The organism is Candidatus Liberibacter solanacearum CLso-ZC1 (assembly GCF_000183665.1).
Lineage (GTDB): Bacteria > Pseudomonadota > Alphaproteobacteria > Rhizobiales > Rhizobiaceae > Liberibacter > Liberibacter solanacearum.
Genome location: NC_014774.1, coordinates 575,817 through 633,487, shown reverse-complemented (window position 1 = coordinate 633,487; position 57,671 = coordinate 575,817). Strand labels below are relative to the sequence as shown.

Here is a 57,671-nt window from a genome sequence, read left to right as displayed (position 1 = left end):
ATTCCCAAACAATATTCAAAATATGAGCCGCAACATCTTGAAAAGGATGGGTCGCATCAACAATACGACAACGCTCTGGTTGATCGCGTGCAATATCTAAAAATATCCTACGCCTTTTTTCATGAACAATCCAATCTTTTCGTTCGAAATAATCTAAACTTGAATTTTTTTTCAAAGAATATCGATGCCGAATACGTTGTAGCCCGACATCTACAGGAAGATCTAAAATAATTGTACAATCTGGAACGATACCTTGAGTAGAGACTTGTTGCAGAGAATCTAAAAAAGTTTTCTTAAAATCATCTTTCTCACCTTGATAAGCATAGGACGAATCTAAAAAACGATCACAAAGCAAAATTTTACCTTCTATCAATGCGGGGCGAATAACATTTTCTACATGATCCAAACGGATAGAAGAAAATAAAATAGATTCCGCATAAGCACCAAATTCATCAACCCCACCCGTCAACAACACATGCCGAGCAGCCTCTGCTACAGGAGTTCCTCCCGGTTCACGCGTAATCTGCACATCATAATTATTTTTTTTCAGAAATCCTGCTAGGTGCGAAATATGCGTTGTTTTCCCTACCCCTTCAATTCCTTCAAAGCTTATAAATAATCCTGAATTCACAATTCACCCTATTGAATATAAAAATATTTGCAGAATAATACTTTTGCTTGATTAATACACATAGCGTTTGTTTCACAAAAATTTATTTACTACGATGTTTCTACTTCATACTATGGATAGTTCGATTGTTTTTCCATAACATACACAATATTTTTTATTATGATATTTTATGTTTAAAGATGAGGAGTAACTTAATGTATCCTACGCTCATCAATTCATCTTATTTTAAACGGATTCTTACGATTGTTATACTCAACAAATTAACTTGTCTATCCAACATCAATTCTCCAATAGAAAAAACGTATTTAAGTTATAAAACTTTCACGTTCTAAGGAGAGATTTTTACATATCACAAAACCATTCACGAACAATCTTTCATTCCAAATTTATAACATTAACATTTATTTTACCAAAAATTGAGATATTTTGCACTGTTATTGTAAAATATTTATGATATACACTGATGATATAAATTTTTTATTTCCTTAGTTATCAATAATCAGTGTTTAAAAAAACACTATGATTAATAACCTCAATGATCACGCTGAAATGATATGATGGACGATAGTATTGATCTTTTCTCGACGTTACCACCTCAAAATAAAGAGTCATCTAAAAAGTTCGAAGATTCGGATAAATTAGATAGCACCAATATACATAAAAATCATACTGTCTCCGACAACTATGACGCTTCTTCAATTCGTATTTTAGAAGGATTAGAGCCGGTACGCATGAGACCGGGAATGTATATTGGCGGGACAGATGAAAAGGCGTTACATCATCTTTTTTCCGAAGTTATTGATAATGCAATGGATGAAGTCATTGCTGGTCACGCTGATCTTATCGAAGTATCACTAGATAATAACGGCTTTTTGACCGTCGTCGATAATGGTCGCGGTATTCCTGTAGATAATCATCCAAAATTTCCAGATAAATCAACCCTTGAAATTATCATGACAAAATTGCACGCTGGAGGAAAATTTGATAGCTCTACCTATGAAATATCAGGTGGATTACATGGTGTAGGAATATCAGTAGTCAATGCCTTATCAGATGAATTAGAGGTAACTGTCATGAGACAGAATACCGTATTTTCACAAAGATTTTCTCGAGGCATTCCTTTAGGTCCTCTAGAGAAAATTGGGAAAGTACGCAATAAACGAGGCACTAGCATAAAATTTCGCCCTGATCCAAAAATTTTTGGAGAAAATGCTAGTTTTAACGCTAGCCGTCTTGTGAAAATAACAAAATCCAAGGCTTATTTATCTGGACGTGTCAAAACATATTGGTCTTGCGACAAACAAATTGCAGAAAAATACAATATTCCAGAAAAAACAGAATTTTATTTCCCTGGTGGCTTAAAAACATACCTACAGACAAGATTAAAAAATCGCTCTCTAATTTCATCTGAAATTTTTACTGGAAAAACAGAAAGAAAAGGATCCAATCCTGGATCTATAGAATGGGCAATTGCTTGGTGTGAAGAAGATCCTGAAATAACCTCTTATTGCAATACGATTCTTACCGACGAAGGGGGATCTCACGAATCAGGACTCCGTGTCGCCCTTACCCGAGGAATAAGAAAATATGCCGAGCTCACTCAGAATAAAAGAGCTGCTCTCATTACAAGCGATGACATCATGATTTCTGCTGTCGGCATTTTATCTGTCTTTATTCCTGAACCTGAATTTGCAGGACAAACTAAAACAAAGTTAGTATCATTTGATGCCCAGCGTATTGTAGAAAACGCCCTGCGCGACCCTTTTGATCATTACTTGGTTAAAAATCCAGTTGAAACGACAAAATTATTAGAATGGGTAATTGAACGCTCTGAAGAACGTCTGAGGAGACGTAAACAAAAAGAAGTCAATCGCAAAACAGCTATGCGGAAACTCCGCCTTCCGGGCAAATTAGCGGATTGTTCGCAAAATATGGCTAAAGGAACAGAACTCTTTATTGTAGAAGGAGATTCAGCCGGGGGATCAGCAAAACAAGCAAGGAATCGCAATAACCAAGCAATACTTCCCTTGCGTGGCAAAATTCTGAACGTTGCAAGTGCGGGATTAGAAAAGATTCGGACTAGTCAACAAATATCAGATCTTATCCAAGCATTAGGATGTCGTACAAGATCACAATATCGAGAAGAAGATCTTCGATACGAGAAAGTGATTATTATGACTGATGCTGATGTTGATGGCGCCCACATAGCCTCTCTTCTCCTAACTTTTTTCTACCAAGAAATGTATGGGCTGATTGAACAGAAACATCTTTTTTTGGTCTCCCCCCCTCTTTTTAGAATAACCCAAGGCTCAAGATCAATATATGCACGTGATGAAGAACACAAACAAGAAATTCTAAAAGACTTTAGAGAAAAAGGAAGAGGGAAAATAGAAATCAATCGCTTTAAAGGATTAGGGGAAATGTTAGCATCACAATTGAAAGAGACAGCGATGGATGCTACAAAACGTACTCTTCTCCGTGTGGAATTATGTAGCGATCAAGAATCTTTTGAAAAAACAAAAGATTCAATTCATAAATTAATGGGAACTAAGGCAGATGAACGTTTTAAATTTATTCAAGAAAGAGCAACTTTTGTAGATTAAGATAGGTTTGTAATTGCAATAAGTAATGGATAGAATAAAAAAATTCTGGATTATATTTTCAGTATCTTATAAATTATAATGCCGTTTCTTAAATATCCCTTGTGACATAAAAATGGTGATCTTCCAATCTTAAATACGATCGATAAAGGTATAAATCCATGAGAGAAATAATATTAAATCCTCAAAGAATAATGCGTTGGACTATCATCTTTATAGTCTTAGCATGTATTTATTTTCTCAAAGGATTTTTTGCTCCAGTTCTCACTGCCCTTATTATCGGTTTTGCAAGTTGGCCAATATACAGTTTGTTTATTTCAAAAGAAGAAAAGTCTTTTACTCTTGAGGCAACTATTGCCACTCTAACGGTTATTTTGTTGTTCATTATTCCACTCTTATTTTTTTCTTATTACACAACATTAGAGATCAAAAATTTAGCATCGTATGTGGCCTTAGTTAACGAGAAAGGTATTCCCAAGCCTAGTTGGTTGTCTCACATTCCTGGTGGCGGTGTATGGGCGGGATTATGGACAAAATATCTTTCTCCCCCTCAAAGCCTCATGACCCTTACTGAAAATATTTTAACAACAAACGGTACTCAATTCACATTAAAATTCGTATCTTATTTCAGTAATTGTATATTCGATTACTTGTTATCTATTATCTTTATGCTAATTGCTTTATTCTTTTTTTATCGCGACGGGCTTTCCATGTCTCTACAATTAGATTCTTTGGGAGGATACCTCTTACCTGTATATTGGGAAAAGATATCAAGGATTATCCCCAGGGTTATTAGATCAACCTTTGTAGGAATGACAGTTATTGCCATCGGAGAAGGTTTAGTATTAGGATCTGCATACTGGATAGCTGGTGTTCCTTCATATACTGCATTAGGGGTTATAACCGCCATTATGGCCATGATTCCTGGAGGGGCTCCTGTTTCATTTACAGTCGTATCCATTTATCTCGTGATCAAAGGTAGTATTACTAATGCTATATTACTTTTTTCTTGGGGAGCGATTGAATTATTCATCGTTGATAAAACACTTAGGCCATTTCTTGTCGGAGGACCTATAAGACTACCATTTCTTCCTACTTTTTTTGGTTTGGTTGGAGGTGTAAGAACGATGGGTTTGCTAGGACTATTCATCGGACCAGTGATCATGGCATTGATGACAGTAATTTGGAAAGAATCTATTCTTGCGATAAGAGAAAATAATCTCAAGAGAAAACCAACAAAGACTTAAATTTTCTAGATGTAGATCATATGTAAATCATATGAGTTTATTAAAATGCTCTTTTATAATGGCATGTAGAAGAGTATCTAATCATTGTTTTTTTTATCTAAAAAGATCTTTATAATATTAATCTCTCATCTTTTTGATATACAAATCCCAGGTCATTTTTTCCCTTAGGAAAGATGAATCTATGAGTGTCATATTATCAATATGTAGCAATACACATTATTGAGTAATCGTTATTCACTGAAAAGTGACTTTTTCTTATGCCGCCACAATAAACCGAGAAGATTTATTTTCTATTGAACGGACAAATCGTCTGTTAACGTCTAAGTGTATTCTTTCAATCATTTCTAATAATTCTTCTTTAGGAAAACCACGAATATTTCTTTTTCGCACTCGTTCTAATAATTTTTCTACTATAATACTTGGATTTATTACAACGGAATCAACGGCAATTTCACGCCAAATCATTGTTGCCTCAACAAAAATTTCACTAATATCAGAAGTAAGTCCAACTAATTCATAGAGGGAACGAACAACATGAAAACCACCCGTAGAGAGAATAGAATAGACTCTATCTTGATTATATTCCGAAATCTTTGCCAAAATGATAGAAACAAACTGAATTGATCCAATTACAATGGCATAAATTAAAAGAACTGGAGTTAACTGTCCCTCTTCTTGCAAAATTTCGACGAGTTCAGATATATTTTGCGAGTCATTCACATTGGATACCATTTCAAGAATACCCACTCTTATGTTTTCCTCAGAGAGTACTTTGATCCGACGAAAAGAAATGACTGTATTCATAATTTTTGATTGACATAGAGAATTGCAAACATTTTTTATCAACAAATATCGAGCTTTTAAAGATAAATCAGAACGCAACGATAAAAGGTTTCTTATGTAAGGATTATGAGAAAAAAGTTTTGCTATACGCATTAATAACACACTGGATAAGCAAGCTGATTTATTCTCCAATAAAGCAATAATATTATCTATACATCCAATCTCTATTAAATTTTCCGCGACAACATGCGATAATTGATACCGTGAAGCTATAAAAATACATGTCAAATTGCCTCCTCGAGCAATAAGATCAATCAAATCGTTGTCATTTAAAACAGGCGAATGCAGGATGATAGTCCCTGATACATCAGGGTGATCTTCACTAAGAGCTAGAATAACATGTTTTGGAGCGGTATTAGATAATGCTATCGCACGGGCAAGAGATAAACGTACTTGCGAAGAAGGATCATCCAGTAGATGTGTCATTGCCAAGACCAAAGAATCTTTTTCATCAGCTAATAATTCTTCCATGCACCAAGTTCTACCCAAAATACGGGCAATACAAATCCTTTCTTGTAATTTAGCTGTTTTAGCCCATTTGATAAATGATTGTACGCTCACAGTGATCCTCAAAAATAACTTAATAACGCTTAAAAATTATACTGGAAAGGTTAATTGTTAGTTCGTATTTTTCAGAATCAATCCTATTTATGTCTCATTATGATCACACTCACATGTAATAATTTTTTTATTTTTCAAAATATCTTATATGAATTTGAAAAAATATTTAAAAAGAATTCATTCAAACTGTATACTGATTGAAAGTGATAGGAGATTTTTTATGTTCATAGTTGCTGGTCTTGGCAATCCTGGAAATGAGTATTCTGAGAATCGCCATAATATTGGTTTTATGTGCGTTGATAGGATTCATTCGTTTCATTCTTTTCCTTCTTGGAAGAAGAAATTTTCTGCCGAAATATCAGAAAAACATCTTGACGACATACGAATCATTCTCCTCAAACCACAAACTTTTATGAATTTATCGGGAAAATCTCTCATAGAAGTGATTAATTTTTATAAACTCTCTCTCCAAAACTGTTTGATTATTCATGATGAATTAGATCTTTCATTGGGAATATTGCGTCTTAAAACCGGCGGTGGAGATGCGGGGCATAATGGTTTAAAATCAATTAGTGAAAAATGCGGAAAAAATTACAAACGCCTCCGCATCGGAATTGGACGCCCCCAAAACAAAGAATATGTTATCAAACATGTTTTAAGTGATTTTTATCCTTCCGAACAATCCGTTTTATTCCCTATATTAGATAATATTGCACGACATATTCCCCTACTAGTTAAAAAAGAAGATGATTTGTTTCTAAACTATGTTGTGCAAAGGCAAGAGCTAAGTTCTAAAATTATTTCTTTATAAGCGATACAATACATACTATAAAAAAAATCAGATCATTACACCTTATCCTTGAGTTAATCCAAATGATTTGACTTCACAAAGGGAAGGATGTTTTTTTTAAAGAGGATAAATTTATGGGTTTTAAATGTGGTATTGTCGGACTTCCTAACGTTGGAAAATCAACTCTTTTTAATGCATTAACGCGTACAGCAACAGCTCAAGCAGCTAATTATCCCTTTTGCACGATAGAACCAAATTCTGGTGAAGTCGCTGTTCCTGATCCTCGGATGCATAAATTAGCTGAGATTGCCAAATCAAAAGATTTAGTCCCCACTAGTATGTCCTTTATAGATATTGCCGGAATAGTACGTGGCGCATCAAAAGGAGAAGGGCTTGGAAATCAATTTTTAGCTAATATTCGTGAAGTAGATGCCATTATACACGTACTCCGTTGTTTTGATGATGAAAATATTATTCATGTTGAAGGTCGGATTAATCCTATTAATGATATTGAGACAATAGAAACGGAATTAATGCTCTCTGACCTTGAGAGGCTTGAACGTCTTTTTGAAAAGAATAAAAAACATAAAAATCATAAATCTGAAAATATACAACTAACCCAATCAATTATCTCTTCATCTTTACGCTTGATAGAAGAAGGAAAAACAGTTCGCAGTTTATTACAATCTCTTGATTCAGATGCGCTATCTATCTTTAAAAGTTTCAATCTTCTCACTGCTAAACCAATGCTTTATATCTGCAATGTTTCGGAAAGTGATTGTAAAAAAGGCAATATGCATACGGAAGCAATTCAAAAATTAGCCACCCAACAAAATGCAGAAATGATTATAATTTCTGCCGCCATCGAAGAAGAAATATCCCAACTTCCAGAAGAAGAACGAGCTTTGTTTATGGAAGATTTGGGAGTTTCTGTATCAGGACTCGAATTACTCATTCGATCTGGATACAGACTTCTTGACTTAATAACATATTTCACGGTTGGACCTAAAGAAACACGTGCTTGGACAATTCTTCGTGGTACAAATGCTCAGAAAGCAGCTGGTTTCATTCACTCTGATTTTGAACGAGGATTTATACGTGCTCTCACAATCTCCTATGAAGATTACATAGCAATGGGAGGAGAACGTGCTGCAAAAGAATCAGGAAAGGCACGCGATGAAGGCAAGGATTATATCGTAAAAGATGGTGATATAATGCATTTTCGATTTAACGTATGATGTTGCTCAAAAGATGTATCGTATGTAGAACGTTATCCAATTACAAGAATATTGGTATATTATTTCAAAAATTAGCTTCTATTAGATCAAATAAATGCTATATTATCAACATTTTATCAGTTCAAGGTTTTTATTTAGATTGCAACGATTTTATATCTTGAGATATTATTCCAATGGTTTTATAAGTAATAGGAATTTTTGTGACATATCCCTATGATGTACAATTTATTCTAAATATCGTTCATTTTTTGGAAAAAAATATATGGTAAAGCATAAAGTTGCTTTTTTGACAGCTGGAGGCATTGCTCCGTGTCTATCTTCAGTTATTGGTATGCTCATTAGTCGTTATAATGAGATTCTTCCCGAAGCAGAGTTAATTGCTTATCGTTCTGGATATCAAGGACTACTCTTAGACGATAAGATTGAAATATCTCATGATATGCGTCAGAATGCGGAGAAATTGCTGTCTTATGGTGGTTCTCCTATAGGCAATAGTCGTATCAAATTAACGAATATTAATGATTGTATCAAGCGGAATTTGATCAAGGAAAATGAAAATCCTTTAGAAGTAGCCGCTCATAACCTTATGAAAAATAATGTTACTATTCTTCATACAATAGGAGGAGATGACACAAATACAACAGCTTGTGATCTTCTCAATTATCTGAAAGAAAAAGGTTATAATATTACTGTTGTTGGATTACCGAAAACGATCGACAATGATATTGTTCCAATCCATCAATCTTTAGGTGCTTTGACAGCGGCTAAAGTCAGTGCGCAATTTTTTGACAATATTTCTAATGAACGCAGTGCATCTCCTAAAAGTCTTATTATACATGAAGTCATGGGCAGAAATTGCGGATGGCTGACAGCCTATGCTGCACGCTCTTACTTAGATATGATTCGCGATAGAGATTATGTCAATGGGCTTATTTTTTCTCCTGAGTTTAAAGCTATAGATGGTATTTATTTGCCGGAGATGTCCTTTAATCTTGAAGAAGAGACTGAACGTCTAACCATGATTATGGAAAAAAAGGGATCTGTAGCTCTTTTTGTATCTGAAGGGGCTTGTCGTGATGTTATCGTGAGTGATCGTCTATCATCTGGTGATAAAATTCAGCGAGATTCTTTTGGGCATATTCTTCTTGATAAAATCAATGTTGGCTCTTGGTTTTCTGATAAATTTGCCAATCTCATCAAAGCAGAACGTTCCATTGTGCAGAAATCAGGCTATTTTGCTCGATCTGCTGCTTCTTCAGAAGAAGACCTTATTCTTATAAGGAAAATGGTTATTCTCGCAGTAGATGGAGCAATTGCTGGTATATCTGGTGTTACAGGAGAAGATGAGAGGAAAAACAATCTTTTGCGAATCATTGAGTTTGAAAATATTCTCGGAGGAAAGATTTTTGATATAAAAACACCTTGGTTTTCTGATATATTACAACATACAGGACAGAAGTACTAAAAAATTTATTATGGATAGAGATATTTTATAATATTCTCATTCTAATTTTTATAATCTATAAAAATAAAATTTCACATGTCCGAAAAAGCCATACATCCCAAATCCTAGCCTAAAAACCTGATCAATATCATATATAGATTGTATTTTTAAGAAGAGATTCTGCCTTTAAATGAGGTTTGCTTAATAGCAATATATTTGCTGTCCTTCAAATGGATCATTGCAACACAAATATTTTTATTATCTTCAGTTTTGAAAATTTCTATAAACAATATTTACAATCACACTGTACTATTGCTATGATAAAACCATATTTTAAAGATATTTTTTAGCAAATACTATTTTCAGAAGTTATAAATGAAGATCAATCCATTTCAAATAGACATTATCCATCATTTTAGATGGGCTATTCTTGTCACTATAATAGGAATTTTACTAAGTATTGGGATCGGATGGGAAACAAGTCATACACTATCCGGAACAAGCGAAATACTATATATCTGTATCATACTGGCGATAATAGAAATATCTTTATCCTGTGATAATGCCATTCTTAATGCAAAAAATATACAAAAAATGTCTCCTCTGTGGCAAAGAAGATTTCTCACTTGGGGAATAGTAATAGCAGTATTTGGTATGCGAATAGTATTTCCAATTATAATTGTTTGCATTGTAGCAACAATAAATCCTATTGAAGCAGTAAAAATTGCTATATTTTCTCCTCAAGATTACTTAAAAATTATTTCTGATGCTCATATACCTATCGCAGGATTTGGGGGCACATTTTTAATGATGGTTAGCCTTACATTTTTTTTTAATAGAAATAAAAATATTCACTGGATTAATTTTTTAGAAATTCCTATGTCCTATTTATCCAGAATTAGAGGGATAAAATTTTTTCTTGTCTTATTATTAATTATAGGAATATCCTGTATACTATCCATAAGAGATATTTATATTCTAATTTTTTCTTCTACTTTTGCTCTAATGACATTTTATGCTATCAATTTTTTAGAGAGCATATTATCAGGTGATAATCAAACAAAAAGCGTTGCACAAAAAAAACATGGACTGAGCTTATTTTTATATCTTGAGATCATCGATGCAAGTCTTTCATTTGATGGAGTTATTAGTTCTTTTGCAATTACAAAAAACTTTTTTATTATAATAATCGGACTGACGATTGGTGCAGTATACGTTCGTTCAATGACAGTTTTAATGCTCAAAAAAGGAATGCTGCAAAAATATAAATATCTTGAACATGGATCATTTTATTCTATTTTTGTTCTTTCTATAGTCATGTTTTTGCAAACCGTGATCAATGTTCCCGAAATATTCACGGGAACAAGTAGCGTTCTATTGATTATTTTATCTATTTATTCGTCAATAAAGAATGATTCTCGTAATCCAAAACAAAAAAATAAAATTGATTTTTTTATAAAATTATATGCTATCAAATATCTTTTTTATCTTTCAAACAGATACAATGTTTTTTTATTGTATTACGCCTAGATATTGACATGCGAAACAATTTCTACCACTCGATTAGCAGGTAAGTAAAAATAATCAGATGGATCTTCTGCATAAGCAAACATCATAATAAATAAATTATCTTGCCAATTAGGCATACCAGAACGAGATATCGGTACTAATTTACGACGTCCTAGATAGAAAGATGTATTCATAATTTCAAATTTTAATCCATTATTTCTTAGATCTGCGAGTGCTTGAGAAACATTCTGCTCTTCCATATATCCAAAGAATAATTGAATACGTGAAAAGCTTTCAGAAATTTTTTCGCATATAAAGCGTTCTTCTTTGGGCAAACGTGGTTGATTAGCGGTATTAATTGTAAGAATAATATTCTGCTCATGTAATACGTGATTGTGTTTGATATTCTGTAGTAAAGCATCAGGAACAGCTTCTGAATCACTTGTCAAGAAAATTGCAGTACCAGGAACTTTCTGGCTTGATTTTTCTATTGAAAGAATAAAAGACTGAACAGGAATATCGGTATGACGCGTCAATGTAGATAAAAGATTTGTTCCTCTTATCCAAGTCCACATTATTACTATAAACAAAGTAGCAATAAGTAATGGAACATATCCTCTGTCAAAAAATCTGAGTAAATTTGCCCCTAAAAAAGTCATTTCAATTAATAATAATGGTAAGATAAAAATGATAACTTTAGAAAGTTTCCATTTCCAATATACTCGTGAAAATACAGAAAACATGATTGTAGAAATGACCATAGTTCCACTAACAGAAATTCCATACGCAGATACCAGAGATTCAGAATTTTTAAAACCAATTACAAATACCATGACTCCCAGAAACATAAACAAATTGATACTTGGCAAAAACATTTGTCCCTTAAGCGTCTCTGAAGTAAAAAATATCTTCATAGGTGGTAAAAACCCTAAATGAATCGCCTGTCTTGTTAATGAAAATGTTCCTGTAATAACGGCTTGACTAGCAATAACCGTTGCACATGTTGCCATCAAAATTGCAAAAGGCAAGAACCATCCCGCAAACATCATATAAAAAGGATCTGCTATAGCTTCAGGATTTGCGAGTACTAAGGCTCCTTGCCCTAGATAATTGATTGTTAAGGCAGGGAAAATAATCATCCAAGCATATTGAATTGGTTTGCGCCCGAAATGTCCAAGGTCAGCATAAAGAGCTTCGGCTCCTGTAATAGTTAAAAACACTGAAGCTAATACAAGAAGAGAAACGCTTCCTTTCCCAACAACCATATATAAAGCATATAGAGGATTAAAAGCTGCAAGAATACCCCAATCATCCGATATATGGATTAATCCAGATATTGTTATCATTAAAAGCCAAATGACCATAATAGGAGAAAAAAAACAAGCTATTCCTTGAGTTCCATGAGATTGAATCATAAACAATAAAATTAATATTCCTAGCGCAATAAGAATAATAAAACCATCCAATTCCGGCATTATATATCTTATACCTTCTACTGCAGAAAGAACGGAAAGTGCTGGAGTTACCATAGTATCTCCAATAAATAACGCAAAACCAATCAAACCTAATACTATTAATATATTTGAATGTTGGGGAATTTTTTTCAATAACAAAGCAAGAAGAGATAATATTCCCCCTTCACCACCATTATCAGCTCTTAATAATAATAACACATATTTTATTGTTACAATTATAGTAAGGATCCAAATCATCAAGGAAACCAAACCTATAACCTCTACCCTTCCTACGAGAGAAGTATGATTCATTGTTTTTAATGCTTCTTTAAAAGCATACAAAACACTAGTACCAATATCTCCATAAACGACACCTATGGATTCAAACATTAGATAAAAAGGATTTCTATTATTCTTTTGAAGATCTTCTCTACAAGTATTCATGATACAAACATTTGCCTCTACAAATTAACCACTTCTCTAGTGAGACCCTTCTTGAACTAAAAAACATTTTTTTACAATAATCAAAACGGATAATAGTGAATATATGTATTTGTTTTTCATAAGATTTATATTTTTGATAAAAGATATTCTTGGATACGATCCGAAATTTTTTGATACATTTTTGAAACGACCGAATTTGGATTATCTATTACAATTGGGATTCCTAGATCTGATAAAATTCTAACATCCATATCAAAAGGAATTGATTCTAGAAAAGGTATACCCATCTTTTCTGCTTCGGCACGTACTCCACCATTTCCAAATAAATCATATCTTTTTCCGGTATCAGAAGTTACGAAATAACTCATATTTTCGATTATACCAATGATAGGCACTTTCATCTTTTGATACATATTAATCGCTCTTTTCACATCAATTAGAGCCAAATCTTGCGGAGTAGAAACAATCACAACACCAGAAAGAGGAATTTTTTGCGCAACAGTTAAATGAGCATCCCCTGTTCCAGGAGGCATATCTATCAATAAAAAATCCAATTGACCCCAAGAAACATTCTGAAACATATGCATTATAGCGGATTGTACCATTGGACCACGCCATATCATGGCCACATTATCATCTACAAGAGAAGCCATGGACATTATTTTTATTCCATAATTTTCCATAGGCTTTAGGATTTTTTTTTCTAATATTTCTGCTTTTCCAGATAATTGTAGCAGTTTTGGTATGGAAGGACCATAAATATCTGCATCGAGTATGGCGACATTTTTATTTTTATTTTTCAAGGCACAAGCGAGATTAACGGCTGTAGTTGATTTGCCGACGCCACCTTTTCCGGAAGCTATTGCGATGAGTGCATTAATTTTTAATTTATTTTCAATTATTGGATCTAGGATAGGTTTACTTTTATTTTCAGTTAGAGTAACGACAGCATTTTTAATTTGCGGGATATTTTGGACAATTTGTTGTGCATTCAAGCGCAAGGATTGCAATTGTTGTGCTAGATTATGAGGGACTGTTATGGATAGGTAGGCAGTATTTTGGACAATGCAGATATTGGATAGTCTTTTCATATCCACGATATTAATTGTTTCTCCTGGTATGTACAGGATTTTCAACGCATCCAAAATTTGTTGCTCTATGTTTTGGTTCATTGTAATAAGATTCCATAATACAATGGTTGCGGGGGTAGGATTTGAACCCACGACCTTCAGGTTATGAGCCTGACGAGCTACCAGACTGCTCCACCCCGCGACAATAATTTTCATCAATATACAATTAACAATAAAATAGAAACCCGCTTTTTATAGACCTGGCAGCGACCGACTCTCCCGCATCTTGAGATGAAGTACCATAGGCGCTAGGGCATTTAACGGCCGTGTTCGAAATGGGAACGAGTGCAGAAACCCCGCAAAAGCCACCAAGTCTATAAAAAACGAATGGAAAATGGTCTAAAACATTCTATGACTATGGACAATAAGAGCAATCAAGCCAATCGAGCTATTAGTACTGGTCAGCTTCACTAGTTACCTAGCTTCCACATCCAGCCTATCAACGTGGTAGTCTCCCACAGCTCTGATAGGGAATACTCGTTTTTAGGTTGGTTTCCCACTTAGATGCTTTCAGCGGTTATCCATTCCGTATTTAGCTACCCTGCTATGCTATTGGCATAACAACAGGTCCACCAGAGATACGTCCATCCCGGTCCTCTCGTACTAGGGAAAGATCCTGTCAATATTCCTACACCCACGGCAGATAGGGACCGAACTGTCTCACGACGTTCTGAACCCAGCTCACGTACCGCTTTAATTGGCGAACAGCCAAACCCTTGGGACCTTCTACAGCCCCAGGATGCGATGAGCCGACATCGAGGTGCCAAACAACCCCGTCGATATGAGCTCTTGGGGGTCATCAGCCTGTTATCCCCGGCGTACCTTTTATCCGTTGAGCGATGGCCCTTCCACTCGGAACCACCGGATCACTATGACCGACTTTCGTCTCTGCTCGACTTGTCAGTCTCACAGTCAGGCAGGCTTATGCCATTGCACTCAACAAGCGATTTCTGACCGCTCTGAGCCTACCATCGCGCGCCTCCGTTACTCTTTCGGAGGCGACCGCCCCAGTCAAACTACCCACCATACAATGCCCCGGCCCCGGATAACGGAGCGCAGTTAGACGTCCACATGGATAAGGGTGGTATTTCAAGGATGGCTCCACAAAAACTAACGCCTCTGCTTCAATGCCTACCACCTATCCTACACATATCAACGCAAACGCCAATGTAAAGCTATAGTAAAGGTGCACGGGGTCTTTCCGTCTAACCGCAGGAACCCCGCATCTTCACGGGGAATTCAATTTCACTGAGTCTGCGTTGGAGACAGTGGGGAAGTCGTTACGCCATTCGTGCAGGTCGGAACTTACCCGACAAGGAATTTCGCTACCTTAGGACCGTTATAGTTACGGCCGCCGTTTACTGGGGCTTCAATTCAGAGCTCTCACCCCTCCTATTAACCTTCCAGCACCGGGCAGGCGTCAGGCCCTATACTTCGTCTTACGACTTCGCAGAGCCCTGTGTTTTTGGTAAACAGTCGCTACCCCCTAATCTGTGACACCTCCTCCTGGTTGCCCAAAAAAAGGTCACGCTTATCCCGAAGTTACGCGTGCAATTTGCCGAGTTCCTTCAACGCAGTTCTCTCAAGCGCCTTAGTATACTCTACCTGACCACCTGTGTCGGTTTCGGGTACGGTCTATACGGTGAAGCTATTTCCTGGAATTAATCCAAAGCACATCTAATCCAATAAAAATGTACAATATACTTAATCCGTCACTTACACCAGGCCCACAAATATTAATGTGGTTCCCATCAGCCACGCGTTTCCGCCTCACCTTAGGGGCCGGCTAACCCTGCTCAGATTAACTTTAAGCAGGAACCCTTGGTCTTTCGGCGAGAGGGTTTCTCACCCTCTTTATCGTTACTCATGTCAACATTCTCACTTCCGATACCTCCAGAAGTCCTCACAGATCCTCCTTCATCAGCTTACGGAACGCTCCGCTACCACTCGCTTACCTTAAAAAAAATAAACAAATCCTCAGCTTCGGTGCATGGCTTGAGCCCCGTTACATTTTCGGCGCAAAAATCCTTAATTTTAGACCAGTGAGCTGCTACGCTTTCTTTAAATGATGGCTGCTTCTAAGCCAACATCCTGGTTGTTATGGGATTTTTACTTCCTTTCCCACTTAGCCATGACTTCGGGACCTTAGCTGGAGGTCAGGGTTGTTTCCCTCTCCACAATGGACGTTAGCACCCACTGTGTGTCTGCCAACTATTACTCCTCGGTATTCGGAGTTTGGTTAGGATCAGTAAGGCGGTAAGCCCCCATAGCCTATCCAGTGCTCTACCCCCGAGGGTATTCAGTTAACGCTCTACCTAAATAGATTTCGCGGAGAACCAGCTATCTCCGAGTTTGATTGGCCTTTCACCCCTAGCCACAAGTCATCCCAATCTATTGCAACAGATACGGGTTCGGTCCCCCAATTGGTGTTACCCAACCTTCAACCTGCTCATGGCTAGATCACTCGGTTTCGGGTCTAATGCAACAAACTAAACGCCCTATTCAGACTCGCTTTCGCTGCGCCTACACCTATCGGCTTAAGCTCGCTTGCCACACTAAGTCGTTGACCCATTATACAAAAGGTACGCCGTCAGCTTTACAGCCTCCGACTGTTTGTAGGCATTCGGTTTCAGGGTCTATTTCACTCCCCTAGTAGGGGTTCTTTTCGCCTTTCCCTCACGGTACTAGTCCACTATCGGTCATGCACGAGTACTTAGGCTTGGAGCGTGGTCGCCCCATCTTCAAACAGGATTTCACGTGTCCCGCCCTACTCAAGGATAGAAAAAATTATTACGTGTACGGGGCTATCACCTTCTATGGCTTACCTTCCCAGATAATTCTACTTAAATCTTCCCTACCACTGGCCTGATCCGCGTTCGCTCGCCACTACTAACGGAGTCTCAATTGATGTCCTTTCCTACAGGTACTTAGATGTTTCAGTTCCCTGCGTTCGCTTCTTTTACCCTATTTTATTCAGGTAAAGATACCTTCAAATACCTAGAAAATTAAACCTTAATAGTATACTTTCCTAGACATCTAAGGTGGGTTGCCCCATTCGGAAATCTACGGATCAATGCTCATTTGCAGCTCCCCGTAGCTTATCGCAGCGTATTACGTCCTTCATCGCCTGTGCATGCCAAGGCATCCACCAAATGCCCTTATCGCGCTTGATCACTCTCATTGTCAATACGTCATAAAATTCATTACAAACGTTTCTTAATTAAAAAAACATAAATAAATTATGCTCTTTCAATAGACCAATTTCCTGAGATAAATCTTCAACGTGCGGTTATACAACGTCGGTACCTCCTATATCGCATACAATGCCAATATAAAAAATACAAAAAAATCTACCTTCTATTCAATTTTCAAAAAACTATTGCTCTAAAAAAAAATCCCCTAGAGCAAAAAAACTATAAATTCGCAATTGGTGGAGCCGAGCGGGATCGAACCGCTGACATCCTGCTTGCAAAGCAGGCGCTCTCCCAGCTGAGCTACGGCCCCTTGCCTGATTGAATGGTGGGCCCAGGTAGATTCGAACTACCGACCTCACCCTTATCAGGGGTGCACTCTAACCGCCTGAGCTATGGGCCCTTAACATAAACTCAAATGACCCCATCAATCGCAAAATTATTCAAAAAGAAAGAGAAACACGGACGGCGATCCCTTAGAACTTGCTAAAATTAACAAATCCTTTTCTCGAGCTTATCGCTCTAATTCTTTAAAAAATGCTCAGATCATTAAATAAATCTAACAATACTAAACATCTTCCTTAGAAAGGAGGTGATCCAGCCACAGGTTCCCCTACGGCTACCTTGTTACGACTTCACCCCAGTCGCCGACCCTACCGTGGCCGGCTGCCTCCTTACGGTTAGCGCACCGTCTTCAAGCAAAACCAACTCCCATGGTGTGACGGGCGGTGTGTACAAGGCCCGAGAACGTATTCACCGCGGCATGCTGATCCGCGATTACTAGCGATTCCAACTTCATGCACTCGAGTTGCAGAGTGCAATCCGAACTGAGATGGCCTTTTGGGATTAGCTCCGCCTCGCGACTTCGCAACCCATTGTAACCACCATTGTAGCACGTGTGTAGCCCAGCCCATAAGGGCCATGAGGACTTGACGTCATCCCCACCTTCCTCCGGATTATCACCGGCAGTCCCTATAAAGTACCCAACATCTAGATAAAATCTAAACTTGATGGCAACTAGAGGTAGGGGTTGCGCTCGTTGCGGGACTTAACCCAACATCTCACGACACGAGCTGACGACAGCCATGCAGCACCTGTATAAAGGTCTCCGAAAAGAAAATACCATCTCTGATATCGTCCTCTATATGTCAAGGGCTGGTAAGGTTCTGCGCGTTGCATCGAATTAAACCACATGCTCCACCGCTTGTGCGGGCCCCCGTCAATTCCTTTGAGTTTTAATCTTGCGACCGTACTCCCCAGGCGGAGTGCTTAATGCGTTAGCTGCGCCACTGAATGGTAAACCACCCAACAGCTAGCACTCATCGTTTACAGCGTGGACTACCAGGGTATCTAATCCTGTTTGCTCCCCACGCTTTCGCGCCTCAGCGTCAGTATCAGGCCAGTGAGCCGCCTTCGCCACTGGTGTTCCTCCGAATATCTGCGAATTTCACCTCTACACTCGGAATTCCACTCACCTCTCCTGAACTCTAGATAACCAGTATTAAAGGCAGTTCCAAGGTTGAGCCTTGGGATTTCACCCCTAACTTAATTACCCGCCTACGCGCCCTTTACGCCCAGTTATTCCGAACAACGCTCGCCCCCTTCGTATTACCGCGGTTGCTGGCACGAAGTTAGCCGGGACTTCTTCTCCGGATACCGTCATTATCTTCTCCGGCGAAAGAGCTTTACAACCCTAAGGCCTTCTTCACTCACGCGGCATGGCTGGATCAGGGTTGCCCCCATTGTCCAATATTCCCCACTGCTGCCTCCCGTAGGAGTCTGGGCCGTGTCTCAGTCCCAGTGTGGCTGATCGTCCCCTCAGACCAGCTATAGATCGTAGCCTTGGTAGGCCTTTACCCCACCAACTAGCTAATCTAACGCGGGCTCATCTCTCTCCAATAAATCTTTCCCCTTCTCAGGGCGTATACGGTATTAGCACACGTTTCCGTGCGTTATCCCGTAGAAAAAGGTAGATTCCCACGCGTTACTCACCCGTCTGCCGCTCCTATTAAAAATAAGCGCTCGACTTGCATGTGTTAAGCCTGCCGCCAGCGTTCGTTCTGAGCCAGGATCAAACTCTCATGTTCTTGCCAAAGGCGCCACCATGTAAAAAAAATCCTAATGCTAAAACATCTCTCAACGTCATAACAACCAGAAAAACATGAAAAAAAAACGCCTCCTACCTTCGTAATTAAATCCTTAATTACAAATATAAAAAATCGCCGCCCATGTCTCCCTTTCTTCTCTATTCTATTCTCAAATAACATCCGCCATACTAAAACAATTGCCATAAATAAGTCAATAAAAAATAATCAAAAAATATTACCACCACTCAAACCATTATTAACCATACTCAAACCCTATAATTTGACTCTTAGTAAGAAAAATTATATCCCCTTACAAATTATGCACTGTTGAAAAATGGATCTTACAAAAAACGACATAAGTTAGAAAAACCATATTGTAGAATATTGCTTAAATGAACAACCATCCCCCAAGAAAACCAATAACGAGAATTATTTCTGAAGCTTATATTCCCGAATTGCCGAATTATTATCCTGGCAAAGTTCGGGAAAACTACTTTTTAAACGATGGAACTCGCATTACCATAGCAACAGACAGATTGAGCGCCTTTGACCGCAATATTACCTGTATTCCGCACAAGGGAGAGCTGTTGAACAAAATAACACAATACTGGTTTCAACATACATCAGATATCTGTGAAAACCATGCATTAGATTATCCAGATCCTAATGTTTTGGTTGGCAAACAATTGCAAATGTTTCCGATCGAATTAATCGTGCGCGGATATCTAGCGGGTAACACCAAGACATCCCTCCTTACCTTCTACAAAAAGGGACAGCGCACAATATATGGGCATTCCCTGCCTGATAACATGCATGATAATCAAAAATTACCCCACACTATCATAACCCCTACAACAAAATCCTCAGGACCCAATTTCGAACATGACAAACCTATTTCTCCGCACGAAATTATTCAAAAGGGAATTCTCACTCAAAATCAATGGGAAACAATTTCTTCTTATGCCCTTGCTCTCTTTGAGCGTGGATGCAAACTTGCATCAGAACGTGATTTAATTCTCGTCGACAGCAAGTACGAATTTGGACTCGACAAAAAAAACAATATCGTTCTAGCCGATGAAATTCATACACCCGATTCTAGCCGTTATTGGAAAGCTGAAACCTATGAAAAATCATTAAAAGAAGGAACTTCTCCTGAAGGGCTGGATAAGGATTTAATCCGCAATTGGATACTCACACATTGCAATCCCTATAAAGATAATATCCCTAATATTCCCGAAAATATACTACTTCACATATCACAAACTTATATGACAGCTTATGAAAGAATAACAGGATTAAAATTTATTGGCGAAAATTCAGACTTCTCCCCCTTACACCGAATCCGCAATAACTTAGAGCAATATATAAATCGCTGTTGCACATAAAAAATATTTGCACATATTCATAAGATGACAATATTCTTCAAAATAAAAGTTGTTTAAAAAAACCTACCTGAAAGTTCTTAAAGCTGACACAACAATATTTTTATTATGATTAAGTCAACGCTGTTTTTAAATGTCAATTTAAAGCCTCAAGGACAAAATGGTCTCATCTCATCTTCTACCACATTATAAAAGCTGAACACAGTTAATATTGATTCTATTTTAATACTTTTTCCCTAAATCTACTAATCGTATAAATCTTTGATTACATACATTGATAATTGTAAAAAATGCACCTCAATATAAAAAGTTAGATAGTATTCTGATTATGACTCTTGACACTGTCATGTAATTCTTGCAATTGTCGTGTAATGAAATTTAGATTTAAAGTCAGTAGACATTAATTCTTAACTATGCTTTTTATAAGGTTTATCATTTTCCCTGGTAGCTCAGCGGTAGAGCATTCGACTGTTATCGACAGGTCGCCGGTTCGAATCCGGCCCGGGGAGCCACCTGATAATGCAAATAATTGATTTAATGATTTTTTTTACAAGATATAGTCTTGCCTTTTAGAAGGTGCGACTAACTATGTATCCGCACCCCGCCTCAACCTCTCTTCTCAACACCAATCCTCTAAGTTTTTGGACCCTCCTACATAAATCCATCTTGTGCATTGAGGCTTCATATCACTCTTCTGCATCAACACATCTTCGAAGAGTGGAGTATTTTATATCGACCAACTCCAATATTAAAAATGAAATAACATATAGCTGAAAGTCTATTCTCTCCCGCTTCTGCTAAAATCGAAGATATAACCAAGGCTTGATTGATAGTTTTAGAAATGTTTTGAAGCAAAAGAGTATTCGCTTGTTGTTCAGTGATTAGCAATCCTTTAGCAATACATCTAGTATGGCCATAACCAATAGTCCACACTCCAGCAGAACATCGGTAAGCCGATAGGCGAAGCCCCTCAAATCTTTTGATTAAATCAATTAAAAGATCTGTCATTGTATTGACTAAAACAATCTATAAGTGGTACTTGATCAATAATTACGTGGAAATTGGCAACGTTAACGCATATCGAGAGTGAATCATTAGTATCAAAAGTGGTCAGATAAAATATAAGACTCCAAATTGTTGAACTCTTACACTCTATCATATTTTAATGTGCCAACGTATTTTTATTAATTTATTAAAACCAAAGAATTTATTTATGATGTCAAAAAAAGTGCATTAACTTCCGTACTGTTATCATCATCTGTGTTGTTAAGTAAACGTTAACGCATATCGAGAGTGAATCATTAATATCAAAAGCGATCAGATAAAATATAAGACTCCAAATTGTTGAACTCTTACACTCTGTCATATTTTAATGTGCCAACGTATTTTTATTAATTTATTAAAACCAAAGAATTTATTTATGATGTCAAAAAAAAATGCATTAACTTCCGTACTGTTATCATCATCTGTGTTGTTAAGTAGTTGTGATGGGTTAGAATCTGAATCTTATATCACTCCTGCGGAGATAGCTCAAATACCAAGAGGACCGTTAAATGATAATCAGTCTTCAACAGAATCTACGCTAGGAAACGAACAAACTCCAGCTTTACCGTCTCAAGCAGTTAAGACCCTCTCTAATAATAAAAACGAAAATGTGGCTCATGAGGATAAGGATACAGAGAACGGTAGTAAAATCACTCCAACCACGTCAGAAAATATCAACAAGGAAATAACGAAACAAAATTCCAAAAGTGAAAAAAATCATGAAAAGGAAGGTTGGTTCAAAAGATTGTCATTCTTCAAAAGAATCTACGCTAGGAGCAGAGATAGCTCAAATATTAAAGAGAACCTTTAAATGATAATCAGTCTTCAAAAGAATCTACGCTAGGAAACGAACAAACTCTAGCTTTACCGTCTCAAGCAGTTAAGACCCTCTCTAATAATAAAAACGAAAATGTGGCTCATGAGGATAAGGATACAGAGAACGGTATTAAAATCACTCCAACCACGTCAGAAAATATCAACAAGGAAATAACGAAACAAGATTCCAAAAGTGAAAAAAATCATGAAGATGAAGGTTGGTTCACTTGGTTAATGAGCGATCCTCTAAAATATTGGAATAAGGAATAAAATATAACAGTTAAATCAATGGCTTAACAACCCATAACCCCGAATATATAGGGCGTTGATTCTACCATGTTTTCTTTATTGCAACCCCGCACCTTTTAGGTATCAGATTATTTAATATTTTTAAGCTGGATTTGGATCGTCTGGATCTTTCGGGAAAACTAGATAGAGCATGATTGCAATGGTTAAACCCACGAAGATGCACATTATTGGTGTTCTCGGGTTTGATCTCAAATTCTTCTAGTTCTTTCTCCATCTCAAAGTGCTAGCTCGATATCTTCTTATTCCAAGATTAAAAACAAAATCTCCAATTGCTGATATGCGGTTTTCACCAGCATGAATAAGAATCGGAGAAACGGTAAATACTTGGCTTAAGCACTTCGAAACATCCCATTTAAGAAAATCATCTACTTATTGTTCAGTTTCTCAAAAACATCAGATCCAGTATGTCCATAACCGATAGTCCAAATGACAGCGGGACATCGATAGGCGTTCAGTCTTAAGCCTTCAAATCCCTTAACCAAATCAATTAAAAGATGTAATCTGGTATTGACTCGCGCAATTTATAGGTTTATAGGTGTTAGCTAATATATATTTACATTAAATTAGATTAAAATACGAACAACGATGTTGCGTATATTAGGAAACAACATAAATATGAAAAAGCTAAGTTTAATTTCTACAGTTGCAATGCTATCAACAGCCATTTCCTTAGGTGGTTGTAATAAGACGAAATCTAAAGCAGTAGAATCGGCAAATAAAGTAGCTGAAGTAGCTAAAGCAGCTAAACCAGCTGGAGAATCTAAAGCAGCTGATGATGCAAGAAAAGCTGAAGAAACAAAGAAAAGCTGAAGAAAAAAGAATAGCTGACGAAGCTAAAGCAGCTGATGATGCAAGAAAAGCTGAAGAAAAAAGAAAAGCTGAAGAAAAAAGAATAGCTGACGAAGCTAAAGCTAAACCAGCTGAAGCACCTAAACTAGTTGGAGTAGCTAAAGAAGAAGATGATGATACATCACCTGAAATAGCTGCAATAACTGGTAATTCAGTGACTAAAGCTAACTAACCCCGTTTCTTCTGCACAATTTTATCTGTGCACCAGAAACCTAGGATACAAGCTATAATATCTTGTTCAAATGGGCTTAGGATCGAAAGGGGGCTTCTGTCAAAGATGCCCCCTTTCACACTCCACCAGACCAATAACGGAAAACAATAATCCAAAAAAAGGTTGTGAGAGGACGGATTAAGGCGTTAAAGCCATCAATCCATTTAACACCACTCTTGACCTTTTGAGCTTTTATTCTTGCTAATCTGATTGGCTGATCGACTTTAAGTTCTTCAATCCCCAATTTAATATCTGCAAGATCTAGCTAAGTAGCACTTTGAATCCTGGTTTGCTCAGGCTTCATTTTATCGTATTCAATCGATTGTTTTTGCATCAGATATTCTAATACACCATCAAATACAGATGGAAAAAAACGAAGAGCACTAAATAGGCCACCCTGCAAGAAACGACTCCATCATCCTTTAATCCAATTCTTGAGATTATAGAGTGCGTAGATGATGGCAGAAAGGGAAGCGGTTATTGCACCGCTCGTTTTAATAAATGAAGCAAGACCTTTTGAAGTGTTGAGAAGATTAAAAATCTCTTCTATTCCTTTTTGTTGGCGATAATCCCCTCCACACAAAAAAAGCTAAAAACTTCGCCCTATTAAGACCAAGCGGACAATTCCGCACCACTCCTCTTTCTAGCGACAAAGACCCATCTTTTGCATTCATAAGAAGAACGCTCACTCTTCTTAATCAACACGCTTGCAAAAGCACGGAGTCCTTCTCCCAATTGTTAATATGCGCTTTTCACTTACTGAGATAAGAAATAGAAATGCAATAGATAGAATAAATATAAGCATTACTCAGACAATAGAGAAAATAATTATAGTATAGGAATATCTTTGGCACATACCATTATCAAAGGATGAAGCAGATTAATTTAAAGCTTTAGAATGCCTGCCTAAGATTTTTAAAAAAATGGTAAATTTTTCGAAGAAACATCCTGCAAACCGCTAAATTGCCCACCTTTTTTGCGATGTAAATGAAATTGTAAGCCATCTTTCCTCTCCCAAGCCACCAATAGCCTCTCCTATTTCATATCTTATTGCATCAAGAGATGAAATTCGCTTAATTGGATAATGCAAGGGAACAATCAAATATATTTCTATAACGCGAGCACGACCAGTCTTGGTAACATATGTATAAAAATCAAGAAATCCATGGCGAATGACAATCGGATAAAGAACCTCTCTCACTTGCAAATCAAGTTCGGGCGGAGTCATCTGAAATATTTCAAATGTCGCACACTTCATCGTATAAATCGCCGATGGGATAATAAACAAACAAATCCCCATTAAAACAATTGAATCAACATAAAAAACGATCCAATGATATGCGCTACTTTTGAGCAATATTCCGCATATAAAAGCGAAGACAATAGCCAATAAGAGCAATCCTGCAACAATCCAAGCCTTAGCATCTAGTGCTATAAAATCAGATTTTATATGTTTATTACATCGCCGTTCATATAGTCCCATAATAAAACAGATAATTGATGCCACAATAGAGTAAAGGACAGCTTTTTCAAAATCAATATTATGCCCACCAGAAATGATGTTCAAAATAGAAATAATGAATTCATAAAACGTTACACAAATTAAAACAATAGAATTAAAAGCCAAAACCATCGGCTCAAAATGCCAAAAACCAAATTGGAAATATCTTTTTCTCTCACCGTTATCTACTTCTAAAGTATCCCGCGATATGAGCCTGACAACTAATAAAGATAGCGTTGTCATCCCCGCATCTAGATATGAATAAAAGCCATCAAAAACAATCGACGAAGAATCTGTAATGATCCCAACAATCAAATTCGCTGATGCCATGAGAATCGTGACACCAATGGATAGCTTTAATAGCCTTTCTTCTGATTTTGATCTTGCTTTATAATCCTGCATCTAGTAATCTTACACTATATTGTTATGGTAATCTACGAACAATGATATTTTTATTTTTCAGAATTGTTTTAAATTTGAAAAATAATTATTTGATACCATATACCAAAATCCTCTCTGTTATTGTTTTTGAATAGTAGATAAACTGGAGTAAAAATGTATGGCCTTTGAATTGCCAAATCTACCCTATGATTACGATGCTCTTTCTCCGTATATGTCACCAGAAACTCTTAAATACCACCATGGTGTGCATCATAAGACTTATGCTGACAATGCGTTGAAACTTGCGTCCGATGCCGAAATGTTACATTCACCACTTGAAGAGATCATAATAAAATCATATGGTTCTAATGCTGGACTCTTTAACAACGCATCCCAATACTATAATCACAATCTTTTTTGGTTATGTATGAAAAAAAATGGCGGAGGAGAAAAAATACCTCAAGTCCTGAGTGATGCTATCAATTCTAATTTTGGAAGCTACGAGAAATTTAAATCTGATTTTATCACAGCCGCTTGTACACAGTTTGCATCTGGCTGGACATGGTTATCTGTTAAAAATGGAAAATTAGAAATATCGAAAACCCAAAATGCCGAAAATCCTCTTATCAATGGAGCAACACCTATCCTTGGTATAGATGTATGGGAACATGCTTACTATTTAGATTTTCAATATAAGCGTAGCAGTTATGTAGAAAACTTTGTTTCCCATCTTATAAATTGGGAATATGTCCATGAACGCTATGAATCAACCATATTAACCCAGAAGTCTTCTTTGTAATTTATCATATAAGCAACGTATTTTTATTTCAAAAAAATCAGTGTTTGAAAAATATAAAGAAAAGAAACGATACTACCATTTGTCTTAATAGGCGAATGGTAAAAAAATGAGTATCCCACACTCTTTGAGAGTATAGCATGCTCATGCGACATATTTTTTTTTATTCAGGAATATTATTATTCCCTTCTTGCGAAATATTAAAAAATTTATCTATAAGTATGCTTATAGACATTCTCAGTGCGCTTTAGAGCAAAAAATAAAACTAACCATACTGTCACAATAAAATATTTATATTTTAAAAACACTATACTTTTCATAAACGTAAATACCTATTTCTTTATAAACATATCAATAGTGATATTTATGCCAAAATAAATATTAAACAGCAAACAATACATTAAAACTATCTGCTATCATCAAGAATTCTTCATGCATTTATTTCGAGTGCGAACCCGATATATTACTGTTCAAAAAAACGACACCCAATATAAATTTAAAATAATTTTAAAGACCTTATAACTTGAATAATCATAAGAAAAAAAACAATCTACTAACGTTGAATTTTTCATTGTTGAACAAGATCTTCTTCTTTACATTCAAGGTTATCAAGCTCATCCATAATTCTCTTCTTCAGAACATCAGACGCCTTAAAAACCATTACGCGACGTGATCCAATCATAACCTCTTGATTAGTTTGTAAATTACGACCAACCCGTGGACCTTTTTTTCTTACACGAAAAGTAGCAAAAGAAGAAATTTTTATTGCTTCTCCACGAGCAGCAGAATCACAAATTTCATTAAATACTGTCGTAACAAAAAATGTAGAATCCTTTCTAGAAAGACCAAAATTTTTTGAAATAGATTTGGCCAAATCTGACCGGGTTATAGTTTTGTTCATAACACACCATCCATTTATTTGTAACTATCCACGCCAAAAAAAACAATACTTCCAAGATAATAGAATTTCAATTTACCAACGCAACAAGACAGCGCCTGAAGTAAATCCCCCACCCATGGCCTCTAACAAAAGACAATCCCCTTTTTTAATCCGCCCTTCCTTGACAGCCACAGATAAAGCAAGAGGAATAGATGCAGCAGAAGTATTGCCATGTATATCCACCGTAACAATTACCTTATCAGAAGAAATATTCATTCTTTCCGATATGCTATTTATAATACGCAGATTGGCCTGATGAGGAACAAACCAATCAATATCCGCAATTGTTAAATTAGAAGAATCTAAAACTTTTTTTATCAACTCAGCAGCTGATTCGACTGCATATTTAAAAACTTCTCTCCCCTTCATACGAACATATCCAACGGTCCCAGAAGTAGAGGGACCACCATCTACGTGCAATTTCTCAATGTGTGAACCATCAGAGTATAAATATGTCGACAATATTCCTATATCAGAATCAGAACTTTGAACTTGCGTTGCCTCAAGGATTAAAGATCCTGCACCATCACCAAATAAAATGCAAGTAGAACGATCAGACCAATCAATAATACGCGAAAAAGTATCAGCTCCAATCACCATAACACGCTGTACAACTCCCGAACGTATATAAGCATCCGCCGTAGTAATTGCATAAAGAAATCCAGAGCAAACAGCCTGAATATCGAATGCAAAACCTTTTTTCATCCCTAAACGATTTTGAACATTCACAGCAGTTGCAGGAAAAGTTTGATCTGGAGTAGATGTAGCTAAAATTATCAAATCAATATCATCTGCATTCATTTTTGCTTGATATAAAGCATCACGAGCAGCAGCCTCTCCAAGAGAAGCCGTTGTTTCACCTTTTCCAGCAATGTGACGCTGACTAATACCAACACGTCTTCTAATCCAATCGTCAGAGGTATCAATAATACTCTCTAAATCGGCATTCGACAACACTTTTTTTGGAAGAGATGAGCCAAATCCCCGTACAACAGAACGAATCATACTTTTTGCTTTCTTCCATAATCTGACAAAATGGTCTTTCCAGTAACATTCAACGAATTATCTCGCATTCGCTGCATATCAACCTTTACCATATCTATAAAACCGTTCCGAGACATATTCCGAGCAATCCCTAATACATTAAATATAGACTTAGCATTACTACTCCCATGTCCTTTTACAACTAGCCCATCAACACCTAGAAGGACTCCTCCATTAAAATTACCTGGATCAAATCCTTCTTTTACCTCTTGCAAAGCACGTCTAATTAAAAGACAACCAATTCGAGAAAATAACGTCCGATTTAAAGACTTTTTCAAAACTCCCGAAATATGACGAACAGCTCCCTCTGCAGATTTAATTGCAATATTTCCAGAAAAGCCTTCTGTCACAACGACATCAACTAAACCTTTAGAAATATCGCTAGCTTCAACAAAGCCCTTATATTTAAAATCACCACAATACTCTTCACGCAATAAACGTCCTGATTCTTGAAGAACATTATGCCCTTTTGTTTCCTCCGTCCCAACATTCAGCAATCCCACGGAAGGGCATTCTATTCCTAGCGCAGATCGCGCAAGAACGCTACCTAAAATTGAAAGCTGTATCATATGCGATACAGTAGAGCCGATAGTAGCCCCAACATCTAATATAATGCATTTTCCTTGAAAAGTTGGCCAAAATGCCGCAAGTGATGGGCGATCAACACCACTTATCTTACTCAAGCATAACCTTGCCATAGCAATTAATGCGCCAGTATTCCCAGCCGTTACAACAGCTGTTGCTTTTTTTTTCTTTACAGCTTCTATAGCACACCACATACTAGATACATTGCGACCTCTTCGTAACGCATCCGCCGGCCTCTCATCCATAGCGATAGAGACGTCACAATGATGAAACGAGCTATTCTGCTTTAATTTTGCATAAGAATCCAAAATCGGCAAACAAACTTTTTCATCTCCATACATTAAAAAACGAACTTCAGGATTAGCTTCAAGAAATCTAGACGCCCCTGGAATAAGATCCTTTGCTCCTAAATCTCCCCCCATGAGATCAAGAGAAATTATACAGTTAGCACTCATTCTCAAAACATCCATTTTGATTCATTGTTATCCCTTCTCATAGACATTAAAACAATTCCAAAATATACGACATTTATTATTTTAAAATCCTTTTTACCTTACCTTATTAGATTATCCCCAAAAATACTAAACGGCATTTGAATTAGTTATTATCATATATATCAGAAAATAGGATACCTTCTTTTTTGGGATAGGGATCGATTGCCACCGCTATAAAGTCAGCAACTACCGCACCAATATCAATTATTCCATCCTTTGAAAAGGGTAGAATATCAAGCTCTCGTACTTCAACAACGCTTTTTTTACCAGAAGTATCACCATTTGGATACAAGAACTTTGACGAAGATGGTACAAAAATACACCCTAAAGATTCTTCTATTTTTAATAGAAGGGGATCAAGTGTGATTACGCAAGCCTGCACAATCGTTGCACATACCTTACCTGACAAGCGAATCCCCCCTTTTTTCCAACTAAAAAGTTTGACATCAGCACACAAATTATCGACTGAGAGCACATCCCATTCTTCTGCTAATTTTTGACAATCCAACCTATTCGCTTCGATTTTCATATTTATCGGAACGGACTGAATGCTCACGCAATATGAAAAATTTTTTCCATCTGTCTTCGCCATAATTTAAAGTGCCTTGATTTTTTGTAGATTGATTTTATTAATATTTTATGGACAATGCAATTTTTTAAGCATTCTTATGGTTAAGCCAACCTTTAAAAACAACACAATCAAACCTCTTAATTATACCGTAATAATATATGTGGACAATATTATTTGTTTTCAATTATATATGGTTAGGTTAGGTATTATATAGTATCGTTTCCTATGATTCTATACAACAGGGAGGTATGAGAAGAGTGTTGCTCTTAAATAATTTTCTTTTTAAACATCTTTTTCTCAACAAAGTAATATTGATTGCTTTACTCCTAACCATTAGTATGGGCAATCTTCATGTATCTCATGGAGAAGATAATAGCGTTGGTGGCGTCGTCTTAGATCAAGCTCTTCTTTCTCTGATCCACAGGCAATCATCCCGCGAACATGTTATTCAGACTCTTGGATCCCCCTCTTTTACTATTTTTGACCCTCATAACTATGGGATGCAGTCTTTTTATTACGTTTCCCAAAAGAAAAAAATTTTTCCATTCCATTTTTTAAGACCCACGATCACAAATAGAACTGTTTTGAAAATCGTTTTTGGGAAAGAGGGATTGGTTTCCAAGATTTCAATACAAAGCCTGAAAGATAGAAGATTCAATCCGAATCAACATGAGACAACTGTCCCGATAACAAAAGAAAGTGATTTTTTCGATCGCTTACTCAACCCTGACAAGAAACCAGTCAAGCTTGGTTCCTAAATTGGTTGGTTGTTAGGATCTCCCCTTTTTTTTGGTTTTAAAACTTCATTTAAAATAAAGAGAGAATTAGAAAATGAAACTTCATCCCCCCTCTGAAGACGAGAATACATTGAAAAAAGAGGATTCATTTTCCTGGTTGACTTATCCATTTCCTGAAAAGGTTAAAGGGATTAAAGTTATTCGACGAAATGGAAAAACCACTCCCTTTGATCCTTCAAAAATAAGCTGGGCAATTATGAAAGCATTTATAGCTGTTGAAGGAAAAAGTGCATCTAGCTCGAGTCGAGTCCGAAATATTGTTAACGTTTTGACCGAGGAAACTGTCTTAAAATTATTACACGAGTATAGTTCTAATCTTATAATACACATTGAAGCTATCCAGGATCAGGTCGAAGCATCGTTAATGCGTAACGACCATCATAAGGTCGCTAGAGAATATGTTCTGTATCGTGAAGAGCGATCTGGTATCCGTACCGCAAAAGCACATTCAAAAAGCGATACACCTCATTTAAAAATAAGAATGGATGATGATACCTTCGTTCCTTTGGATTCTAAAAGATTAAAAATGATTATCGAAGAATCCTGTGCGGGCTTGCAAGACGTTTCGCTGGAGCTCATTCTAAGTGAGACGATTAAAAATATGTACGATGGTATGAGTGAAGTAGAGCTAGAACTAGCCTTGGTTTTCGCCTCCCGCGCTCTTATTGAAAGAGAGCCAAACTACGCAAAAGTTACCACACGTTTACTCTTAGATAAATTACGTCGTGAAGTCTTAACTGCCATCTATAAAACTCCTAAAAAAGCTACCCACCAAGAAATGAGCAATCTGTATAAAAATTACTTTCTTCAGTATATTGAAGAGGGAATTAAAGCTCATTTGCTTGCTGAATCTATGAAAGAATTTGATCTTTCTTATTTGGCAAATGCCTTAAAACCTGATCGTGACCTCATGTTTGAATACCTCGGATTACAAACACTCTACGATCGTTATTTTCTTCATGTGGATGGATCTCGCTTTGAAATGCCCCAAGCATTTTTTATGCGTGTCGCAATGGGGATTGCTTTAAAAGAGCCTGAAAAAGAAAAAAGAGCTGTTGAATTTTATAATCTGATTTCTTCCTTTCATTTTATGTGTTCCACTCCAACACTTTTTAATGCAGGAACACGCCATCCTCAACTTTCTTCTTGTTTCCTTACAACTGTTCCCGATGATTTAGGCGATATCTTTGAAGCAATAAAAGATAATGCTCTTCTTGCTAAGTATTCAGGCGGACTTGGTAACGACTGGACATCCGTACGTGGTCTTGGATCACATATTCAAGGAACAAATGGAAAAAGCCAAGGTGTAATCCCCTTTCTCAAGGTTGCAAATGATACTGCTGTTGCAGTTAATCAGGGGGGAAAACGTAAAGGAGCAGTCTGTGCTTATCTAGAAACTTGGCATATTGATATTGAAGAATTTTTAAATCTCAGAAAAAATACAGGTGATGATCGTAGACGTACCCACGATATGAATACTGCCAATTGGGTCCCTGATCTTTTTATGAAAAGAGTTGAAAAAAATGAGCAATGGACTTTATTCTCTCCTGATGAAGTAGGCGATCTTCATCATCTATACGGACATGATTTCGAAAAAGCTTATAGCAACTACGAAAAGAAAGCAGAGCGAGGAGAAATAAAACTATTCCGTAAAATTGCAGCTGTTAGTTTATGGCGTAAAATGCTGACTATGGTGTTTGAAACAGGGCATCCTTGGATAACCTTTAAAGACCCTTGCAATATTCGTTCTCCTCAGCAACACGTTGGTAACGTACTTTGTTCTAATCTCTGCACAGAAATTACGCTAAATATTTCAAAAGATGAAGTGGCCGTCTGCAATCTCGGATCAATTAACCTTGCTGCTCATCTTACTGAAAATGGACTGGATTACGATAAGTTAGCTAATACTATTCATACAGCTGTGCGCATGCTTGATAACGTTATTGATGTCAATCGATATGCAATTAAGAAAGCAGAAAATTCTAATCGCAAGCATCGCCCTATAGGACTCGGTTTAATGGGTTTTCAGAGTGCGTTACATGCATTACGCATTCCTTATGAAAGTGTTGAGGCTGTTGATTTTGCTGATCAAAGTATGGAGTTTATTTCTTTTCATGCAATATCTGCCTCTACCAATCTTGCAGAAGAACGAGGCCCCTATTCTACCTTTAAAGGTTCTCTATGGTCAAAAGGAATTTTACCTATCGATTCCCTCCAATTATTAGAAGAGGTCCGTGATAAATGTGAAATAGATAAATCTTCACGATTGGGGTGGGATGTTCTCCGAGAAAGGGTAAAATCTGTTGGTATGAGAAATTCCAATTGTATGGCAATTGCACCTACTGCAACAATATCTAATATTTGTGGAGTATCTCAGTCAATTGAACCCTCCTATCAAAATCTTTTTGTTAAGTCCAATATGTCGGGTGATTTTACTATTGTAAATTCTTGTCTCGTCAATGATTTGAAAGCAAGGGGACTTTGGGATGAGGTAATGATTTCTGATTTAAAACATTACGATGGAAGTATTGGAAATATAGAGCGTATCCCCGAAGATCTTAAAAAACTGCATGCCACTGCCTTTGAGATTGATCCAATATGGTTGATTAAAGCGGCTTCACGAAGACAAAAATGGATTGACCAAGCACAATCATTGAATTTGTATTTATCTGATCCAAGTGGGAAAAAGCTTGATTTTATTTATCGTCAATCTTGGCTAATGGGTTTAAAAACTACTTATTATTTACGGTCACGATCAGCTACCCATGTTGAAAAATCTACTCTAAAAGAAGTAGATGGCAAATTGAATTCTGTTCCTATTATGGATCATAATTCTAGTGAACTTTTATCTACCCCTCAATCATCCTGTGATTCGGGAGTGGAATGTGAAGTCTGTCAATAAAAATAGGTGGCTGAAAAATAGAATCTTCTTTCTTTTAAATCGTTTTTTCATATATGACATCGATTTCCTGTGTTTTTATTCATTTTTCGTTCTTTAAATCATTTTTCCCAGATATAATCACCATTGTCCTAAAATACCGTAAGATCAATAACTTACTCTTTAAATCTTAGATCTTCACATCTTTGATTTCACACTATTTTTTTATATGTCTCTCACACCTTTTATATGCTTTTTGACAATACTTTAATAGCGTTTGATGACATTTTTTTTCTTGTCAGCTTCTTTCGTGTATACTTCAGCCATACTGAGTTTTGACCATCCGTACATCGCCATTAATTCATGAGAACGTACACCTGCATTCGCCATAATCGTTGCCCCCGCTTTTCTTAATCCGTGTGCTGTACACTGGTTAGGCAAATCTGCTTTTTTGCATTGATTTTTAAACCATGATCCGAACGACTCCTCGTTTGCGTACTTTTTACCTGATGGGGATGTTAAGAATACTTCTCCTGTGTACTGTGTGGCTTCAATACTCTTTTGTAAAGTACCAGCTATTGGTATAGTAACATGTGTTCCTGTCTTTTTAGTTTGGATGGAAAAAAACCATCTTTAATATGCTGTTTTCCTACTCTCATAACATCCGATCGTCTTAACCCAAGAAACAACATCATCTCCATAGCTAACCTAGCTTTCGTACCTATTGGATGATATCGTCTATACTGTTCTATATCTGTATAGCCCCCGCATCGAAGCTAAAAATAAAAAAGCCGAAGCAACTTTATGCGGTGCTGGTTTTTATAGTATTTTTCTTTGTTTTTTAGGCGATACTGGCGTATGATAATCTTTAAGTCTATCTTTAACTTTTAGATACTGGCGACTATTCTCTTTATCTCTATTTTTGTTTTTGAGACGATACAGACGTTGGAACTCTTTAATTTTATCTTTGTTTTTTAGGTAGTACCGACGGTGACGCTCTCTACGCCTCTCTCTAAGTACTTCCTCCGATAAAAAATATCCTCGTTCCTCTCATCTCTGGGAATGAACCTCGGTTTGATATTACCGATCCTCGAGATTACGCCAAAGCGATAGTGAATGCCGTTACACATTATGAGAGGTTTTCTCCTTTAGGTGGTGGGCAAAGTAAGTGAGATATCTTAGGACCTGCACTAGGACAGGCTGGCAGATTAGGGGTTGCTACTGAGAACAACCGACGGAAGAATAAAGCCCAAGCGGGATTGATGAAGGAAGTTCTGAATACCACTGTTCCCTTTCAAAACCTCTGGTACACGAAGTCTGTTTTTGACTATTTTGTAAGGGGGAAGCTGGACGATGCGATTAATCCAGGAAACAGAGCAAGGGCTGAGGCGTATCGTAGAAAAAATATACAAAGAGAGAAGAGAAAGAAATAATGGTAAAACGTAATTTTGAACAGGACAAATCTGTTTCGTATAGTCTTTTAACTTCTCGGTTTGTTATTCCTTGGGAAATTGAAGATTATCGTAAAATTCATGCTGAAGTTGAGACCTCTGATGGAAGAAGGAACGAGCTAGTTCTTGAAGATGATTTTGAAGTTGATTGTGAAGATAATTTTCTTACTTTAAAAAACACGGATCTTAAGGGTATACTTCGTATATATGATGGCGAAAAACAAGAGCTTAAATACTCCATAGATCCAAATATACAATCCCCCCATAACTTACTACGATATGGGGATTTATCTCCAATCTATTTGAGGTTGGAGAATTTAGAAAAATACACCGATAGCATAGAGACAGGGACAAAAAATCTTTCTGAAGTTGTTTCAGTCTTGCGCCAAAAGGTTGGTCAGATTGATATTATCAAGATGGGCAGAGATGTTACCGTTTTAGCATCTAAAAGCTTAGAAGATATGGCAGAAATAGCTAAACTACAAGCATCCGTCAAAGGATCAAAAGCTTAAAAAAAGAGATTGAATCGCTTGAAACAAAGATTCGATTGTTTGATTCTAGACCGTCATCGCAAATTGATCTAGTGCCTCTTGAGAACCGAATAAAAGAATTAGAGCCTTTAAAAGACAGGGTTACCTCTAGTGGTAATTTAATATTACAAGTTACCGAACAGAACAAAACCCCTTGTATATATTTTAAAGGACAAGATGGTAAAGATATAGCTCTGATGTTTATTCGTGATGGGAATTTTCTTATAGGGATGATTGTTGATGGCAAACTAACCTCTGATGGAAGTTAAAATAGGCAACGCGACAATCAAAGAACACATAAAAGCCGAGAAAGACCCTCGATACGGAGAACTTCCCCCCAACTTTATAACGAAAGTTGGTGATATTTATAACGGGATTCAGATACTGAACTGGGTGTATGGATATGGGATTAATCCTCCCCTCACACCTGAGGAACGATTAAAGAAATGGAAAGTTGTTAGAGACCATGCGGGAACTGGTCATTTTTATAGGGGGGCTTTCATCGAGCATAATGGCTAAAAGACAAGATCAAACCGTTACTAGGCAAGAGTTTAAAGCCTTAGACTCTAAAGTTGATCATATCGACAAGCAATTTAAAGCATTAGAGGCGAGGGATAAGAAGAAACAGGCAAGGGATGAGAAGCAACAAAAATATATAGAAGAAATTCTTAATATTCTCAACACTTCAAAAGGTCTTGCTTCATTTATTAAAATGATCGGTGCAATAACCGCTTCTCTTTCCGCTATTATCTATGCAATCTATAATCTCAAAGGATGGCTTAAACAATGATGGAGTCGTTTCTTGCAGGTGGCCTATTTAGATTTGCTCTTCGGTTTATCCCCCTCGGTATTTGAGAAAATAGCTGATGGTGTATTAGAATATCTGATGCAGAAGCAATCGATAGAATATGATAAAATGAATCTTGAGTTGCCACGGATTAACAGCTCTACTCAGCTAGATCTTGCAGATATTAAATACGCAATTGAAGAACTTAAAGTTGATCAGTCAATCAGATTAGCAAGAATAAAAGCCCAAAAGGTCAAGAATGGTAGTGGTGTCAAATGGATTGATGGCTTTAACGCCTTAATCCGTCCTCTCACAACCTTTTTTTGGATTATTATTTTCCGCTATTGGTCTGGTGGAGTGTGAAAGAGGGCATCTTTGACAGAAGCCCCCTTTCGATCCTAAGCTCATTTGAACAAGATATTATCGCTTGTATCCTAGGTTTCTGGTACACCGATAAAATCGTTCCGAAGAAACGGGGGTTAAACCCGTCCCCTAACGGATTATCTCCATCTGTTTGGAGAAGACCTGTAGTAGCCTGAGACACACGTTCCATTGCGTTTGCAATAGCCCTTGACGTAGACGTTTTTACAAGCTCCGCTTTTACTGTACCCGTGACATTCATCTGTTTTATACGCAAAAGCAGGATATCCTGTAAATAAAAACAAAGAACACAATCCTAAAGCAATTGAACGAATCATTGTAGATGCTAAACCTAGTTTCTTGGTATCCATGTTTTACCTCTCCAGATACGATATAGTGTACTACACCTAACACTTATAGATTGCGTGAGTCAATACCATGCAGCTTTTAATTGATTTGGTTAAGGGATTTGATACGATAAAAAACTGCAAAAAAAAAATTTATATATTTATCTGGTAGATAAAGTATAAAAAAAAATTATAGTATTCTCACACCTTGTTTTTGGTGTGAAAGAATACGATAAAAATAAGCTTTTTATCAATGGTTTACGAATTTAGATAAGATAAATATGCATTGTCCTATGATTCGGACGTAAAATATGAAGTCTATAACTGAAAATTGAAGAGTGCTATGAGTAATAATAATTTATCTTACCCTTATGCTATAAATCACCCTCCTTCCTCAAATAAGATTGCAGATACTGTGGGGTTAGGTCCCATTCAAAAAGGATCAGCTCGTATCCATGCGGACGAAAAAAGAATGATTAATGCTCGTTCCGATGTAAACCAACTACTGCCCTTAAAATACAAATGGGCTTGGGAAAAATATTTATTTGGTTGTAATAATCACTGGATGCCCACGGAAGTATCCATGCAAGCGGATATTGCTCTGTGGCAATCAAAAAATGGATTGACAAATGATGAGCGCCATATGATTAAACGTAATCTTGGCTTCTTCGCAACATCCGAGAGTCTAGTGGCCAATAATATTGTCTTGGCTATATACCGACATATTTCTAATCCCGAATGCCGACAATATCTCTTGAGACAAGCTTTTGAGGAAGCTGTCCATACGCATACATTCCAATATATTGTAGAGAGCCTTTCTCTTAATGAGGGTGAATTATTCAATATGTATCGTGAAATCCCTTCTATCACCAATAAAGCAAGTTGGGCTTTAAGGTATACTAAAAATCTTAACTCCACATCGTTTTCTACTGGAACTGATGATCGTGACCAAGATTTTCTTCGTGATCTTATTGCTTTCTATGTGGTATTTGAGGGAATGTGGTTTTACACTGGATTTGCACAAATATTATCTTTAGGACGATATAATAAAATGGTAGGTATTGCCGAACAATACCAATATATCATGCGAGATGAATCGGTTCATCTCAACTTTGGCATTGATATGATTAACCAAATAAAAATTGAAAATCCACACCTGTGGACAGAAGATTTCCAACAAGAAGTAAGGAAAATGTTGCAAGAAGCAGCGCTACTTGAAGTAGCCTATGGGAAAGATACCATGCCTAAACCGTTTCTTGGAATTAACGCTAATTTATGCGAAAAATACATGTATTTTATAACGAATCGTCGTTGTACACAAATCGGATTAGATCCTGTTTTTGAAAAAACTGAAAATCCTTTTCCATGGATGAGCGAAGTTATAGATCTGCAAAAAGAGAAGAATTTTTTCGAAACACGTGTCACTGAATATCAAAAAGGTACAAGTTTAGACTGGGATTAATATTCATTCTTGGAAAAAATTAGAAGATACCAATTCTTATCGTTGTATGAGAACCATTTATTTTAAGTGTTGATGTTAGAATACCATCTTAAAACAAAATATGTATGCTATAGGTTACTACAATCTAATACAGCATATAGGGTTTTTACATTATAATTTAAGTGGTTCCTAACGATGAAAAAAAATAATCAATCTCCGTTAAATGTACGAGGCGTAGAAAACTGGGATCAAGCAGCACAATGGCTTAAAGACCGTGGTATTGAAGATGTTGAATGTATTACACCAGATCTAGCGGGTATCCCTCGTGGCAAGATGATGTCCTCATCAAAATTCATCTCCAATATACCCCTTGCCGTTCCTTCGGCAATTTATCGCCATACTATCTCTGGAGAATCACTTCATTCTCCTAATTTATTTCGCTATGGACCGGATGGAGATTTAAGATTGTCTCCTGATCTTTCTACTCTAAGCGTTGTTCCTTGGGAAGAAGATCCAACCGCACAAATAGTCTGCGATGTCGTTGATTATAACGGTGAAGAAGTGACCTATACACCTCGTAACGTTCTCAAAAGAGTTTTAGATTTTTATGTTCAAAATGGATTAAAACCAATCATTGCACCAGAAATTGAGTTTTATCTTATTGCTAAAAATGAAGACCCTGATTATCCATTGCATCCTCCAAAAGGCCGTTCCGGACGATCAATACTAGGGGGACAAAGCTATTCTATTATGGGAATCAACGAGTTTGATGAAATTATTGATGATATTTGGGATTTTTCTGAAAAACAAGGGCTCGAAATAGATACTCTGATCCATGAAGAAGGCCCTGCTCAATTCGAAATCAATATACGCCACGGCGATCCTTTGAACCTTGCAGATCAGGTTTTCCTCTTCAAAAGAACCATCCGTGAAGCGGCTTTCAAACATGATATTTATGCTACTTTTATGGCAAAACCAATGCAAAATTATCCTGGATCTGCCATGCATATTCATCAATCTGTCTTAGATATCAAAAGCAATAAAAATATCTTCTCCAATCAAGATGGATCAGAAACAGATTTTTTTAGATATTTTATAGGTGGTCTACAAAAATATATTCCGAATGCATTAGTTATGCTTGCACCTTATGGAAATTCTTATCGTCGATTAGTCCTTGATATGGGTTGTCCTGTCAATAATGCTTGGGGATATGATAATAGAACAACAGCGTTCCGTATACCTTTTTCTGATGCCAAGACTAAAAGAATAGAAAATCGCCTTCCATCATCAGATACGAATCCTTATCTAGCTCTTGCCGCATCACTAGCATGTGGATTATTGGGTATTCTGCAAAAAATAGAACCAACACCTCCTACCACAAATTCTGCCAATCAAAAAGCAATTAACCTACCTCGTGGACTATTAGAAGCTGTAACTCTTTTAGAAAATACATCTCATTTTAAAGATATTTTTGGATCACAATTCATTGATATCTATACTACTTTGAAAAGGAATGAATTTGAAACATTTATGCAAGTCATTAGTCCTTGGGAAAGAGAATTTCTGTTGTTAAACGTTTGACATAAACTGGAAAATTATATGATATAATAATCATTATGATCTATTCTAACCAGCACTAGTTCATCAAGGTATACATGCGTCAATCAACTTCTTATTACAGCATTCTATAAAATGATGTTTATGCACAACTTATAAGTAATAATAAAATGCCAAAGCACGCTACTCACATTTATAATTTTGATTTTGTTATATTCGGGGGAACAGGAGACCTTGCAAAACGCAAACTCCTCCCTGCTCTATATAACAACTACGTAAATAAGGAAGAATGTCACGTATCAAGTCGTATTATTGGCGTTTGCAGAGTCAAAATGACGGTTGATAAATATCGTTCGTTTGTTAATAAAGAACTTAAAAAACATCTTAAAAATGACGAATATAATTCATTAAAAGTCAAAAGATTTCTTTCTCTTATATCCTACATTAATTTAGATATAGAACACAATTATGGATGGAAAGAACTCAAAGAAAAATTAGAAGGCAATCAAAAACGAATTAGAGTTTTTTATTTAGCCGTATCCTCTATTTTTTTTGGAAAAATTTCCCTAAAAATATATGAAAATCAACTCGTCACAGAACATACGCGTATAGTAATAGAAAAGCCTATTGGCAATGATCTCATTTCTGCGCAAAAAATTCATGCAATCACCAGTAAAATATTCAAAGAACATCAAATTTTTCGCATTGATCATTATCTTGGCAAAGAAACAGTACAGGGACTAATGGTATTCCGATTTGCCAATACATTTTATGAATGCCTTTGGAATAATAAATACATTGATAATATTCAAATTACCACCGCAGAGACTATCGGTATAGAAAATCGCGTTGATTATTATAATAAAACTGGTGCATTACGTGATATGATCCAAAATCATCTTTTGCAACTACTTTGTCTCGTTGCCATGGAAATGCCTATTTCTATAGAATCAACAGCTATTCAAAACGAAAAAATAAAAGTATTAAAAGCACTTAAGATGATTTCTATAGACGATGTACAACAATTAACGGTACGAGGACAATATCAATCTGGGATTATTAATGGAATTCCTATAAAAGGCTATCTTGAAAAAGTGCCACTAGGTGTATCCGATACCGAGACTTTCGTCGCCATAAAAGCAAGTATTGACAACTTACGATGGTATGGCGTTCCTTTTTATCTCCGAACAGGAAAATGTCTTGCCAAACATGTTTCAGAAATTGTTATTTCTTTTAAGCCTGCACCTTGTCCTATTTTTGCTCCTCAATTATCCAATGTCGGAGCGAATAAATTAATTTTGCATCTACAGAATAATGGGAAGATTGAGCAATTTATCATCACCAAAGATCATAGTACAAGTGGCATAAAACTCAAAAAAAACGCTCTAGGAATATGTTGCTCTGAAGAAATTAAAATGCGTAATCCAGATGGATATGAACGCCTAATTACGGATGTCATAAATGCTAATCAAACACTTTTTATGGGATATGATGAGGTTGAAGAATCTTGGAAATGGAGTGATTCTATTCTACAAAGTTGGCAAACTGTTGGGCAAAAAGTTGATGGTTATGCTGCAGGTACGTGGGGACCAACTAAATCTCATACATTACTACAAAAAGACGGACGTAAATGGCATGAAAATAATCCTTAAGGATCTTTTACATGTCAAAATATGAATTTCATATTGCAGAAAGTAAGAAAGAACTAGCGCAAAAGTTAGCACAAAAAGTTGCAATACAATTATCAATGGGTATACGGAAAAGAGGATATGCAAGCCTTGCATTATCTGGTGGTTCAACACCTCAGATGTTTTTGGAAGAACTATCTATTATAAATATCGATTGGCATAAAATAACAGTAACCCTAGTCGATGAACGTTTTGTCCCTCTTGAAGATCCACGTTCAAATCAAGCTTTTATATCAAAATTTTTTCTCACTAATAAAGCTCAAAAATCATCCTTTGTCGCTCTTTACTATCCACAAAAAAATATTCAAAAATCAGTTAAAATAGCAAATGAAAAAATTAGTCAATTCATCCATTTTCCATTTGATGCCGTCGTTTTGGGAATGGGGATAGACGGACATACAGCCTCTTTTTTCCCTCAAGGAGACACACTTTCTATAGCACTTGATCCTCATACCCCAAGATCTGTAATAGCCCTTAAAGATCAATATACCCATGAACAACGCATAACCATGACTTTTTCTGCATTACATGACGCACAATTTTTAGCATTGCATATTGAAGGGATACAGAAAAAAAATGCTTTGGAAACAGCTATTTCAGGATATGATGCAACAGAAATGCCGATACGAGCTATCTTATGGCACGCAAATTCTCCTCTCGCAATATACTGGACTCCTTAATTCCAAATAATTGATACGCAATAAATGATTTGTTTTATACAGATTTTTTCTCTAATAAATGCGCGTCAAATTGTGGTATTTCCAGACCGGCAAATCGATAAGCGGCAATGACTGTATTCGCCATAAGCATCGCTATCGTCATTGGCCCAACGCCACCTGGGACGGGAGTAATAGCCCCTGCAATGGATTGACATTCAACTGCAACATCTCCTACTAATATGCTTTTCCCTACTTTAGAACAATTTATCCTATTAATTCCCACATCTATAATGAGAGATCCTGTCTTGATCCAATCAGCCTTAACCATATAAGGTTGACCTACGGCAACGACAAGAATGTCTGCCATTCGACAAATCTCCGGCAAATTTTTAGTCTTTGAATGCGCCATAGTAACTGTCGCATTCCTAGCAAGCAATAATTGTCCCATTGGCTTACCAAAAAGATTAGAACGCCCTATGACTACAGCATGTTGACCTGATAAATCAGATCCCTTGAATTTTTCAATCAATAAAATTGCTCCTGCTGGAGTACAAGAAATGAGACCGGTCGTAAAATCACCAATCATCAGTTTGCCTGCATTGACAATATGAAGACCATCCACATCTTTTTCTGGGGCAATAGATTGAATAAGAAATCGATCACTTAAAGTCGATGGAAGTGGAAGTTGGAGCAATATCCCATGAATAGCATCATCTTGATTTAACTCTAAAATGGTTTTTTTCAACTCATCTTGAGAAATATCTATAGAAAAATTATATTGAACTGAATGAAAGCCACAACTTTTAGCCATCGACTTTTTAGCTGATACATAAGAACTGCTAGCAGGATCGTTCCCAACCAGAATAACAGCAAGACCTACCTGAATACCTGTTTTTTGTCGTAAAAGTGTGACAGATTCTGCTATTTTTTTAGTTAGTGCAGAAGCTATACTTTTTCCATCTATCAAAGATCCCACGAAAGACTCTCCTTTATGTTACTAATCTTTTACCAAATAAGAAAATACATATCCCGTCTTGAAAAAATGATCATAACCAAGGTATAAAAAAATAAATGCTCTCACACAACAACATGCATGACTACATAGAAGTATGTTGATAATTCACTCTATTTTTTTAAAGCTTTATATAGAATATAGTCCCATTTTTTTAAAAATATGATCCTGTGTATAAATACAATAATTGAATTTCAAAGTCCAACAATTAAAATTCCTTATTATTGTGATTTGTCTTTAGCTTTATCCAATAGAGATTTCTTTTGAGCCATCAGATTAGATTCTTTGTCACTTAAATGAAAACAATTGAGGCGTATATCTGCAATAGATAAGTAATTTAATTCATTTATCAAAACATCTGATATAAATTGGGATCCTAATTTCAAATTAAGATCTTCCTTTATTTTTTTACGAAAATTATCCATTCCAAACGATTTTATTTGCACGATATCACCCATAGGAGGGCCAGAAAGCAATGTATAAAGATAATCAGTAGAAATTTCTTTTAAATAGTATTTCGATTGTCTATCATTCACAATAAATGATAGTTTTACAAAAAAATAAGCTTGCAGAATACCATTAGAAATACTGGGAATTGCAACTAATTCGCCTGTAATCATATGGATGGACTGCTCTGTAGTAAGTGGCTTGCTGCTTTCTATCTGCGGATCTACGGAACGTAAAAATAATATATAAAAAGATGCAATTGTTATGATTGATATCCATATCCCAGAAAAAAAAAATTCAACATATATCAAAAAATCTCGCATATCTATCGGGATAAATGCTATCGGCATTTATATCCTGTTTTATTTCTTTTTAATAAACCAATTATTCTACGCGCATAGTCTGAATAAGATGAAAAAATCATTCAATGCTCATTCCTTATACAAGCTACTTATCTGTTTTACTTGTATCAAAAAATCCCGAACATCCATTAGAATAAGTTCCATCAGTATCAATATCTTGCAATCTCTTTTTAAATAAATCAGCTACCACACGAGCAGCATTTAAATATGATTCTAAGAGAGAAGAATTTAATGCTAATTTTTCCTGCAAGATACGTATCTGTTCTGAATGATCACATGATATATATTTGCAAGAAATCAGAAACACAGACAATTCATGTAAACAACGCCCCTTGTTATCGTTTGAAGCACTAATATCAAATTGCTTATTAGTTTTTAAATTCTTGTTTTCATTATCTATAACTTCTATTACTCTTTTCAAGACTGTTTGAATGCGATAATCGTTCAACGTAGACACGATGTTACTTTCTCATTATTGCTCTACATACGATCTATTTTAAATATTTTTAAATCAGAATGGACTAAATCAACATTTTATTTGCTAGTATTCGATAAATTAAACGTTATTCTTTGTTGTTTTACTATGACATTACTAATATTTTCTGCCAGAATTTCTTTCCAAAAATCTCCGTAAAATCCCCCTCCTAAAGACTTAATTGTTTCTTCAGGCAAGATCGATTTAATAAAATATTGAAACATAACACCTTGTAATTTTTGCATTGCTTCTGGAATATATTTTGATTGGTCAGATGTTTTCTGTACATTCTTCGTCTGAAGAAAGGATGAAAAAGATTCCGAAGAATAATTATTTGGAACAATCTTGGTAAGATTACTGTCCATATTGTGAAAGTAATTAGTATTACCGTTAATAGACGAGACTTGCATATAAACCGCCATTTTTTCTAAAAAATAAATTCTAGTACAAGGTGATTATAACGTTATAAACTTGCGGGAAACTGCATCAAATAGCACACGTTGATCTACATTGTCTTCGTTATTTTCATCATCATATTGACGCTCTTCTAAAAGATATATTTCATCTTTAAGCTCGGTTAACCTATCAATTTTAACCTTTTCAGATAAGAGTTTATTCTCTTGAATAGATTGTAAATCCGCCATTTTTTTTTCATTTTCACTTAAAGAATGATGGAAATTTGAATAGTGGCAAGCTAGAGAAGGATTTTGCAATGCTATCGAATACATTGAATCTATCAATTCTTCTCTTAAAATATTTATTTTCTTATGTTGAGATATAGTATAAGCAAGATTTACTTCTGCAATTCTTTTAAGACAATGTTGCACGGAAAGAAGCTTATGCAATGTTTTTGAATCACGACATCTCATCATTAACCCTTTGATTTTACTAAAAAATTCCGTTGAAAGAATGGATAAACTGATAAATAATCATTTCAATCGATGAGTATAAAAACAAAAATCCTAATCCTACCATATAAGGAGTAGAGATAAAATAAACAGGAATCTGCGGAACTATTTTATTCAGAAATCCAATAGAAATATTAAATACTACATAAAAGAATAAAAATGGACTAGATAATCTTAACATAATGATAAATGTCATTTGCAGTATATTAATGAGAGAAGAAAAGATATTGTCAAAGTGCAGTTCTTTTCCAATAGGAGTTGTGCCATAAGATTTCACTAACGCATAAAAAATCTGGTGATGAAAATCTATAATCCATAATGCCAACAAACCTATTGTCCCTATCAAAGAACTAAACGACGTTTCTGGAATGGAATCAGATATTCCCATACTTGATTGTAAATTTAACCCAATTGCAGTGGATATTACACTGCCCATAAACTGCAAACCAAACGTATATATACGAACTAGCACACCATGAACACAACCTAAAAACAACTCCACTATTACTAATTTCAAATAATATGCTCTATCTGCAAAAATTTGAAGGTCAATTGTATCCCAAAGAAACGGAAGCAATACTATGGAAAATGTCATAGAAAAAAAAAACCGTACCTGCATCGGAACATATGGCATTGAAAAACCTGGTAAAAACATAATGCAACTACCAATACGACAACAAATCAAAAATAGAGACATGATAATAATTTCTGGAGAAGCAATCATGAAATTGAACCTAAAATATTTATTTTCAATTCCTTAGCTATTTCCATATGCGAAAGAACTGCTAAAGATGGAAAAGTTCTTGCAAGTATCATGCGCACATAAGAGCGAATTTCTGGAAGTGTAATAATAATCAACGGAATACCTTGATTTACATACTCACGAATTGCATTTGTAGCATCCTCCAAAAATGCTTCAATAGCACGTGGTTCAATATTAAAATCTACACACTCTCCTTTAGAATCTCTTTGTATAGCCTTATAAAAAATCATATCCCAATGATTTCCTAATTTGAGAATATTCAAGATACCAGCATCTGCTAAATCACCACAAATCTGTTGCGCCATTCGAACACGCACTTGCTCTACTATTTGTGACGTCTTACGGACATGTGGAGCTACTTCAGCGATAGATTCTAGTATTAATTGTAAATTTCTAATAGATACACGTTCTGCTAATAATGATTTCAAGATTGCCTGTATACCAGAATATGATGTATGAGAAGTACAAATTTCATCTGCAAGTTTTTTGTATTCAGGATCAAGCTTACTAATGAGATTCTTCACATCTTTATAAGAAAGAAGTTGAGGTAAATTATTACGAATAACCTCATTTAAATGAGTTAAAATAACTGAGAGATTATCAATAGGCTGAAATCCTTGACGTCGTAAATCATCTGCAAAACTTTCCATTATAGAAATAGCCTGCATACCAAAAGCAGGTTCTTGAACCTCATCTCCAGGAAAAGTAGGTCTTTGACCCGATCCTACAATAACTAAAACCTCTCCAATACGAAGTTCACTTATGGCAACCGTTGTACCATACATTTTAATATGGTATCCTTTTTCTGGCAGAGAAATATCTGTCGTCACCTTGATTTCTGGTACTATCAATCCGTATTCTTTAGCAAACTTTTTACGTATCTTAGATGCTCTAAAAAAAAGATCCTTCGTTGAAGAAAGCAAACGACTGGAAACCAAGCTACCAAGAACCAATTCAATTCCTGGCACATTAAAATTCAAATCCGTTGTATCTTGGTTTTGTTCCAGATGTTTTTTCGCTTGATTGGTTTTTGCGATATTTTCCTGTTCAATCTTGTAAGGAACATACCAACCACTAAAAGCAAAAAAACCACCCAAAATCAAAAAGGGAAAAGTGGGTAAAGTCGGTATAGCGGATAAAATACTCATAAAAAATGCTGAAATCAATAATGCACGCGGATAGTTTGATAATTGCTCAATAATAGCAGTATTTGTAGAACCCTTTGAGGTTGTACGCGATACTAAAAGAGCCGCAGATAAAGATACAAGGAGTGCTGGAATCTGCGATACAAGTCCATCTCCGACTGATAATCTCACAAAAACATCAGCAGCGTGATGAATCGACATATCGTGTCGGAAACATCCAATAATAATACCACCTAAGATATTAATCGCTGTAATGATAATACTTGCTATGGCATCTCCACGTACAAATTTTGATGCTCCGTCCATTGCTCCGAAAAAAGAGCTTTCATTCTCCAGATCCTTGCGACGAATTTTTGCTTCATCTTCATCAATAAGGCCAGAAGACAAGTCAGCATCAATTGCCATCTGTTTCCCCGGAATAGAATCTAAAGTAAAACGAGCTCCAACTTCTGCAATACGCGTCGCACCTTTCGTGATAACGATAAAATTAATTGTAATTAAAATAAGAAATACAACTAAACCTATCACAAAATCCCCAGACATTACTAAGGATGAAAATCCAGCAATGATTCCTCCTGCAGCTCCATATCCTTCATGCCCAAATGAAAGAATTGCGCGTGTAATAGCAATATTTAATGACAAACGAATAATGGTAACAATAAGAAGAATGGTTGGAAAAGAAGAAAATTCCAAAGGTTTTTCAATCCATAATGCTACCATCAAGATCAACACTGACAATGCAATGGAAAAAGCTAATCCTATATCAAGAAGAAAAGTTGGTATGGGTAAGAAAAGAATGCATATAATAAGAACAATACAAAAAGATAACGAAAAATCGTGTACGTGATTTCGATTGTTGGAATCAGATCCTCTTACCAAAGATTGCCTCATATTATAATATCAACCTAAAATAAGTCTATGTCCGCTATATAAATCAATCTCTAGCGCATAAGAGTTGTGTGAAAATTAATTTATTATTAAAAAGAAGATTGAATACGTGAAAGAACTAAAGTAACAAAGGCAGAAATTTGACCACCAATAAAAGGTGCTGAAATAATAAGAGTAATAAAAACAGCGATAATTTTAGGGACAAAAGTCAGCGTTACTTCTTGTATTTGGGTTAAAGCTTGTAAGAAAGCTACCAAAACACCAAAAAACATTGCAGCTAATAGCACAGGAGCGCTGGCTGATAAAATTGTCCATATTGCAGCTCGCGCAATTTCCAAAACATCTGCTTCATTCATATCAATCTCATTTAGATTCAATAAAAGCGCATTTTACTTGAGATCATAAATTTCAACTAGACACACGAATCCCTGTCTTAATTGGAATTTCCTGATTTTCAGCAGTAATAGCTGTTAAACCTGTTGACGATACTTGAACAGCCTTTACAATACCGCTCATAGAACCATCAACGTTTTCAATATTCTTTCCAATATAACTAGAAGCCTGTGCTAAATTATTACTGTTCAATAATTCTTTAAGGTTAGTATTCATTTGTACAGATTGTTCCATTTGAGAAAAAACAGCTAATTGAGCAACTTGCTCACTTGCCTTCATTGGCTCCGTTGGATCTTGATGTTTCATCTGAGCAATGAGCAGTTTAAAAAAAGCATCATGACCCATCATAGTATTAGGTTTTGATGGCAATGATTCTTTCTGTGTAGAATTCACTTCTGTATTAATTTCCATGACTCAATCTCCTGGCGAATACATTGAAAAATTGATGCGAAAATTGCATCACCACTAGGTTCCATACTCTCGATGAGATAAAGCGTACGAATTGTCTTTAAAGCTTCAAAAAATCGACCTGATGCTACCAAGAATTCAATGTTTTTCAGCGCTAAAACCATCTGTTCGTTCCGCATAGAATTTAAAAGAACAGCTATATATCTTCGGCAAAGATCAATTGAAGAATCTTTCTTCGCAGGAACAAGAAATACCATTTGCACTATAAGATATAACTGACGCAATGGCGTTATAGCTTCTTCTTCCCGTATTACATGCTGTTCTAGTATAAATGTAATATCATTCAAAAGCTCAAGCATTACCTTGCTATTGACTCGCACAATAGCGCCATTTAAAAATATTCGCTCTCCAGCTCTCAGAGAAATGCGCAAAGGACTGTTCACTTTAATCCATCCCTCACTACAGACGTAACATCAATTATAGCCTGATAATTATTAGATTCATTCCTCCGAATACGCTCACATTCTTCTAAAATCCACAAACCAATTGAAATAAGATTTAATTTTACTTCTTCGGTCAATTGATTACTTTCAGAAACCAAATCTTGTATAAAAACAACCCATACACGATTCGTATAATACAATGCTTCAACGACTTCCCTACTATTGGGTTTAGACTGCTGCGCACTGGACAATAAAGAAATAGACTTATTTAGAATCCAAAACTCACGCTTTCTAGATTCTACCGAAGATTCTTGCACAATCTCGTTATAATACTGACGCATTTACAATTTTCTTTTCTTATTCAAATATAATAAAATTTCAAAGATAATTTAAAAGACTTAACTTCTGAAGCTTAGCCGTAATCATATAGGACATATCAATTTTATTGATTAATTCTGTTAATCCGACACTTGCTTTATATTGATCAACAGAAACTGATTTTAAAATATAAGTATCAATGATATTCATTTTGTCTTGAAGAAACTTAATTTCTTCCTCTATTCTTTTCTCAGAGAAACCTAAAAAAGCGCTCTGATGATTGAGATCTTGCACTCCTTGTCCTATAAAAGAAGCCATCTTATTATTAAGAACATTGCGAGATTCCGTCGTCAAATCTTTATTTAAAAATTCCACTCCAATAACTGAAAAAAGCATAAAATTTCGTATCGCATCCGAATTAACATTAACAGAAACTTCTAAATTCCCCGCATTACTCGAGTGATACTTAATATTCTGATCAGAAGCATTTGACCAATTCTTTGACCAATATTCATCATTTGAAAATTTTTCTTCTAATTTATTAATAAAATCAGCCATTTGATGACCATTCATAGAAGAAACATCTAAATTCTGTCCAACCGGAAGATTTTTTGAGTTTTCTTTAAGAAAATCTTTTAACATTTGATCAAAAGATTGTTTGGCTAAAGAATCTTTTGCAAAATAATCTTGTAAGGGCTTTTCTGATGTATTAATACCGGAGAATAAGTATTTCCCTCCCTCCGTTGTATTAAAAAATTCAATGGTAGATTGAAATGAATCTTGCAGCAGACTCACAACTTGCGCTATCGCATGTTTGTCCTCATTGCCTTGAAGAAGAGGCATCTTTTGCAGTGCATTCTGATAAACATCATCTATCTTTTCTACATGTTTTTGCAATATAGACAAACGTGTTTTTACTAACTCAGATCCCCTAAGCCTCTCTGTAACATGATTTTTTTCTTGCTCAAATTCTATGATATCTGTTACTTTTGATCCTAATTGCAGCCCATAATCCCAACATTGTCCAGTAATAGATTCATGTTGTAATTTTTCCATATTATTACTAAGATCCTTAGTTAAAATATTCATCCTATCTAATATAGAAGATGTTGAAACACCTGTTATTTTCATGATTTACTTAATCCCTTCTAATAATGTATTTAACATTCTATTAATGGACATCATAAGCTTGTTAGAAATATTATAAGATTGCTCTACTTTGATGAGAAAACTTAATTCATCTTGAAGATTAACACCTGTAGTATTTGAGTAAGATTCAGATATATGATTGAAAACAACCTGATTTTTCATACGCGAATCATGACTAGTTGATCTATTTTTTTCCAACCATCCAATGGAATTTTTCGCGTATTCCAACAAGCTAACGTTAGTACCTATTCCTGTTGCAGAATCAAAAGAAAACATTGCATTGAATGAATCACAGTAATGATTGATAAGACCTGAGTACTCTGCAAAACCTTTAACATTCCATAGATGATTCTTAGAAACGGATCCACCATCCCGCAAAAAAAAAGGATTAGATTGATATTGCGGATTAACACGAATAATTTCAGACATCCCCTTATATAATTTATTGCCAGGATCTTTTAGACCATCAGCAATAAACAAACCAAGAACATCCTGAGAACGACCAGCAACTGGATCTTTTTCAGAAAAGCCACTTATAAGACTTCTGGATATCTCATCAAGTTGATTTTGAAACATTGGTATGACATTATCACGGATATGCAACAGTGCTTTTATTCTACCCTTTGGTGCAGTATGTGTCTGATCAGGAATAGAAACCTTTACACCATCAATGACAACAGACTTGCTCTCACTTGTCGCGCTATACAGATCCATCTTCTCAAAATTGATATTTCGCGGAACAGTTTCAAATAACGTAGTCCCATCTGAAGTATAAATAATTATATCATTATTATTTCTTATAATTGTAGAAATACCAATTTCTTCAGAAATGTTTTGCAATAACGCATCACGTTTATCTAAAAGTTCATGAGTATCGTGTTTCGCAACAGTCTTGAATTTTATTTGATCATTGACAACTGTCAATTCAGATAAAAATCCTCTTAATTTAGATACTTCTATATCAATTTCCTTATCAGCGCCTGCACGGATTTTTTGAATCTCTTTCGACGATGTATTAAGATTATAAACTAATGCGTTTGCATCACTAATAATCTGTTTTCCAAATATATCTGTAGAAGGATTATTAGAATATACAGACAAGGAATCTCGCAATTTAGCCATATAATGCGAAGGAGAATTATTATATTTATTCTCAGCGCCCATTATATCTTTCAAAGACTCAAAACTTTCTAGAAGCCTCTGTTGCCCTATAGCAGAAGATTTTGCATCTAATAATTTTTCAAACATATTCTGATTTTCAGAACGTTGTTTGACAGCAACCGTCATATCACCAGTATTTACAGTGATAATATCCTGACGGACATAATTTTTATTTCCCGAATTTTCTATGTTTTTAACAATAGTGAAAAACTGTTCACTAGCATTACTAAAAATATTTTGCGCTTTATTAAAAACAGCTGAAAGAGACATTTTCTTAATTCCCTCATAAAAATTATCTTTTGAGACTAATCAGAATATCCATAAAATCAGAGCCTGTTTGAAAAACTTTTGAATTAGCAGCATAATTACGTTGTGCTTCTATAAGCTCTGTCAGTTCATTAGCAATATCAACATTTGCGGTTTCTAGCGCTCCAGACAAAACATCTCCACGCTGATCATTTCCAGGATAACCAATACTGATATCACCAGAATCACGTGTTGGAAGATAGGTATTCCCATCACATATTTTTAAACTATTCTCGCTGGGAACTGTAGCAATTGCTAAACGATAAACCGGAACCCGTGTACCATCATCATAAATAACATCTATATTACCATCTTTAGAAACAGAAAAATCTCTTGGTTTTCCTGGTGCCTGACCATTAATGACAGCATTTTGTGGTATAAAACCACCTACAAGTTGAGTTGTCTTCGATATATCAATTTTTATCGGGTGACTAATACCGGAAGTATTATCATCAAAGGATATTTCCTTGGGAGAAGATTCTGCTAAGTGTCCTGTAACAGGATCAAAAGACACATCTATAACTGCTAAAGGATTTGTAACATTATACGGAAAGATAGTTTTAGATGATTGATCTTGCCGAAAAATAGACACTTCCCATTTTTTGTCTTCAACTTTCGTATAATATAAATCATAAATTACACGAGATCCTAGCGTATCATAGGCTGAAAAAGAACTTTTATGCGTATACTCAGCATCTCCCCCATTAGATTTTGGAGTTTTGCTTCTTACAACTACTTTTGCATCTTTATCAAGATTAGCAGGAATAGACCCTAAAGTAGTTGGTACCGCACGAGGCTCGAAATTTCTTACATTAATTGTTTCTAAACCTTGAAAACTATTGAGAACTAACGGAGAAAATGCATTTCTCATAGGATATCCTTGCAACACATACCCTGCTGTATTCTGCAGGAAACCCTCGTTATTAATTTGAAAATTACCTGATCTTGTTAGATAATGAGTTCCCGTTTTATCCTTGACAACGAAAAAACCTTCACCTTGAATAGCTAAATCGGTATTAGATGCCGTATGAATCAAAGATCCTTGTGAAGATATCATATCCTTTTCAGAAACCGCTACTCCACCAGAGGTATGGCAACCTGCTGCAGGCGGAAAAACAAGAGATGAAAATGAAACAGCAGTACGCTTATACCCAATCGTATTCACGTTTGCTATATTATCGCTCACCGCAGAAACTCGGTTAGATTGCGCATCCATCCCAGACATAGCAGTTTTCATCGTTCCTAAAATGCCCATTGTAGCTACTCCACATATTATAAAATCTATTAAAAGGTATGCTATACTCCTTGTGCGGGACTGATGATAAGTAAGTATTTTTTAACTTAATTCCAATCGATGGAATAACCAAGAAATCGTTTGGAATCGACAGGATCAAATCCTAATTTTTTACGTAATTTTTTGCGCAATTTACTGATATGACTTTCCACAACATTTTCTTCCACCTCTTCATCAAACAAACCATAAATAGCACTGAAAATCTGTGTTTTCGCTACTCTTTTACCCCTATTAGCCATGAGATATTCTAAAATTCGACGTTCTCGTCTAGGCAAAGGGAAAACTTCACCTTGTACCTCTGGATCACGTCCATCTGAAAATACGCGAATAGGTCCAATTTCAACACGATGATTAGCAACCTTTAAACGCCTATGAATAGCCGCTACTCTTGCTAATATTTCACGATGATGAATAGGCTTATGCACAACATCATCTACCCCAACATCAAAAAAATCCAAGGTCTTTTGTAGAGATGAATAATCACTAATGGCAATGAGTGGCATCTGTGATTGAGATCTAATAATTCGTGGTAATTCCATCACTTTTTCTCCCGTCCCTATCAAAAAAGCTTCAATTGCAGATACATCTTCTTGTGCTAAAGATTGAAACCATTCTTCAAATTCAAGGGAGTGAAATCCCTCTAAAGAAACCCCATCATCACTAAAAAGAGAAATATAACCATTTTTTACTAAAGCACGATCATCAATCAAAACGAGCATCTTTTTTCCCCCGAATCACACGTTGTGTCAGATTAATCGGTACGAATCAAATAAATTATGATCAATTGCAGAAATTAACTGAGATAATTTACTAATTGAATTAATTGTAAATATTAACTTTACTTACTGATAGTGATGAGGATGATGATTGCGAAAATACTATGACAACAAAATAAAAATAATTATTTTAAATTTTATAATTGAGGAAAAAATGACAAGATACTTTTTAAAATATAATTTTTACTATAACTTCATTGGACTATATTGACATGAAAAACAATTTTTATCCGTATATATAGTATATTAAGTATATTTTTTAGCGTAACCATACAAATAAAAATCATATTTTAATAATGGGAATACTTTTTTCTATGATGATTTTTAAATTCTTCACCTATAGGATTCATGTTAAAATTAGGATACAATTCTTGCTAATCAAGGAAACATCTGATGCGCTCAAAACCAACATCATGTTTTTAAAAGAATGCATATAATTGATGATCTGTGCTGGGAAAAAATATATGGAAGAATATTTTTCTTATCATCACAGAAGATGATATGAAATGATTCATTTTTTAAATATTAAAAAGTAAATCCTCTAAATTTTTTAATTAATACCAAGAAATAATATCGATATTATCATCAATTGACAATAAATTTTAAATTACAAAACTATTGTTTAATAGTATAAAAATTTATTTTAAAATATTTAAAAAACATTAACAATATTATATATTCGTCATATAAAACATTTTACGAGAAAAATATCTTTTTATACATAAATAAAATTTTATATAAGCCAAATTTACAATAAATTTATCAAAAATTACTGTGCTTTTAAAATTATTATTAATTAAAAAAATGAAATTTATTACGTGATAAGCAAAAATACTACAGTTCATTCAAACTTTATCATTCATCTAAAGCAGCCTCTAGAAAAATTTCCAGTGAAATAATATCCTTAAATACTCTAAGGGATAACGCGTAATATAAAAATACCATATAAAATATTTAATGTTCATTTGGTTCAAAATCCTATACATAAATATATTCAGAATACATTCCTATGTATTCGCCATTATTATAGATGATACCAGTTCTCTTCTCCCCCCAAAAAACTTTTTTCTCTACACGTCCTTTTTCGGGGAAATGTACTTTTTTCCTCTCAAAACCGTCTGATTGTTTAAAACCTTGTTGCTGGGAAAAATAGTTTATTGAATCTTGATAAAGATTAACGGTATCTTTTGACCTAAAATCGACATCAAAATGATCCATCGTATATCCCGAAAAATTCAATGCATCTAGAATACCTTGGCGTTCATTTTGAATTTTCTTATAAAGATAATCTGATTCTACTTGTAGTTTGATAGATAATTTATCCCCAGATAAAGATAACGTAGCAACGACATTGTCAGGACTATTCGGTTTCATCTGAATCTTTAGAGTCTTTATTGAGCCTCTATCTATATAATGAAAATGTTCTGGAATCATGGTAAATCGCATAGCAAATTTCTGATTCAGAGCATTTTCTGTAGAGGGAAAAGATCCAATACCATCATTATAGAGCCTTCTAGAGATAGAAAACGATTCTAAATTACGTATTTCCTTGTCTTCAGATACTGTGGTCAATTTTTCTTCTATTAAAAAACCTACTGCTTTACATGGTTTATCTTTTGAAAAATTTTCTTTCCCCTGTCTCAAATCACTACTTGTTGAATCAGATTCTAATCCCAATGGCAAAAGTTCTATTGAATCAGGAGATGATTTCAATTGCAAAAGCGCAACTGTACTTTTTAATAAAAAATCAGAATGGTCTCCATCAATTTTGTCTATGATAAGAAAATCCCGCAATGCAATAGTAGAAGAATTATAAATATCTTTTGCAATCCTTGAACAAACTTCTGAAGAATCTTTTATCAAACAATCATTCTCCTCATTAGAAGTTATATCTCGCATAATAAGCTCATCTAATGGATTGTGACATACGTTTTCTGTGCAAGGATTGTTTTCTACTGCATTTTTAAACGATATCTCTTCATTAGTGCAAATATTGCTATCTGCATTGGGCACTGTTAACAAAATCTTTTCAAACAAAGATTTTTTTTGAGAGCTGATATCTTTTTGATCAAGGATTTTTTTAAGAATCTTTGCCGTATTATTTTTCTTTTTTTCTTGAACAGCATCCAACTTATTATCTCTATTGTCCAAAGAACTACTTTTGATATCAAAATGATCTTGACAAGCGATACTGACTTCTTTCATCATTTATCTAGTTCCTTCAAGATAAACATCTATTACTTCGATTTTTTGACGGTTTTTTTTAATAAAAGATTCTAGATTCCAATGAGTATGTTCATGTTGTTTTGTATCTAAAACTAAATATTTATCGATATGATCAAAATCAATATTTATCGAAGACTTTCTCATTTCTGAGAGTATAACCTCTGAAGATTTTTTTAAATTTCTATCTTTTTCCATAAGGGAGTATTCAGGAATATTACACAAACTACGTTGTAATAAAACCGTATCTACGAAAGGAATGTTCATAAGATCGTTATAAAGCCATATAGTCGCTAAATCTCTATGATCAAGCTTGTATACCATTTCTTTTAATTGTTGAATTGCCAATAGCCCTATTTTTCTTTTTCCAAAAATTACAGCATGCTGAGCTATTTTAAAATAAATTGCACGTTGCTCATCAACTTCCAGAAACGACATTACAAAGACTATATCTTTATCTTGCAATTTAATTTTACTATGCAAAAAAAATCGTAATAATAAATTTATAAAATTATCTTTATAAATGGAATGATAAAATTGACGAATGTAATCACGAATATAGCCAAAGACATGCTCTTCTATACCTTGATTTAATGTGATTTCCAATAAATTA

At 35.4% G+C, this 57,671-nt stretch carries 52 protein-coding genes, 4 tRNA genes, 3 rRNA genes and 2 pseudogenes (2 of these 61 cut by a window edge); 23 read left to right on the top strand and 38 right to left on the bottom strand.

Features of this window, described 5'->3' with window-relative positions:
- A protein-coding gene (gene tmk / locus CKC_RS02890) for a dTMP kinase (RefSeq protein WP_013461996.1) crosses the window boundary here: on the bottom strand, positions 1-631 show its 5' portion. 53 nt of this gene lie to the left of the window's left edge; 631 of the gene's 684 nt are visible here — the first part of the coding sequence; its start codon is at positions 629-631; the stop codon falls past the left edge of the window.
- Between the two features lie 557 nt (positions 632-1,188).
- Here tmk and parE point away from each other — a divergent pair.
- Together parE and CKC_RS02880 are read left to right on the top strand one after the other, a co-directional pair.
- Positions 1,189-3,234, top strand: a complete 2,046-nt coding sequence (gene parE / locus CKC_RS02885; RefSeq protein WP_013461995.1) for a DNA topoisomerase IV subunit B — start codon at positions 1,189-1,191, stop codon at positions 3,232-3,234.
- A 158-nt stretch (positions 3,235-3,392) separates the two neighbouring features.
- Positions 3,393-4,478: an AI-2E family transporter gene (locus tag CKC_RS02880; RefSeq protein WP_013461994.1), complete on the top strand. Its 1,086-nt coding sequence runs from the start codon at positions 3,393-3,395 to the stop codon at positions 4,476-4,478.
- Positions 4,479-4,733: 255 nt separating this feature from the next.
- Here the strand turns inward: CKC_RS02880 and CKC_RS02875 are convergent, their stop codons facing one another.
- Positions 4,734-5,882, bottom strand: a complete 1,149-nt coding sequence (locus CKC_RS02875) for a DUF2336 domain-containing protein (protein WP_013461993.1) — start codon at positions 5,880-5,882, stop codon at positions 4,734-4,736.
- 220 nt (positions 5,883-6,102) lie between these two features.
- Between CKC_RS02875 and pth the strand changes: the two genes are divergently transcribed.
- The 4 genes from pth to CKC_RS02855 all read left to right on the top strand — a co-directional run bounded on the left by pth (position 6,103) and on the right by CKC_RS02855 (position 10,884).
- Positions 6,103-6,693 (top strand): aminoacyl-tRNA hydrolase, encoded by a 591-nt coding sequence (gene pth, locus CKC_RS02870; protein WP_013461992.1) that lies wholly within the window; start codon positions 6,103-6,105, stop codon positions 6,691-6,693.
- A gap of 113 nt (positions 6,694-6,806) precedes the next feature.
- Entirely contained in the window at positions 6,807-7,910 is a 1,104-nt protein-coding gene (ychF, locus tag CKC_RS02865; RefSeq protein ID WP_013461991.1) for a redox-regulated ATPase YchF, read from the top strand.
- A gap of 262 nt (positions 7,911-8,172) precedes the next feature.
- A complete protein-coding gene (locus CKC_RS02860) occupies positions 8,173-9,375 on the top strand; it encodes a pyrophosphate--fructose-6-phosphate 1-phosphotransferase (protein ID WP_013461990.1) in 1,203 nt (400 codons plus the stop codon).
- A 354-nt stretch (positions 9,376-9,729) separates the two neighbouring features.
- Positions 9,730-10,884, top strand: coding sequence for a DUF475 domain-containing protein (locus tag CKC_RS02855; RefSeq protein WP_013461989.1), 1,155 nt, complete (start codon positions 9,730-9,732; stop codon positions 10,882-10,884).
- Here CKC_RS02855 and CKC_RS02850 read toward each other — a convergent pair.
- From CKC_RS02850 to CKC_RS02815, 8 genes are all read right to left on the bottom strand, one after another.
- Entirely contained in the window at positions 10,881-12,761 is a 1,881-nt protein-coding gene (locus CKC_RS02850) for a potassium transporter Kup (protein WP_013461988.1), read from the bottom strand. The two genes, CKC_RS02855 and CKC_RS02850, sit on opposite strands and share 4 nt — an antisense overlap.
- Positions 12,762-12,886: 125 nt before the next feature.
- Positions 12,887-13,933 carry an Mrp/NBP35 family ATP-binding protein gene (locus CKC_RS02845; RefSeq protein ID WP_013461987.1) on the bottom strand — a complete coding sequence of 349 codons (1,047 nt, stop codon included), beginning with the start codon at positions 13,931-13,933 and terminating at the stop codon, positions 12,887-12,889.
- A 23-nt stretch (positions 13,934-13,956) separates the two neighbouring features.
- A tRNA-Met gene (locus CKC_RS02840) sits at positions 13,957-14,033 on the bottom strand.
- A gap of 56 nt (positions 14,034-14,089) precedes the next feature.
- Positions 14,090-14,204: ribosomal RNA gene (gene rrf / locus CKC_RS02835) — 5S ribosomal RNA — on the bottom strand.
- Between the two features lie 57 nt (positions 14,205-14,261).
- Positions 14,262-17,064 (bottom strand): 23S ribosomal RNA (locus CKC_RS02830).
- Between the two features lie 255 nt (positions 17,065-17,319).
- Positions 17,320-17,395, bottom strand: a tRNA-Ala gene (locus tag CKC_RS02825).
- Positions 17,396-17,408: 13 nt separating this feature from the next.
- A tRNA-Ile gene (locus tag CKC_RS02820) sits at positions 17,409-17,485 on the bottom strand.
- A gap of 182 nt (positions 17,486-17,667) precedes the next feature.
- Positions 17,668-19,169 (bottom strand): 16S ribosomal RNA (locus tag CKC_RS02815).
- Together the 16S, 23S and 5S rRNA genes with 3 tRNA genes alongside form the textbook arrangement of a ribosomal RNA operon.
- 392 nt (positions 19,170-19,561) lie before the next feature.
- On the opposite strand from CKC_RS02815, the gene CKC_RS02810 reads away from it, so the two are divergent.
- Together CKC_RS02810 and CKC_RS02805 are read left to right on the top strand one after the other, a co-directional pair.
- Positions 19,562-20,554, top strand: coding sequence for a phosphoribosylaminoimidazolesuccinocarboxamide synthase (locus tag CKC_RS02810; RefSeq protein ID WP_013461986.1), 993 nt, complete (start codon positions 19,562-19,564; stop codon positions 20,552-20,554).
- Between the two features lie 435 nt (positions 20,555-20,989).
- Positions 20,990-21,063, top strand: a tRNA-OTHER gene (locus tag CKC_RS02805).
- A 187-nt stretch (positions 21,064-21,250) separates the two neighbouring features.
- On the opposite strand, the gene CKC_RS02800 is transcribed toward CKC_RS02805, so the two are convergent.
- The gene (locus tag CKC_RS02800) at positions 21,251-21,559 is read right to left on the bottom strand and encodes a lysozyme (RefSeq protein WP_013461985.1); all 309 of its coding nucleotides are present in this window, start codon (positions 21,557-21,559) and stop codon (positions 21,251-21,253) included.
- 412 nt (positions 21,560-21,971) lie between these two features.
- Here CKC_RS02800 and CKC_RS02795 point away from each other — a divergent pair, with 412 nt between their 5' ends.
- Positions 21,972-22,406: a hypothetical protein gene (locus CKC_RS02795; RefSeq protein ID WP_013461984.1), complete on the top strand. Its 435-nt coding sequence runs from the start codon at positions 21,972-21,974 to the stop codon at positions 22,404-22,406.
- A 679-nt stretch (positions 22,407-23,085) separates the two neighbouring features.
- Here CKC_RS02795 and CKC_RS06455 read toward each other — a convergent pair.
- Positions 23,086-23,202, bottom strand: a complete 117-nt coding sequence (locus CKC_RS06455; protein WP_407059606.1) for a glycoside hydrolase family protein — start codon at positions 23,200-23,202, stop codon at positions 23,086-23,088.
- A gap of 133 nt (positions 23,203-23,335) precedes the next feature.
- On the opposite strand from CKC_RS06455, the gene CKC_RS02790 reads away from it, so the two are divergent.
- Entirely contained in the window at positions 23,336-23,530 is a 195-nt protein-coding gene (locus CKC_RS02790) for a small effector proten (protein ID WP_013461982.1), read from the top strand.
- A complete protein-coding gene (locus CKC_RS02785) occupies positions 23,493-23,741 on the top strand; it encodes a hypothetical protein (RefSeq protein ID WP_143827766.1) in 249 nt (82 codons plus the stop codon). The genes CKC_RS02790 and CKC_RS02785 overlap by 38 nt, the downstream gene beginning before the upstream one ends.
- Here CKC_RS02785 and CKC_RS02780 read toward each other — a convergent pair.
- From CKC_RS02780 to CKC_RS02775, 3 genes and pseudogenes are all read right to left on the bottom strand, one after another.
- Positions 23,738-24,114, bottom strand: a pseudogene (locus CKC_RS02780) (hypothetical protein). The gene CKC_RS02785 and the pseudogene CKC_RS02780 sit on opposite strands and share 4 nt — an antisense overlap.
- Positions 24,115-24,195: 81 nt before the next feature.
- Complete coding sequence (locus CKC_RS06125) at positions 24,196-24,363, bottom strand: hypothetical protein (RefSeq protein WP_013461977.1); 168 nt, start codon at positions 24,361-24,363, stop codon at positions 24,196-24,198.
- 375 nt (positions 24,364-24,738) lie between these two features.
- The gene (locus CKC_RS02775) at positions 24,739-25,683 is read right to left on the bottom strand and encodes a cation diffusion facilitator family transporter (RefSeq protein ID WP_013461976.1); all 945 of its coding nucleotides are present in this window, start codon (positions 25,681-25,683) and stop codon (positions 24,739-24,741) included.
- A gap of 157 nt (positions 25,684-25,840) precedes the next feature.
- Here CKC_RS02775 and CKC_RS02770 point away from each other — a divergent pair, with 157 nt between their 5' ends.
- Positions 25,841-26,461: a superoxide dismutase gene (locus CKC_RS02770; protein ID WP_013461975.1), complete on the top strand. Its 621-nt coding sequence runs from the start codon at positions 25,841-25,843 to the stop codon at positions 26,459-26,461.
- Between the two features lie 565 nt (positions 26,462-27,026).
- Here the strand turns inward: CKC_RS02770 and CKC_RS02765 are convergent.
- The 4 genes from CKC_RS02765 to CKC_RS02750 all read right to left on the bottom strand — a co-directional run bounded on the left by CKC_RS02765 (position 27,027) and on the right by CKC_RS02750 (position 30,113).
- On the bottom strand, positions 27,027-27,359 hold the full coding sequence (locus tag CKC_RS02765; RefSeq protein WP_013461974.1) for an integration host factor subunit alpha: 333 nt from the start codon (positions 27,357-27,359) through the stop codon (positions 27,027-27,029).
- Between the two features lie 72 nt (positions 27,360-27,431).
- On the bottom strand, positions 27,432-28,403 hold the full coding sequence (locus CKC_RS02760; protein WP_013461973.1) for a beta-ketoacyl-ACP synthase III: 972 nt from the start codon (positions 28,401-28,403) through the stop codon (positions 27,432-27,434).
- Positions 28,400-29,482, bottom strand: a complete 1,083-nt coding sequence (plsX, locus tag CKC_RS02755; RefSeq protein WP_193345358.1) for a phosphate acyltransferase PlsX — start codon at positions 29,480-29,482, stop codon at positions 28,400-28,402. Before plsX ends, CKC_RS02760 begins: the two co-directional genes overlap by 4 nt.
- A 142-nt stretch (positions 29,483-29,624) precedes the next feature.
- Complete coding sequence (locus CKC_RS02750; protein WP_013461971.1) at positions 29,625-30,113, bottom strand: YceD family protein; 489 nt, start codon at positions 30,111-30,113, stop codon at positions 29,625-29,627.
- 227 nt (positions 30,114-30,340) lie between these two features.
- Between CKC_RS02750 and bamE the strand changes: the two genes are divergently transcribed.
- Together bamE and CKC_RS02740 are read left to right on the top strand one after the other, a co-directional pair.
- The gene (gene bamE, locus CKC_RS02745) at positions 30,341-30,850 is read left to right on the top strand and encodes an outer membrane protein assembly factor BamE domain-containing protein (protein WP_044054093.1); all 510 of its coding nucleotides are present in this window, start codon (positions 30,341-30,343) and stop codon (positions 30,848-30,850) included.
- A 73-nt stretch (positions 30,851-30,923) separates the two neighbouring features.
- On the top strand, positions 30,924-33,791 hold the full coding sequence (locus CKC_RS02740; RefSeq protein ID WP_044054091.1) for a ribonucleoside-diphosphate reductase subunit alpha: 2,868 nt from the start codon (positions 30,924-30,926) through the stop codon (positions 33,789-33,791).
- 243 nt (positions 33,792-34,034) lie between these two features.
- On the opposite strand, the gene CKC_RS05935 is transcribed toward CKC_RS02740, so the two are convergent.
- The gene (locus CKC_RS05935; protein ID WP_244391996.1) at positions 34,035-34,322 is read right to left on the bottom strand and encodes a tyrosine-type recombinase/integrase; all 288 of its coding nucleotides are present in this window, start codon (positions 34,320-34,322) and stop codon (positions 34,035-34,037) included.
- A gap of 707 nt (positions 34,323-35,029) precedes the next feature.
- Here CKC_RS05935 and CKC_RS06120 point away from each other — a divergent pair.
- From CKC_RS06120 to CKC_RS02710, 5 genes and pseudogenes are all read left to right on the top strand, one after another.
- On the top strand, positions 35,030-35,200 hold the full coding sequence (locus tag CKC_RS06120; protein WP_013461965.1) for a hypothetical protein: 171 nt from the start codon (positions 35,030-35,032) through the stop codon (positions 35,198-35,200).
- Positions 35,200-35,730, top strand: a complete 531-nt coding sequence (locus CKC_RS02730; RefSeq protein ID WP_013461964.1) for a hypothetical protein — start codon at positions 35,200-35,202, stop codon at positions 35,728-35,730. Before CKC_RS06120 ends, CKC_RS02730 begins: the two co-directional genes overlap by 1 nt.
- Positions 35,731-35,765: 35 nt before the next feature.
- Positions 35,766-36,017: a hypothetical protein gene (locus CKC_RS02725; protein WP_013461963.1), complete on the top strand. Its 252-nt coding sequence runs from the start codon at positions 35,766-35,768 to the stop codon at positions 36,015-36,017.
- A gap of 197 nt (positions 36,018-36,214) precedes the next feature.
- A complete protein-coding gene (locus CKC_RS02715; RefSeq protein ID WP_244391988.1) occupies positions 36,215-36,538 on the top strand; it encodes a hypothetical protein in 324 nt (107 codons plus the stop codon).
- Positions 36,535-37,011, top strand: a pseudogene (locus CKC_RS02710) (hypothetical protein); the annotation flags it as partial. The gene CKC_RS02715 and the pseudogene CKC_RS02710, both read left to right, overlap by 4 nt.
- A gap of 24 nt (positions 37,012-37,035) precedes the next feature.
- Here CKC_RS02710 and CKC_RS06045 read toward each other — a convergent pair.
- Positions 37,036-37,266 carry a hypothetical protein gene (locus CKC_RS06045; RefSeq protein ID WP_143827765.1) on the bottom strand — a complete coding sequence of 77 codons (231 nt, stop codon included), beginning with the start codon at positions 37,264-37,266 and terminating at the stop codon, positions 37,036-37,038.
- Positions 37,267-37,585: 319 nt separating this feature from the next.
- Between CKC_RS06045 and CKC_RS02705 the strand changes: the two genes are divergently transcribed.
- The 4 genes from CKC_RS02705 to pgl all read left to right on the top strand — a co-directional run bounded on the left by CKC_RS02705 (position 37,586) and on the right by pgl (position 42,608).
- Positions 37,586-38,704, top strand: coding sequence for a ribonucleotide-diphosphate reductase subunit beta (locus CKC_RS02705; RefSeq protein ID WP_013461958.1), 1,119 nt, complete (start codon positions 37,586-37,588; stop codon positions 38,702-38,704).
- Positions 38,705-38,878: 174 nt separating this feature from the next.
- Complete coding sequence (locus tag CKC_RS02700; protein WP_013461957.1) at positions 38,879-40,264, top strand: glutamine synthetase family protein; 1,386 nt, start codon at positions 38,879-38,881, stop codon at positions 40,262-40,264.
- A gap of 146 nt (positions 40,265-40,410) precedes the next feature.
- On the top strand, positions 40,411-41,892 hold the full coding sequence (gene zwf / locus CKC_RS02695) for a glucose-6-phosphate dehydrogenase (RefSeq protein WP_013461956.1): 1,482 nt from the start codon (positions 40,411-40,413) through the stop codon (positions 41,890-41,892).
- 11 nt (positions 41,893-41,903) lie between these two features.
- The gene (pgl, locus tag CKC_RS02690; protein WP_013461955.1) at positions 41,904-42,608 is read left to right on the top strand and encodes a 6-phosphogluconolactonase; all 705 of its coding nucleotides are present in this window, start codon (positions 41,904-41,906) and stop codon (positions 42,606-42,608) included.
- 34 nt (positions 42,609-42,642) lie between these two features.
- Here the strand turns inward: pgl and folD are convergent, their stop codons facing one another.
- The 17 genes from folD to CKC_RS02605 form a co-directional block, all read right to left on the bottom strand.
- Positions 42,643-43,563: a bifunctional methylenetetrahydrofolate dehydrogenase/methenyltetrahydrofolate cyclohydrolase FolD gene (gene folD / locus CKC_RS02685; protein ID WP_013461954.1), complete on the bottom strand. Its 921-nt coding sequence runs from the start codon at positions 43,561-43,563 to the stop codon at positions 42,643-42,645.
- 257 nt (positions 43,564-43,820) lie between these two features.
- Positions 43,821-44,396: a hypothetical protein gene (locus tag CKC_RS02680; RefSeq protein ID WP_013461953.1), complete on the bottom strand. Its 576-nt coding sequence runs from the start codon at positions 44,394-44,396 to the stop codon at positions 43,821-43,823.
- A 97-nt stretch (positions 44,397-44,493) separates the two neighbouring features.
- On the bottom strand, positions 44,494-44,865 hold the full coding sequence (locus CKC_RS02675) for a hypothetical protein (protein WP_013461952.1): 372 nt from the start codon (positions 44,863-44,865) through the stop codon (positions 44,494-44,496).
- Between the two features lie 77 nt (positions 44,866-44,942).
- Complete coding sequence (locus CKC_RS02670; RefSeq protein ID WP_044054089.1) at positions 44,943-45,293, bottom strand: hypothetical protein; 351 nt, start codon at positions 45,291-45,293, stop codon at positions 44,943-44,945.
- Positions 45,294-45,338: 45 nt separating this feature from the next.
- Positions 45,339-45,752, bottom strand: coding sequence for a hypothetical protein (locus tag CKC_RS02665; RefSeq protein ID WP_013461950.1), 414 nt, complete (start codon positions 45,750-45,752; stop codon positions 45,339-45,341).
- 19 nt (positions 45,753-45,771) lie between these two features.
- The gene (locus tag CKC_RS02660; protein ID WP_013461949.1) at positions 45,772-46,515 is read right to left on the bottom strand and encodes a flagellar biosynthetic protein FliR; all 744 of its coding nucleotides are present in this window, start codon (positions 46,513-46,515) and stop codon (positions 45,772-45,774) included.
- On the bottom strand, positions 46,512-48,590 hold the full coding sequence (gene flhA / locus CKC_RS02655; RefSeq protein ID WP_013461948.1) for a flagellar biosynthesis protein FlhA: 2,079 nt from the start codon (positions 48,588-48,590) through the stop codon (positions 46,512-46,514). The genes CKC_RS02660 and flhA overlap by 4 nt, the downstream gene beginning before the upstream one ends.
- Before the next feature lie 86 nt (positions 48,591-48,676).
- A complete protein-coding gene (gene fliQ / locus CKC_RS02650; protein WP_013461947.1) occupies positions 48,677-48,943 on the bottom strand; it encodes a flagellar biosynthesis protein FliQ in 267 nt (88 codons plus the stop codon).
- A gap of 52 nt (positions 48,944-48,995) precedes the next feature.
- Positions 48,996-49,391 (bottom strand): flagellar hook assembly protein FlgD, encoded by a 396-nt coding sequence (flgD, locus tag CKC_RS02645; protein ID WP_044054087.1) that lies wholly within the window; start codon positions 49,389-49,391, stop codon positions 48,996-48,998.
- Complete coding sequence (locus tag CKC_RS02640) at positions 49,370-49,831, bottom strand: flagellar biosynthesis repressor FlbT (protein ID WP_013461945.1); 462 nt, start codon at positions 49,829-49,831, stop codon at positions 49,370-49,372. Before CKC_RS02640 ends, flgD begins: the two co-directional genes overlap by 22 nt.
- The gene (flaF, locus tag CKC_RS02635) at positions 49,828-50,172 is read right to left on the bottom strand and encodes a flagellar biosynthesis regulator FlaF (RefSeq protein ID WP_013461944.1); all 345 of its coding nucleotides are present in this window, start codon (positions 50,170-50,172) and stop codon (positions 49,828-49,830) included. Before flaF ends, CKC_RS02640 begins: the two co-directional genes overlap by 4 nt.
- A 37-nt stretch (positions 50,173-50,209) precedes the next feature.
- The gene (locus CKC_RS02630; RefSeq protein ID WP_013461943.1) at positions 50,210-51,280 is read right to left on the bottom strand and encodes a flagellar hook-associated family protein; all 1,071 of its coding nucleotides are present in this window, start codon (positions 51,278-51,280) and stop codon (positions 50,210-50,212) included.
- Between the two features lie 3 nt (positions 51,281-51,283).
- On the bottom strand, positions 51,284-52,729 hold the full coding sequence (gene flgK, locus CKC_RS02625) for a flagellar hook-associated protein FlgK (RefSeq protein WP_013461942.1): 1,446 nt from the start codon (positions 52,727-52,729) through the stop codon (positions 51,284-51,286).
- Between the two features lie 22 nt (positions 52,730-52,751).
- Positions 52,752-54,020 (bottom strand): flagellar hook protein FlgE, encoded by a 1,269-nt coding sequence (locus CKC_RS02620; RefSeq protein WP_013461941.1) that lies wholly within the window; start codon positions 54,018-54,020, stop codon positions 52,752-52,754.
- An 86-nt stretch (positions 54,021-54,106) separates the two neighbouring features.
- Positions 54,107-54,778, bottom strand: a complete 672-nt coding sequence (locus CKC_RS02615; protein ID WP_013461940.1) for a winged helix-turn-helix domain-containing protein — start codon at positions 54,776-54,778, stop codon at positions 54,107-54,109.
- A 1,035-nt stretch (positions 54,779-55,813) separates the two neighbouring features.
- Positions 55,814-57,043, bottom strand: coding sequence for a flagellar hook-length control protein FliK (gene fliK, locus CKC_RS02610; RefSeq protein WP_013461939.1), 1,230 nt, complete (start codon positions 57,041-57,043; stop codon positions 55,814-55,816).
- Positions 57,044-57,671, bottom strand: the 3' portion of a protein-coding gene (locus CKC_RS02605; protein ID WP_013461938.1) for a chemotaxis protein. Its footprint extends 566 nt past the window's final position; the window shows 628 of its 1,194 coding nt (coding positions 567-1,194); its start codon lies beyond the right edge, outside the window; the stop codon is at positions 57,044-57,046.

Bases quoted from the DNA above. Each gene is read 5' to 3' on its own strand.
- flaF (WP_013461944.1), bottom strand. From the start codon at position 50,172: ATGCGTCAGTATTATAACGAGATTGTGCAAGAATCTTCGGTAGAATCT.
- CKC_RS02750 (WP_013461971.1), bottom strand. From the start codon at position 30,113: ATGGCGAAGACAGATGGAAAAAATTTTTCATATTGCGTGAGCATTCAG.
- CKC_RS02795 (WP_013461984.1), top strand. From the start codon at position 21,972: ATGATGTCAAAAAAAAATGCATTAACTTCCGTACTGTTATCATCATCT.
- CKC_RS06120 (WP_013461965.1), top strand. From the start codon at position 35,030: ATGAAGGAAGTTCTGAATACCACTGTTCCCTTTCAAAACCTCTGGTAC.
- pgl (WP_013461955.1), top strand. From the start codon at position 41,904: ATGTCAAAATATGAATTTCATATTGCAGAAAGTAAGAAAGAACTAGCG.
- CKC_RS02620 (WP_013461941.1), bottom strand. From the start codon at position 54,020: ATGGGCATTTTAGGAACGATGAAAACTGCTATGTCTGGGATGGATGCG.
- CKC_RS02845 (WP_013461987.1), bottom strand. From the start codon at position 13,933: ATGAACCAAAACATAGAGCAACAAATTTTGGATGCGTTGAAAATCCTG.
- CKC_RS02800 (WP_013461985.1), bottom strand. From the start codon at position 21,559: ATGACAGATCTTTTAATTGATTTAATCAAAAGATTTGAGGGGCTTCGC.
- CKC_RS02775 (WP_013461976.1), bottom strand. From the start codon at position 25,683: ATGCAGGATTATAAAGCAAGATCAAAATCAGAAGAAAGGCTATTAAAG.
- ychF (WP_013461991.1), top strand. From the start codon at position 6,807: ATGGGTTTTAAATGTGGTATTGTCGGACTTCCTAACGTTGGAAAATCA.
- CKC_RS02705 (WP_013461958.1), top strand. From the start codon at position 37,586: ATGAGTAATAATAATTTATCTTACCCTTATGCTATAAATCACCCTCCT.
- CKC_RS02850 (WP_013461988.1), bottom strand. From the start codon at position 12,761: ATGAATACTTGTAGAGAAGATCTTCAAAAGAATAATAGAAATCCTTTT.
- CKC_RS02670 (WP_044054089.1), bottom strand. From the start codon at position 45,293: ATGCAAGTCTCGTCTATTAACGGTAATACTAATTACTTTCACAATATG.
- CKC_RS06045 (WP_143827765.1), bottom strand. From the start codon at position 37,266: ATGGATACCAAGAAACTAGGTTTAGCATCTACAATGATTCGTTCAATT.
- fliK (WP_013461939.1), bottom strand. From the start codon at position 57,043: ATGATGAAAGAAGTCAGTATCGCTTGTCAAGATCATTTTGATATCAAA.
- flgD (WP_044054087.1), bottom strand. From the start codon at position 49,391: ATGGAAATTAATACAGAAGTGAATTCTACACAGAAAGAATCATTGCCA.
- bamE (WP_044054093.1), top strand. From the start codon at position 30,341: ATGAGAAGAGTGTTGCTCTTAAATAATTTTCTTTTTAAACATCTTTTT.
- CKC_RS02880 (WP_013461994.1), top strand. From the start codon at position 3,393: ATGAGAGAAATAATATTAAATCCTCAAAGAATAATGCGTTGGACTATC.
- CKC_RS02760 (WP_013461973.1), bottom strand. From the start codon at position 28,403: ATGATTCGTTCTGTTGTACGGGGATTTGGCTCATCTCTTCCAAAAAAA.
- CKC_RS02740 (WP_044054091.1), top strand. From the start codon at position 30,924: ATGAAACTTCATCCCCCCTCTGAAGACGAGAATACATTGAAAAAAGAG.
- fliQ (WP_013461947.1), bottom strand. From the start codon at position 48,943: ATGAATGAAGCAGATGTTTTGGAAATTGCGCGAGCTGCAATATGGACA.
- CKC_RS02855 (WP_013461989.1), top strand. From the start codon at position 9,730: ATGAAGATCAATCCATTTCAAATAGACATTATCCATCATTTTAGATGG.
- flhA (WP_013461948.1), bottom strand. From the start codon at position 48,590: ATGAGGCAATCTTTGGTAAGAGGATCTGATTCCAACAATCGAAATCAC.
- pth (WP_013461992.1), top strand. From the start codon at position 6,103: ATGTTCATAGTTGCTGGTCTTGGCAATCCTGGAAATGAGTATTCTGAG.
- zwf (WP_013461956.1), top strand. From the start codon at position 40,411: ATGCCAAAGCACGCTACTCACATTTATAATTTTGATTTTGTTATATTC.
- CKC_RS02700 (WP_013461957.1), top strand. From the start codon at position 38,879: ATGAAAAAAAATAATCAATCTCCGTTAAATGTACGAGGCGTAGAAAAC.
- CKC_RS02715 (WP_244391988.1), top strand. From the start codon at position 36,215: ATGCGGGAACTGGTCATTTTTATAGGGGGGCTTTCATCGAGCATAATG.
- CKC_RS02770 (WP_013461975.1), top strand. From the start codon at position 25,841: ATGGCCTTTGAATTGCCAAATCTACCCTATGATTACGATGCTCTTTCT.
- CKC_RS02790 (WP_013461982.1), top strand. From the start codon at position 23,336: ATGAAAAAGCTAAGTTTAATTTCTACAGTTGCAATGCTATCAACAGCC.
- CKC_RS02860 (WP_013461990.1), top strand. From the start codon at position 8,173: ATGGTAAAGCATAAAGTTGCTTTTTTGACAGCTGGAGGCATTGCTCCG.
- CKC_RS02665 (WP_013461950.1), bottom strand. From the start codon at position 45,752: ATGAGATGTCGTGATTCAAAAACATTGCATAAGCTTCTTTCCGTGCAA.
- CKC_RS02765 (WP_013461974.1), bottom strand. From the start codon at position 27,359: ATGAACAAAACTATAACCCGGTCAGATTTGGCCAAATCTATTTCAAAA.
- CKC_RS02785 (WP_143827766.1), top strand. From the start codon at position 23,493: ATGATGCAAGAAAAGCTGAAGAAACAAAGAAAAGCTGAAGAAAAAAGA.
- CKC_RS02730 (WP_013461964.1), top strand. From the start codon at position 35,200: ATGGTAAAACGTAATTTTGAACAGGACAAATCTGTTTCGTATAGTCTT.
- CKC_RS02615 (WP_013461940.1), bottom strand. From the start codon at position 54,778: ATGCTCGTTTTGATTGATGATCGTGCTTTAGTAAAAAATGGTTATATT.
- CKC_RS02630 (WP_013461943.1), bottom strand. From the start codon at position 51,280: ATGAAAATAACAGGTGTTTCAACATCTTCTATATTAGATAGGATGAAT.
- CKC_RS02680 (WP_013461953.1), bottom strand. From the start codon at position 44,396: ATGCCGATAGCATTTATCCCGATAGATATGCGAGATTTTTTGATATAT.
- CKC_RS02660 (WP_013461949.1), bottom strand. From the start codon at position 46,515: ATGATTGCTTCTCCAGAAATTATTATCATGTCTCTATTTTTGATTTGT.
- plsX (WP_193345358.1), bottom strand. From the start codon at position 29,482: ATGAGTGCTAACTGTATAATTTCTCTTGATCTCATGGGGGGAGATTTA.
- flgK (WP_013461942.1), bottom strand. From the start codon at position 52,729: ATGTCTCTTTCAGCTGTTTTTAATAAAGCGCAAAATATTTTTAGTAAT.
- CKC_RS02810 (WP_013461986.1), top strand. From the start codon at position 19,562: ATGAACAACCATCCCCCAAGAAAACCAATAACGAGAATTATTTCTGAA.
- parE (WP_013461995.1), top strand. From the start codon at position 1,189: ATGGACGATAGTATTGATCTTTTCTCGACGTTACCACCTCAAAATAAA.